This is a genomic window from Arthrobacter sp. UYNi723 (genome assembly GCF_054057635.1).
The window spans coordinates 1-56,733 of record NZ_JBSRZM010000018.1 but is presented as its reverse complement, the minus strand read 5'-3'; the positions used below and the strand labels follow the sequence as shown (position 1 = coordinate 56,733).

General features: G+C 65.5%; 53 protein-coding genes and 1 pseudogene (1 of these 54 only partly in view). 40 read left to right on the top strand and 14 right to left on the bottom strand.

Annotated features, from left to right (window positions below):
• A protein-coding gene (locus tag ACVWY0_RS14450; RefSeq protein ID WP_485837288.1) for a glycosyltransferase 87 family protein crosses the window boundary here: on the top strand, nt 1–629 show its end. It extends 838 nt beyond the left edge of the window; only the last 629 of its 1,467 coding nucleotides appear in the window; its start codon lies beyond the left edge, outside the window; its stop codon occupies nt 627–629.
• 143 nt (nt 630–772) lie between these two features.
• Here ACVWY0_RS14450 and ACVWY0_RS14445 read toward each other — a convergent pair whose 3' ends face one another.
• Nucleotides 773–1,168, bottom strand: coding sequence for a hypothetical protein (locus ACVWY0_RS14445; RefSeq protein WP_485837287.1), 396 nt, complete (start codon nt 1,166–1,168; stop codon nt 773–775).
• Nucleotides 1,169–1,575: 407 nt separating this feature from the next.
• Nucleotides 1,576–2,049, bottom strand: coding sequence for an Lrp/AsnC family transcriptional regulator (locus tag ACVWY0_RS14440; RefSeq protein ID WP_485837286.1), 474 nt, complete (start codon nt 2,047–2,049; stop codon nt 1,576–1,578).
• Nucleotides 2,050–2,243: 194 nt separating this feature from the next.
• On the opposite strand from ACVWY0_RS14440, the gene pdhA reads away from it, so the two are divergent.
• Genes pdhA through ACVWY0_RS14425 form a run of 3 tightly spaced genes read left to right on the top strand, consistent with a single transcriptional unit; the run spans nt 2,244 to nt 5,778 of the window.
• Complete coding sequence (gene pdhA, locus ACVWY0_RS14435) at nt 2,244–3,353, top strand: pyruvate dehydrogenase (acetyl-transferring) E1 component subunit alpha (protein WP_485837285.1); 1,110 nt, start codon at nt 2,244–2,246, stop codon at nt 3,351–3,353.
• Nucleotides 3,353–4,363, top strand: coding sequence for an alpha-ketoacid dehydrogenase subunit beta (locus tag ACVWY0_RS14430; protein ID WP_058929524.1), 1,011 nt, complete (start codon nt 3,353–3,355; stop codon nt 4,361–4,363). The genes pdhA and ACVWY0_RS14430 overlap by 1 nt, the downstream gene beginning before the upstream one ends.
• Entirely contained in the window at nt 4,360–5,778 is a 1,419-nt protein-coding gene (locus ACVWY0_RS14425; RefSeq protein ID WP_485837284.1) for a dihydrolipoamide acetyltransferase family protein, read from the top strand. The genes ACVWY0_RS14430 and ACVWY0_RS14425 overlap by 4 nt, the downstream gene beginning before the upstream one ends.
• A 225-nt stretch (nt 5,779–6,003) precedes the next feature.
• Here ACVWY0_RS14425 and ACVWY0_RS14420 read toward each other — a convergent pair whose 3' ends face one another.
• Nucleotides 6,004–6,756, bottom strand: coding sequence for an SACE_7040 family transcriptional regulator (locus tag ACVWY0_RS14420; RefSeq protein WP_485837283.1), 753 nt, complete (start codon nt 6,754–6,756; stop codon nt 6,004–6,006).
• Between the two features lie 166 nt (nt 6,757–6,922).
• On the opposite strand from ACVWY0_RS14420, the gene ACVWY0_RS14415 reads away from it, so the two are divergent.
• The 7 genes from ACVWY0_RS14415 (at nt 6,923) to ACVWY0_RS14385 (ending at nt 15,042) form a co-directional block, all read left to right on the top strand.
• Nucleotides 6,923–8,530 (top strand): carboxyl transferase domain-containing protein, encoded by a 1,608-nt coding sequence (locus ACVWY0_RS14415; RefSeq protein ID WP_485837282.1) that lies wholly within the window; start codon nt 6,923–6,925, stop codon nt 8,528–8,530.
• Nucleotides 8,531–8,537: 7 nt separating this feature from the next.
• On the top strand, nt 8,538–10,760 hold the full coding sequence (locus ACVWY0_RS14410) for an acetyl/propionyl/methylcrotonyl-CoA carboxylase subunit alpha (protein WP_485837281.1): 2,223 nt from the start codon (nt 8,538–8,540) through the stop codon (nt 10,758–10,760).
• Nucleotides 10,761–10,762: 2 nt separating this feature from the next.
• On the top strand, nt 10,763–11,926 hold the full coding sequence (locus ACVWY0_RS14405; protein ID WP_485837280.1) for an acyl-CoA dehydrogenase family protein: 1,164 nt from the start codon (nt 10,763–10,765) through the stop codon (nt 11,924–11,926).
• 104 nt (nt 11,927–12,030) lie between these two features.
• Complete coding sequence (locus tag ACVWY0_RS14400) at nt 12,031–12,825, top strand: CoA transferase subunit A (RefSeq protein ID WP_485837279.1); 795 nt, start codon at nt 12,031–12,033, stop codon at nt 12,823–12,825.
• Between the two features lie 2 nt (nt 12,826–12,827).
• Nucleotides 12,828–13,595, top strand: a complete 768-nt coding sequence (locus ACVWY0_RS14395) for a CoA transferase subunit B (protein ID WP_056348326.1) — start codon at nt 12,828–12,830, stop codon at nt 13,593–13,595.
• Nucleotides 13,592–14,206, top strand: a complete 615-nt coding sequence (locus ACVWY0_RS14390; RefSeq protein ID WP_485837278.1) for a MaoC family dehydratase — start codon at nt 13,592–13,594, stop codon at nt 14,204–14,206. The genes ACVWY0_RS14395 and ACVWY0_RS14390 overlap by 4 nt, the downstream gene beginning before the upstream one ends.
• Nucleotides 14,203–15,042 carry an HpcH/HpaI aldolase/citrate lyase family protein gene (locus ACVWY0_RS14385; protein ID WP_485837277.1) on the top strand — a complete coding sequence of 280 codons (840 nt, stop codon included), beginning with the start codon at nt 14,203–14,205 and terminating at the stop codon, nt 15,040–15,042. Before ACVWY0_RS14390 ends, ACVWY0_RS14385 begins: the two co-directional genes overlap by 4 nt.
• Nucleotides 15,043–15,121: 79 nt before the next feature.
• Here ACVWY0_RS14385 and ACVWY0_RS14380 read toward each other — a convergent pair whose 3' ends face one another.
• The gene (locus tag ACVWY0_RS14380; protein WP_485837276.1) at nt 15,122–16,588 is read right to left on the bottom strand and encodes a lipase maturation factor family protein; all 1,467 of its coding nucleotides are present in this window, start codon (nt 16,586–16,588) and stop codon (nt 15,122–15,124) included.
• 46 nt (nt 16,589–16,634) lie between these two features.
• Between ACVWY0_RS14380 and ACVWY0_RS14375 the strand changes: the two genes are divergently transcribed.
• The 9 genes from ACVWY0_RS14375 to ACVWY0_RS14335 are packed head-to-tail and all read left to right on the top strand — an operon-like array spanning nt 16,635 to nt 24,129.
• Entirely contained in the window at nt 16,635–17,381 is a 747-nt protein-coding gene (locus ACVWY0_RS14375) for a TSUP family transporter (RefSeq protein ID WP_485837275.1), read from the top strand.
• A gap of 46 nt (nt 17,382–17,427) precedes the next feature.
• Complete coding sequence (gene dxr, locus ACVWY0_RS14370) at nt 17,428–18,612, top strand: 1-deoxy-D-xylulose-5-phosphate reductoisomerase (RefSeq protein WP_485837274.1); 1,185 nt, start codon at nt 17,428–17,430, stop codon at nt 18,610–18,612.
• Nucleotides 18,613–18,630: 18 nt separating this feature from the next.
• A complete protein-coding gene (locus ACVWY0_RS14365) occupies nt 18,631–19,962 on the top strand; it encodes a M50 family metallopeptidase (protein ID WP_485837273.1) in 1,332 nt (443 codons plus the stop codon).
• Nucleotides 19,963–20,003: 41 nt separating this feature from the next.
• Nucleotides 20,004–20,453: a hypothetical protein gene (locus tag ACVWY0_RS14360; protein WP_485837272.1), complete on the top strand. Its 450-nt coding sequence runs from the start codon at nt 20,004–20,006 to the stop codon at nt 20,451–20,453.
• Between the two features lie 59 nt (nt 20,454–20,512).
• Nucleotides 20,513–21,178, top strand: coding sequence for a MarR family transcriptional regulator (locus ACVWY0_RS14355; RefSeq protein ID WP_485837271.1), 666 nt, complete (start codon nt 20,513–20,515; stop codon nt 21,176–21,178).
• Complete coding sequence (locus tag ACVWY0_RS14350) at nt 21,175–21,714, top strand: hypothetical protein (RefSeq protein ID WP_485837270.1); 540 nt, start codon at nt 21,175–21,177, stop codon at nt 21,712–21,714. The genes ACVWY0_RS14355 and ACVWY0_RS14350 overlap by 4 nt, the downstream gene beginning before the upstream one ends.
• A gap of 55 nt (nt 21,715–21,769) precedes the next feature.
• Entirely contained in the window at nt 21,770–22,063 is a 294-nt protein-coding gene (locus ACVWY0_RS14345; protein WP_485837269.1) for a YciI family protein, read from the top strand.
• A 46-nt stretch (nt 22,064–22,109) separates the two neighbouring features.
• On the top strand, nt 22,110–23,276 hold the full coding sequence (ispG, locus tag ACVWY0_RS14340; RefSeq protein ID WP_104063099.1) for a flavodoxin-dependent (E)-4-hydroxy-3-methylbut-2-enyl-diphosphate synthase: 1,167 nt from the start codon (nt 22,110–22,112) through the stop codon (nt 23,274–23,276).
• The gene (locus ACVWY0_RS14335) at nt 23,239–24,129 is read left to right on the top strand and encodes a GNAT family N-acetyltransferase (RefSeq protein ID WP_332761415.1); all 891 of its coding nucleotides are present in this window, start codon (nt 23,239–23,241) and stop codon (nt 24,127–24,129) included. Before ispG ends, ACVWY0_RS14335 begins: the two co-directional genes overlap by 38 nt.
• A gap of 53 nt (nt 24,130–24,182) precedes the next feature.
• Here the strand turns inward: ACVWY0_RS14335 and ACVWY0_RS14330 are convergent, their stop codons facing one another.
• The 3 genes from ACVWY0_RS14330 to ACVWY0_RS14320 are packed head-to-tail and all read right to left on the bottom strand — an operon-like array spanning nt 24,183 to nt 26,376.
• Nucleotides 24,183–24,839, bottom strand: coding sequence for a TetR/AcrR family transcriptional regulator (locus ACVWY0_RS14330; protein WP_485837268.1), 657 nt, complete (start codon nt 24,837–24,839; stop codon nt 24,183–24,185).
• Nucleotides 24,836–25,579, bottom strand: a complete 744-nt coding sequence (locus ACVWY0_RS14325; RefSeq protein ID WP_056348486.1) for an ABC transporter permease — start codon at nt 25,577–25,579, stop codon at nt 24,836–24,838. The genes ACVWY0_RS14330 and ACVWY0_RS14325 overlap by 4 nt, the downstream gene beginning before the upstream one ends.
• Before the next feature lie 8 nt (nt 25,580–25,587).
• Nucleotides 25,588–26,376: an ABC transporter ATP-binding protein gene (locus ACVWY0_RS14320; RefSeq protein WP_485837267.1), complete on the bottom strand. Its 789-nt coding sequence runs from the start codon at nt 26,374–26,376 to the stop codon at nt 25,588–25,590.
• Nucleotides 26,377–26,785: 409 nt separating this feature from the next.
• Between ACVWY0_RS14320 and ACVWY0_RS14315 the strand changes: the two genes are divergently transcribed.
• The 3 genes from ACVWY0_RS14315 to ACVWY0_RS14305 all read left to right on the top strand — a co-directional run bounded on the left by ACVWY0_RS14315 (nt 26,786) and on the right by ACVWY0_RS14305 (nt 30,860).
• A complete protein-coding gene (locus ACVWY0_RS14315; RefSeq protein WP_485837266.1) occupies nt 26,786–28,594 on the top strand; it encodes a proline--tRNA ligase in 1,809 nt (602 codons plus the stop codon).
• Nucleotides 28,595–28,603: 9 nt separating this feature from the next.
• Nucleotides 28,604–29,398, top strand: coding sequence for a sulfite exporter TauE/SafE family protein (locus tag ACVWY0_RS14310; protein ID WP_485837265.1), 795 nt, complete (start codon nt 28,604–28,606; stop codon nt 29,396–29,398).
• A 64-nt stretch (nt 29,399–29,462) separates the two neighbouring features.
• Nucleotides 29,463–30,860 (top strand): pyridoxal phosphate-dependent decarboxylase family protein, encoded by a 1,398-nt coding sequence (locus ACVWY0_RS14305; protein WP_485837264.1) that lies wholly within the window; start codon nt 29,463–29,465, stop codon nt 30,858–30,860.
• A 60-nt stretch (nt 30,861–30,920) separates the two neighbouring features.
• Here ACVWY0_RS14305 and ACVWY0_RS14300 read toward each other — a convergent pair whose 3' ends face one another.
• From ACVWY0_RS14300 to ACVWY0_RS14290, 3 genes are read right to left on the bottom strand one after another with little or no spacing between them, the layout of a single operon-like run.
• Nucleotides 30,921–31,952, bottom strand: a complete 1,032-nt coding sequence (locus ACVWY0_RS14300; protein WP_485837263.1) for an aminoglycoside phosphotransferase family protein — start codon at nt 31,950–31,952, stop codon at nt 30,921–30,923.
• On the bottom strand, nt 31,949–32,677 hold the full coding sequence (locus ACVWY0_RS14295; protein WP_485837262.1) for a VIT1/CCC1 transporter family protein: 729 nt from the start codon (nt 32,675–32,677) through the stop codon (nt 31,949–31,951). The genes ACVWY0_RS14300 and ACVWY0_RS14295 overlap by 4 nt, the downstream gene beginning before the upstream one ends.
• Before the next feature lie 51 nt (nt 32,678–32,728).
• Nucleotides 32,729–33,892 (bottom strand): DUF4439 domain-containing protein, encoded by a 1,164-nt coding sequence (locus tag ACVWY0_RS14290; protein ID WP_485837261.1) that lies wholly within the window; start codon nt 33,890–33,892, stop codon nt 32,729–32,731.
• A gap of 106 nt (nt 33,893–33,998) precedes the next feature.
• Here ACVWY0_RS14290 and ACVWY0_RS14285 point away from each other — a divergent pair, with 106 nt between their 5' ends.
• The 5 genes from ACVWY0_RS14285 (at nt 33,999) to rbfA (ending at nt 39,966) form a co-directional block, all read left to right on the top strand.
• Complete coding sequence (locus ACVWY0_RS14285; protein ID WP_104063108.1) at nt 33,999–34,613, top strand: ribosome maturation factor RimP; 615 nt, start codon at nt 33,999–34,001, stop codon at nt 34,611–34,613.
• Nucleotides 34,613–35,593: a transcription termination factor NusA gene (nusA, locus tag ACVWY0_RS14280; RefSeq protein WP_485837260.1), complete on the top strand. Its 981-nt coding sequence runs from the start codon at nt 34,613–34,615 to the stop codon at nt 35,591–35,593. Before ACVWY0_RS14285 ends, nusA begins: the two co-directional genes overlap by 1 nt.
• 170 nt (nt 35,594–35,763) lie before the next feature.
• Nucleotides 35,764–36,141, top strand: a complete 378-nt coding sequence (locus tag ACVWY0_RS14275; protein ID WP_485837259.1) for a YlxR family protein — start codon at nt 35,764–35,766, stop codon at nt 36,139–36,141.
• Between the two features lie 152 nt (nt 36,142–36,293).
• Nucleotides 36,294–39,209, top strand: coding sequence for a translation initiation factor IF-2 (gene infB / locus ACVWY0_RS14270; protein WP_485837258.1), 2,916 nt, complete (start codon nt 36,294–36,296; stop codon nt 39,207–39,209).
• 247 nt (nt 39,210–39,456) lie between these two features.
• Nucleotides 39,457–39,966, top strand: coding sequence for a 30S ribosome-binding factor RbfA (rbfA, locus tag ACVWY0_RS14265; RefSeq protein ID WP_485837257.1), 510 nt, complete (start codon nt 39,457–39,459; stop codon nt 39,964–39,966).
• Between the two features lie 74 nt (nt 39,967–40,040).
• On the opposite strand, the gene ACVWY0_RS14260 is transcribed toward rbfA, so the two are convergent.
• Nucleotides 40,041–41,138 (bottom strand): ScyD/ScyE family protein, encoded by a 1,098-nt coding sequence (locus tag ACVWY0_RS14260; protein WP_485837256.1) that lies wholly within the window; start codon nt 41,136–41,138, stop codon nt 40,041–40,043.
• Nucleotides 41,139–41,320: 182 nt separating this feature from the next.
• Here ACVWY0_RS14260 and ACVWY0_RS14255 point away from each other — a divergent pair, with 182 nt between their 5' ends.
• Entirely contained in the window at nt 41,321–41,806 is a 486-nt protein-coding gene (locus ACVWY0_RS14255) for a nucleoside deaminase (RefSeq protein ID WP_485837255.1), read from the top strand.
• A gap of 15 nt (nt 41,807–41,821) precedes the next feature.
• Here the strand turns inward: ACVWY0_RS14255 and ACVWY0_RS14250 are convergent, their stop codons facing one another.
• Nucleotides 41,822–42,985: a pyridoxal phosphate-dependent aminotransferase gene (locus tag ACVWY0_RS14250; RefSeq protein WP_485837254.1), complete on the bottom strand. Its 1,164-nt coding sequence runs from the start codon at nt 42,983–42,985 to the stop codon at nt 41,822–41,824.
• 154 nt (nt 42,986–43,139) lie between these two features.
• Here ACVWY0_RS14250 and truB point away from each other — a divergent pair, with 154 nt between their 5' ends.
• From truB to ACVWY0_RS14200, 10 genes are all read left to right on the top strand, one after another.
• Nucleotides 43,140–44,123, top strand: coding sequence for a tRNA pseudouridine(55) synthase TruB (truB, locus tag ACVWY0_RS14245; RefSeq protein WP_485837253.1), 984 nt, complete (start codon nt 43,140–43,142; stop codon nt 44,121–44,123).
• Between the two features lie 2 nt (nt 44,124–44,125).
• Nucleotides 44,126–44,479, top strand: coding sequence for a hypothetical protein (locus ACVWY0_RS14240; RefSeq protein ID WP_248761780.1), 354 nt, complete (start codon nt 44,126–44,128; stop codon nt 44,477–44,479).
• Nucleotide 44,480: 1 nt separating this feature from the next.
• The gene (locus ACVWY0_RS14235) at nt 44,481–44,951 is read left to right on the top strand and encodes a hypothetical protein (RefSeq protein WP_248761779.1); all 471 of its coding nucleotides are present in this window, start codon (nt 44,481–44,483) and stop codon (nt 44,949–44,951) included.
• A gap of 216 nt (nt 44,952–45,167) precedes the next feature.
• Nucleotides 45,168–46,151: a bifunctional riboflavin kinase/FAD synthetase gene (locus ACVWY0_RS14230; protein WP_485837252.1), complete on the top strand. Its 984-nt coding sequence runs from the start codon at nt 45,168–45,170 to the stop codon at nt 46,149–46,151.
• Between the two features lie 40 nt (nt 46,152–46,191).
• Nucleotides 46,192–47,046 (top strand): tryptophan 2,3-dioxygenase, encoded by an 855-nt coding sequence (kynA, locus tag ACVWY0_RS14225; RefSeq protein ID WP_248761777.1) that lies wholly within the window; start codon nt 46,192–46,194, stop codon nt 47,044–47,046.
• An 8-nt stretch (nt 47,047–47,054) separates the two neighbouring features.
• Complete coding sequence (kynU, locus tag ACVWY0_RS14220; protein WP_485837331.1) at nt 47,055–48,302, top strand: kynureninase; 1,248 nt, start codon at nt 47,055–47,057, stop codon at nt 48,300–48,302.
• A gap of 230 nt (nt 48,303–48,532) precedes the next feature.
• Entirely contained in the window at nt 48,533–48,802 is a 270-nt protein-coding gene (rpsO, locus tag ACVWY0_RS14215; RefSeq protein WP_104063120.1) for a 30S ribosomal protein S15, read from the top strand.
• A 249-nt stretch (nt 48,803–49,051) separates the two neighbouring features.
• On the top strand, nt 49,052–51,304 hold the full coding sequence (locus ACVWY0_RS14210; RefSeq protein ID WP_485837330.1) for a polyribonucleotide nucleotidyltransferase: 2,253 nt from the start codon (nt 49,052–49,054) through the stop codon (nt 51,302–51,304).
• 124 nt (nt 51,305–51,428) lie between these two features.
• Complete coding sequence (locus ACVWY0_RS14205; protein WP_056348420.1) at nt 51,429–52,772, top strand: M16 family metallopeptidase; 1,344 nt, start codon at nt 51,429–51,431, stop codon at nt 52,770–52,772.
• 31 nt (nt 52,773–52,803) lie between these two features.
• The gene (locus tag ACVWY0_RS14200) at nt 52,804–53,265 is read left to right on the top strand and encodes a DUF1579 family protein (protein WP_485837251.1); all 462 of its coding nucleotides are present in this window, start codon (nt 52,804–52,806) and stop codon (nt 53,263–53,265) included.
• Nucleotides 53,266–53,397: 132 nt separating this feature from the next.
• Here the strand turns inward: ACVWY0_RS14200 and ACVWY0_RS14195 are convergent, their stop codons facing one another.
• On the bottom strand, nt 53,398–53,679 hold the full coding sequence (locus ACVWY0_RS14195; RefSeq protein ID WP_485837250.1) for a hypothetical protein: 282 nt from the start codon (nt 53,677–53,679) through the stop codon (nt 53,398–53,400).
• Nucleotides 53,680–53,887: 208 nt separating this feature from the next.
• Here ACVWY0_RS14195 and ACVWY0_RS14190 point away from each other — a divergent pair, with 208 nt between their 5' ends.
• Nucleotides 53,888–55,027 carry a helix-turn-helix transcriptional regulator gene (locus tag ACVWY0_RS14190; RefSeq protein WP_485837249.1) on the top strand — a complete coding sequence of 380 codons (1,140 nt, stop codon included), beginning with the start codon at nt 53,888–53,890 and terminating at the stop codon, nt 55,025–55,027.
• A 12-nt stretch (nt 55,028–55,039) separates the two neighbouring features.
• Here the strand turns inward: ACVWY0_RS14190 and ACVWY0_RS14185 are convergent.
• Nucleotides 55,040–56,505: pseudogene (locus tag ACVWY0_RS14185) on the bottom strand (HNH endonuclease signature motif containing protein).
• Between the last annotated feature and the right edge of the window lie 228 nt (nt 56,506–56,733).

Sequence of the window (56,733 nt, the reverse complement as noted above, 5' to 3'; positions counted from 1 at the left end):
GCCAGCGCACGCTGGGTTCAGGAATAGCCTTCGGCGCGGCGGTGGCCACCAAGCTTATTCCCGCCATCAGCGCCCCGGCACTGCTCTACCGCCGGCCGGTCCGCTTTGTCGCCGCGGCCGCGGCCACCTTCGCCGTGGCGTACGTGCCGTATGTCCTCGCCAGCGGCTGGACAGTGCTGGGCTACCTGCCCGAATACCTTCGCTCGGAGGGGTACGACGGGCAGAACAGCCCGCGCTTCACACTGCTGAAGCTGGTCCTCCCAGCCAGCTGGGCGGCGCCGGCGGCACTGGTGCTGCTGCTGGGTCTGGCCGTGTATGTCTGGCGGACCACCGACGCCGCCCGGCCCTGGGACGGGCAGGTTTTCATGGTCGGAGGGACGCTGCTGCTCGTCTCGCCCAGCTACCCCTGGTACGCCCTGCTGCTCCTGCCGTTCGTCGTGCTCAGCCGGCGCTACGAGTTCACCGCCATCCCCCCCGTGCTGGCAATGATGTACTTCACCGGCGCCGAACCATACGGCCAACTGGGGGCCAGGCTGGGCCTGGGCGCCGCCGCCGCCCTTATCGTGGTTGCGACAGTGATGAGACAACGGCGTTCCCCGGGTTCAGGGAGGACCTCCACGCCCGTGTGAAACGCGGCCACGGCTGTGCTGTAGATAGTTGAGGACGCCGTAAGAGTCACCACGGCCGGAGGCATCCCTACAGGGGAAGCTTTCCTCGGAACGCAAATGGATCAGCAGGCACAGAAGCATCTGACCGGGGCTGTTCCCCGCCGCTACGCCTGGGGCTTGAGCTTGATGTTGATCATTTTCAGCTCGTCGGTGCCTTCGAAGCGGTAGACGAGGTCGATCTTCTTGTCGCCGTCGCAGGCGATGAGGCCGGCTACGTCGGCGGTCTTGGTGCCGTTCTCGGTGCTGGCCTTCACCTCGTTGTAGGCAGTCTTGCAGGTGCTATCCATCTCCAGGGTCTTGATACCGGCGATGAAGTCCTCCTTGGTCAGCTGCTCATGGAGGGCGGGGTCAAGATAGTCGTCGTAGGCCTTGGAACTGTCGCCGGCAATCACCAGCTTGGTGAAGCTGTCAGCCAGGCCCCGGGCATGGTTCGTGGCCCCGTTGACAATGTTGACCAGGATGAGGACGCCGACGACCGCCAGCAGCAGGACACCGCCCACAACGCCGAGGATAGTCCACAGCTTCCGGCGGCTTTGCGCCGGGGCTCTTGTCCGGGCAGGCCGAATGGCCCCTCTGACGAGTATTGCCCGGGTGCACCGTACTGCGCGGGCGGGCCGAACTGCGACGGTGCACCGTTTTGCCCCGGCGCGCCGTGCTGTGGCGGGTTGCCGGGCAGCGGTGGCGCGCCATGCTCCCCGGGCTGCCCCGTTGGTTGCGCGGGCCAGGCCGCCGGCTGGACCGGCTGGTACGGTCCCTGAGGATTGCTCACGATGGAGCCTTTCCGGCAACGCACTGGCACTGCCTTATTGTTGGGACCCGCTGAACGGCACCCATGGATTCACCTTGGAACAGCCTATAACCCAGCCCGCCGGCGCTGGGTATCGGGGCGGTAATAAGGGCCGCTGGCCTAAGCGTCTCCGGATCCCCGCTCGAGCAGCGGCTGGATGCGGAACGGGATGAGTTCGCTCATGGCCAGTGCGGTGTCCGTCCTGTCCACTCCATCGCACGCCAGGATTTTCCCGTTGATCCGGAAGAGGTCCTCGGCGTCCAGGGCCACTACCCGGAGCAGGAGGTCAGCAGAGCCGGTGAGGCCGTAGCCTTCCAGGATTTCCGGAATGCCGGCGAGGTCATGGGCCAGCTGTCCCAGTTTCTGCTGCTGGACGTGGACGGAAATGAACGCCATGAGCGGATAGCCCAGGGATGCCGGGTTGATGCGCCGTTCGAAGGACAGGAAGACGTGCTTCTTCTCCAGCTGGGCCATGCGCGCCTGCACGGTGTTCCGGGACAGCCCCAGCTTCTGGGCCAACGCCACCACGGTCCGCCGGGGGTCGCGGGCCAGTGCCGAGAGCAGCCGCGTGTCCGTGCCATCCAAAGTTTGCATAATGCGCAACGTTAGCACGGTGAGGGCAGCGCAAACAGGGCATTATGCGCAATATCCGCAGCGGTGGTTGTACCCATTGAGCATTGTGAGTAGGGTCACAAATATCCGGGCAACGGCGCCCGGGCGGCCGGCGGCGGGCGGGACCACAAGTCCCCAGGCTCCGGTCAAACGACGTGAGAAGGTTGCGTGCCATCGTGTCTACAGACAGGAACCTGATCCAGCTGGTTACCCCGGCAGGGGAGCGGATCAGCCACCCGGAGTTTGACCCCTGGGTGAAGGACATCGGGGATGAGCAGTTGTGTTCCCTCTACGAGGACCTGACGGTCATCCGGCGGATCGATGTTGAGGCCACCGCCCTCCAGCGTCAGGGCGAGCTCGGTCTTTGGCCCCCGTTGCTGGGGCAGGAGGCGGCGCAAGTCGGTTCCGGCAGGGCCCTGCGCGAGGACGACTTTGTCTTCTCCAGCTACCGGGAAAACGGTGTGGCGTACTGCCGCGGCGTGGACCTGACGGACATTACGCGGGTGTGGCGTGGCACGGCCTCCTCCGGGTGGGATCCGTACTCCGTGAATATGGCCACCCCGCAGATCATCATCGGCGCGCAGACCCTGCATGCCACCGGTTATGCCATGGGCATCCAGAACGACGGCGCGGACTCGGTGGCGGTGACATACTTCGGCGACGGTGCCACCAGCGAAGGCGACGTCAACGAGGCCATGGTCTTTGCCGCCAGCTTCCAGGCACCCGTGGTCTTCTTCTGCTCGAACAACCACTGGGCAATTTCGGAGCCGGTGCGGTTGCAGTCCCACATTCAGATCGCGGACCGGGCCGCCGGATTCGGCATCCCGAGCCTCCGGGTGGACGGCAATGATGTGCTGGCCGTTATGGCAGCCACGCGCGTGGCATTGGACCGTGCCCGGCACAGTGGCGGACCCACCTTCATCGAAGCGGTCACCTACCGCATGGGACCGCACACCACCGCCGACGATCCCACCCGCTACCGTGACGCCAATGAACTGGAGGACTGGGCTGCAAAGGACCCCATCCTGCGGGTCAAGGCCCTGCTGGAACGCAAAGGACTCCTCACGGATCAGGTCCAACAGCACGTTCACGACAAGGCAGAGTCAGTCGCCCGCGAAATCCGTTCGGGCTGCATCGGCATGCCGGATCCGGAGCCGATGGACATCTTCAAGCACGTGTACAGCGAGCCCAACTCGTGGCTGGACCGGCAGCAGGACCACTACGCCCGTTACCTGGCTTCCTTCGGCGATCCCGCGGGAGCCACCTCAGAAGAAGGTGCACGCTGATGACCCAGATGACCTTTGCCCGCGCCATCAATTCCGGCCTGCGCAAATCCCTTGAAAACGATCCAAAAGTCATCCTCATGGGCGAGGACATCGGAACCCTCGGCGGTGTTTTCCGGGTGACCGACGGCCTCCAGAAGGATTTCGGCACCCACCGTGTGGTGGACACGCCGCTGGCCGAGTCGGCCATCATGGGCACCGCCGTCGGCCTCGCCTACCGCGGATACCGCCCGGTGGTGGAGATCCAGTTCGACGGCTTTATCTACCCTGCCTTCGACCAGATCGTGAGCCAGGTGGCAAAGCTGCACTACCGCACCCAGGGGGCCGTGAAGATGCCCATCACCATCCGCGTCCCGTTCGGAGGCGGCATCGGCTCACCCGAGCACCACTCCGAGTCGCCCGAGGCGTACTTCACGCATACCTCGGGGCTTCGCGTGGTCAGCGTCTCCAACCCGCAGGATGCCCACACCGTGATCCAGCAGGCCATCCTGTCCGATGACCCGGTACTGTACTTCGAACCCAAGCGCCGCTACCACGACAAGGGTGAAGTGGATGAGGGCATCGATCCGCGCACCGCGCTGCCCATGGACTCCGCCCGCGTTGTCACCGAGGGCACGGACGTGACGCTCGTGGCCTACGGGCCGTTGGTGAAGACGGCCAAGGACGCAGCAACCGCGGCCGCCGACGAAGGCATCTCCATCGAGGTCATTGACCTGCGCTCGCTGGCACCCGTGGACTACGCCACCGTTGAAGCATCTGTCCGGAAAACAGGCAGGCTGGTGGTCACCCATGAAGCAGGCCAGTCCGGTGGCCTGGGCGCCGAAGTTGCGGCCAGCATCACCGAGCGGTGCTTCTACCACCTCGAAACCGCCCCCGTTCGTATCACCGGGTTCGATATTCCCTACCCGTACTCCAAGCTCGAAATGCACCATCTGCCCGGCCTGGACCGGATCCTCGACGGCGTGGACCGCGCCCTCGGACGCCCGAACTCCCTCAGCGGGTTGGAAGGATGAGCGCCACCATGATCAAGGAATTCAGGCTCCCGGACCTCGGCGAAGGCCTCACGGAATCAGAAATCCTCAGCTGGAAAGTGGCAGTGGGGGACACGGTGACGCTGAACCAGGTCATCGCCGAGGTGGAAACCGCAAAGGCCGTAGTGGAGCTGCCGTCACCGTTCGCGGGCGTGATCACTGCGCTCCATGAAGAGCCGGGAACAATCGTGGAGGTGGGCAAGCCGATCGTCTCCTTCGAAGTAGCGGACGACGGCGGCGCCTCACCTTCAGGGGCTGCGCCCGCCGGGGCGGCCACTGCTGCAGCGGGGACCGCGAAACGCGAGCCGAACCTGGTTGGGTACGGCGCCGTCGTCGAAAGCTCAGGCCGTCCCGCCCGCCGGGCCCGCACCTTCACAACCCCGGTGGTTGAGCCTGTTAGGACCGAAACCCCGGTGGTTGAGCCTGTCGAAACCGAGCCAGTCAGACCTGAAGCCCCGGTGGTTGAGCCTGTCGAAACCGACACCGCGGAGCGTCCACGCTCCACCCCGCCGGTCCGGAAACTGGCCAAGGACCTCGGCGTCGAGCTGGCCGCGGTCGCGGGCACCGGGGCCGGCGGCCTGATCACGCGGGAGGATGTCCAGAATTTTGTTGGCGGCGGCGAATTGGCGGCACCGGTACGCCATCTTTCCGCCGTATCCGATTCGGTTTCCCCCGCGGGACTGGCGCCACAGGGTGGGCGGGAAGTCCGCACTCCCATCAAGGGTGTCCGCAAGTTCACGGCGGCCGCGATGGTGGCGAGTGCGTTCACGGCTCCCCATGCAACGGAATTCCTCACGGTGGATGTCACGCCCACCATGGACCTGCTGGCCAAGCTGAAGACCAGCCGGGCCTTTTCCGGCTACAAGCTCACGCCGCTGACGCTGGTGGCGAAGGCTGTGCTGATCGCTCTCCGGCGGAACCCGTCGCTGAACTCGCGGTGGGAGGAGGCCAGCCAGGAGATCGTGCAGTTCAACTACGTGAACCTGGGCATCGCCGCCGCGACCCCGCGCGGGCTCACCGTGCCGAATATCAAGGACGCGGATACCCTGTCGCTGCTGGAACTCTCCGAAGCCCTCACGGGGCTGACCGAGACGGCACGGGCCGGCAAGACCGCGCCGGCAGACCTGTCCGGCGGCACTATCTCCATCACGAATATCGGGGTCTTCGGCATCGACGCGGGCACTCCCATCCTGAACCCCGGCGAGGCTGCCATCCTGGCCATGGGGGCCGTGCGGAAAATGCCGTGGGAATTCCAGGATGAGGTGGCCCTGCGCCAGGTCATGACGCTGAGCCTGTCCTTTGACCATCGCCTGGTGGACGGGGAGCAGGGCTCGCGGTTCCTCGCCGATATTGGCGCCATCCTGGCCGAACCCGGCATGGTGCTCACGATGGTCTAGCCCACGAGTTTTGTCCAGATAATCCGGGTTTCGGGCGTTTGAACCGCTTTATCTGGACAAACTCCAGGGTCTGGGCCTGCACAACGTCCTGCGTCATGTCGTGACTCGTAAGTGCGGCCTTGGCCCGCATTAGCGGTGCTGCCCCCCCCCAGCACCGCTAATGCGGGCCACGGCCGCTCCTGTGACCAGAAACCTGCAGAGCCCGCTCTTGAAATCGTGTCCTGGTCAGGAGGCCGGGGGAGCGCCCACCAGGAGTGCCGCCAGCGCCATGCTTTCGAGCAGCGGCCGGGCCGTTTTAGGCGCGATCTTGCGTCCGTGGTTCCGCACCGAGTGCGGCGTGGAGTTGATCAGGCCGAACGTAGCGTGGGCCCGCATACGCAGTTCGACGGCGTCGGTGCCCGGATGCAGCAGCGCCAGGACCTCCACCCAAATCTCGACGTAGTTCCGCTGCAGTGCCCGTACCTCGGACTGGTCCTTCTGGCTGAGGTTGCTGAAATCCCGGTCCTGCACCCGGATCACGTCGGGCTTGCCCAGGGCAAACTCCACTTGGAACCCCACCAGCCTACGGAGCGCTGCGAGGGGGTCCGTGGTCTCGGCAATGACGCGCCGGCCGCCGTCGAGCAGCTCGCGGCTGACGGTAAGCAGCAGGTCTCCCAACACCGCCTGCTTGCCCTGGAAGTGGCGATAGACGGCCGGGCCGCTGACACCCGCTGCGGCGCCCAGGTCTTCCAGCGATACCCGGTTGAATCCGTGCAGGGCGAAGAGCCCCGCGGCGGCGGCAAGCAGCGCCTGGCGGCGGTTCTCCTTCGCCTGGCTGCGGGGCGTTCCGGGAGCTGCGTGGGCTGCCGCGGCCGCGGGTGTTCCTGGAGCTGCCGGCGTCGCCGAAGCGGCCTGCGCTGCCGAAACGGATCGTGTTGCCGAGTTCGGATGCTCAGACTGGGCCGGTGCGGACGGCTTGACCGGTCGGGTGGTGGGCACGCTTTTCCTCCTAGGAACAGCAGATTCTAGCAATGTCCTGTTGTGTTGGACATCACAGTTAATAAAGACTAACCTGAATTCCAGTTATAAAGCATTAACCGAGCTGGCTTTTGCGGCTCCGCCGGAGCCTTGGTGGCTTTCAATAGATGACGAACGGATGCAGTCGATGGAGACTCTCGCCAGCCGGCTTGATGCCGCAAGTGAAGCGTTTGCTGCAAACAACGCTGCCCAGCTCGCACTGGCCGCCGAGCTCCGGACCAGGCTGGCTGAGGCCTCGTTGGGCGGGCCGGAGAAGTCGCGGGAACGCCATGTGGGGCGCGGGAAGCTGCTGCCCCGGGAGCGCATTGACCGGCTGCTGGATGATGGCAGCCCGTTCCTGGAGATCGCGCCGCTGGCAGCCAACGGCATGTACAACAACGACTCGCCGGGAGCCGGGGTTATTGCCGGCATCGGCCTGGTCCACGGCCGCCAGGTGCTGGTGATCTCCAACGACGCCACCGTCAAGGGCGGCACGTACTACCCGATGACCGTGAAGAAGCACCTCCGCGCCCAGGAGATAGCGCTGGAGAACCGGCTGCCGTGCATCTATCTGGTGGATTCGGGCGGGGCGTTCCTCCCGAAGCAGGACGAAGTCTTTCCTGACAAGGAGCATTTCGGCCGGATCTTCTTCAACCAGGCGAAGATGTCTGCCGCGAAGATCCCGCAGATCGCATCGGTGATGGGCTCCTGCACGGCAGGCGGCGCGTACGTTCCGGCGATGAGCGATGAGACGGTGATCGTGCGGAACCAGGGCACTATCTTCCTGGGCGGTCCGCCGCTGGTGAAGGCTGCCATCGGGGAGATCGTCACGGCGGAGGAACTGGGCGGCGGTGACGTGCACTCGAAAATCTCCGGCGTCACCGACCACCTGGCGGAGAACGATGAGCATGCCCTGCAGATCGTCCGGGACATCGTCTCCACCCTGCCGAGGCCGGCTGCCCCTGCCTGGGATGTGAACACCGTCGTCGAGCCCCTCGCGGATCCGGCGGAGTTGTACGGCGCCGTCCCCACGGACGTCAACGAGCAGTACGACGTCCACGAGGTCATTGCCCGGCTGGTGGACGGCAGCAGGTTCCACGAGTTCAAGAAGGAGTACGGCACCACCCTGGTCACAGGTTTTGCCAGCCTGCACGGGCACCCGGTGGGGATCGTGGCCAACAACGGCGTGCTCTTCAGCGAGTCCTCGCTCAAGGGCGCGCACTTCATCGAACTCTGCGACCAGCGCGGCATTCCGCTTATTTTCCTGCAGAACATTTCCGGGTTCATGGTGGGCAGGGATTCCGAGCAGGGTGGCATTGCCAAAAACGGCGCCAAGATGGTCACCGCCGTCGCCACCGCCCGGGTGCCCAAGCTGACCGTCGTCATCGGCGGGTCCTTCGGCGCCGGCAACTACTCCATGTGCGGGCGGGCGTACTCGCCGCGCTTCCTGTGGATGTGGCCGGCAAGCCGCATCTCGGTGATGGGAGGGAACCAAGCCTCCGGCGTTCTCGCAACCGTCAAGCGTGACCAGTACGAGGCCCGTGGCGAGGAATGGTCCGCCGAGGACGAGGAAGCCTTCAAGGCCCCGATCAAACAGCAATACGAGGACCAGGGCAGCCCGTACTATTCCACCGCCCGCCTCTGGGACGACGGCGTGATCGATCCCGCGGATACCCGCACCGTCCTGGGACTGGCGCTCGACGTCGTCTCCCGCACCCCCCTGCCGGAGACCTCCTTCGGCCTTTTCCGGATGTGAGCCAGCCATGACCGTTTCCATGCCCGCCGTTCCTTCCGCAATCCGGCAGAAGCCGCTGTTCAGCACCGTGCTCGTCGCCAACCGCGGGGAGATCGCCTGCCGCGTCATCCGCACACTGCGTGCCCTGGGCATCCGCTCCGTAGCCGTCTACAGCGACGCCGACGCCGGGGCCCGCCACGTTCGCGAGGCTGACACCGCCGTGCGGATTGGCCCTGCCGCCGCAGGAGAAAGCTACCTGAAGATCGAGGCGATCCTCCAGGCCTGCCGCGACACCGGCGCCGAGGCAGTCCACCCCGGCTACGGCTTCCTCAGCGAGAACGTCGATTTTGCCCGCGCCCTCGAAACCGCCGGCATCACCTTCATCGGCCCCGGCGTTGAGTCACTGAACGTCATGGGCGACAAGATCCGGTCCAAGAACCACGTGGCCGGCTACGGAGTCCCCGTAGTGCCGGGCATCGCCGAACCGGGCATGACTGACGCGCAACTCATGGAGGCCGCGCCCGCCGTCGGGTTCCCGCTGCTCATCAAACCGTCAGCGGGCGGCGGCGGCAAGGGCATGCACATCGTGGAGCGCCACGAGGACCTCGAAGCCACGCTGGCCACCGCCCGCCGCGTCGCCGCGAGCGCCTTCGGCGATGACACCCTTTTCCTTGAACGGCTGGTCCGCACTCCGCGGCACATCGAGGTCCAGGTCCTGGCGGACAACCACGGCAACGTGATCCATCTGGGGGAGCGCGAGTGCTCGCTGCAGCGCCGCCACCAGAAGGTGATTGAGGAAGCGCCGTCGCCGTTGCTGGAGTCATTGCACGACGGCGGGGCCACCCGGGCGCGGATCGGCGAGGCCGCCTGCCAGGCGGCCCGCAGCGTCCACTACAGCGGCGCGGGAACTGTGGAGTTCCTGGTCTCCGACGAGGCCCCGGACGAGTTCTTCTTTATGGAGATGAATACCCGTCTCCAGGTGGAGCACCCGGTGACCGAAATGGTCACCGGAGTGGACCTGGTCGAATGGCAGGTCCGCATCGCCGCCGGTGAGGAACTGACCGTCCGCCAGGCCGACGTCGAACTCAACGGGCACGCCGTCGAAGCCCGCGTCTACGCGGAAATCCCGGAGCGGAACTTCATGCCGTCCACCGGGACCGTGCTCCTGCTGGACGAAATGCCCGATCACGGAGCCGGCATGATCCGGGTGGATTCGGCCCTGCTCGAGGGGCTCGAGATCTCCTCCAGTTACGATCCGATGATCTCCAAAGTCATCGCGTGGGGCCCGGACCGCACCGTTGCCCTGGATACCTTGGACGCGGCACTCGCCGGCTACACAGCCCTTGGCATCGACACGAATGTTGAGTACCTGAGGCTGCTGATCAACGACGACGACGTCCGCGCCGGGCATCTCGACACCGGCCTGATCGAGCGCAAGATGCCGGACTTCGACTTCCGGCGGATTGACGACGCCGAACTGGTCGCGGCCGCCTTGTACGCCGTTGTGAGCGGGGAACAGGACATCACGGGGACGCCCCCCGGTCCGTGGCAGGCCAGCAACGGCTGGCGGATCGGCGCGCCGGCGCCCCGGCGGATCAGCCTGGGAATGCCCGACGGCGGCATCGCAACGGTGAGTGTGACAGGCCGCGTGGTCGGCGGTCCGGTCCAGGTCTGTGTCGGTGCGGGGCCCTGGCGGACAGCTTCGCTGCGGTTGCCGGGCCGCGGGAGCCTGGTCCTTGCCCTGGACGGCGAAGCCACGGAGTATTCCCTGGCCCCGGTGACGTGGGGTTCCGGCAGCCCGGATCCGGAGAACCTGCCCTCAGGAGTTCCCACGGAACTGTTCCTCGGCAACGGCGGCTGGTCCTGCCGGCTGGAGGTGCTGACGCGGGAGTCACGGCTCGTCCGGGTGCTCGCCGCCGTCGAGCGCGAGGAAGGGACCGCGGACCCGGAGGTGCGCTCGCCCATGCCCGGAACGGTGGTATCCGTTGCGGTCAGCAACGGCGACACCGTGGAAGCCGGCCAGGTCCTTCTCGCCGTGGAAGCCATGAAGATGGAACACCAGTTGGTGGCAGAGGTGGCCGGCACGGTCCACATCAGCATCAAGGCCGGTCAGCCGGTCAAAGCGGACCAGGTGCTGGCCACCATCCACCCTTCAACCACCGATTCAGATTCAGATTCACTTCAGGATTCCAACACGGAGTCGAACAAGGATTCCAACAAGGATTCCAACAACACAGGCAAGGGAGCCTAGCCATGGCAGATTTTGAGCTCAGCGAGGAATACCAGGACCTCAGCGACACCGTTCGGGATTTCGCGGACAACGTGGTGGCGCCGGTCTCGGCCAAGCACGATGAGGAGCACAGCTTCCCGTACGAGGTGGTGTCCCAGATGGCGGACATGGGCCTGTTCGGGCTGCCGTTCCCGGAAGAGCACGGTGGGATGGGCGGGGACTACTTCGCTTTGGCACTCGCCCTCGAACAGCTTGGCCGGGTGGACCAGTCCGTGGCCATCACGCTGGAAGCAGGCGTCTCCCTCGGTGCAATGCCGGTGTACCGCTTCGGCACCGAGGCCCAGAAAGAGGAGTGGCTCCCACTGCTGGCCTCGGGCAAGGCGCTCGCCGGCTTCGGACTCACGGAGCCGGAAGCAGGCTCCGACGCCGGCGGGACCAAAACCCACGCCCATCGTGAGAACGGCGACTGGGTGATCAACGGCAACAAGGAATTCATCACCAACTCCGGGACCGACATCACGCGCCTGGTCACGGTCACCGCTGTGACAGGCCAGAAGGAACGCAAGGATGGCAGCCTCAAGAAGCAGATTTCCACCATCCTGGTGCCCACCACCACTCCGGGTTTCAGGGCGGAGAAGGCCTACAACAAAGTGGGCTGGAACGCCTCGGACACGCACCCGCTGACGCTCAAGGACGTCCGGGTGCCGGAAGCGAACCTGCTCGGTGCGGAGGGTCGGGGTTACGCGAATTTCCTTTCCATCCTGGACGAGGGCCGGATCGCCATCGCAGCTTTGGCGACGGGGGCGGCGCAGGGCTGTGTTGATTTGTCGGTGAAGTACGCCAAGGAACGCAGCGCGTTTGGCCATCACATCGGCAAGTACCAGGCCATCTCGTTCAAGATCGCCCGTATGCAGGCCCGCGCCCATACGGCCCGCCTGGCGTACTACGACGCCGCGTCGAGGATGCTGGCGGGGAAGCCGTTCAAGACGCAGGCGGCCATCGCTAAGATGGTCGCAGGCGAGGCGGCCATGGACAACGCGCGGGATGCCACCCAAGTATTCGGCGGCTATGGCTTCATCAACGAATTCACCGTGGCACGCCACTACCGCGACTCCAAGATCCTTGAAGTCGGTGAGGGCACCACGGAAGTCCAGCTGATGCTCATCGCCCGCGAACTCGGACTGTAACCAGCCCGCTGGTCGGGAATGCCACGCGGTGGTCGAACCTGTTACCCGGTGGTCGAGCTGTAAAACGGTGGTCGAGCCTGTCGAGACCCTTGAAAGGACCAACGATGATCAACAAGGTTGTTGCCAGCGCCGAGGAAGCCATTGAGGACATTCCCGACGGCGCGTCGCTCGCGGTGGGAGGGTTCGGCCTCTGCGGAATCCCGGTGGCCTTGATCGATGCCCTGCACCGGCACGGCACCAAGGACCTCGAGACCGTCAGCAACAACTGCGGCGTGGACGACTGGGGGCTGGGCGTCCTGCTCCGTGACGGCAGGATCCGGCGGACCGTCAGTTCCTACGTCGGCGAGAACAAGGAGTTCGCGCGCCAGTACCTGTCCGGTGAGCTTGAGGTGGTCCTCACCCCGCAGGGGACGCTGGCGGAAAAGCTCCGGGCCGGCGGCGCCGGGATCCCCGCTTTCTACACCAAGGCGGGGGTCGGCACGCAGGTGTCCGACGGCGGCCTGCCGCAGAAGTACGACGCCGACGGCGGCATCGCGATTGCCTCTTCCCCCAAGGAAGTGCGGACTTTCAACGGTGTGGACTACGTCCTGGAGGAATCCCTGACACCCGATTTCGGACTGGTCCACGCCTGGAAGGGTGACCGCCACGGCAACCTGGTTTTCCACGCCACCGCCATGAACTTCAACCCGCTCTGCGCCATGGCGGGAAAAATCACCATCGCCGAGGTGGAGGAGCTGGTGGAACCGGGCGACCTGGACCCGGAGCACGTCCACACGCCAGGCATCTTCGTCCAGCGGGTGGTGGTTGTGCCCGCGGGTGAGAAGCGGATCGAAAAGCGGACTGTTGCCCTTGCACATGCCGCCGGAACCGAGAGCGCCACCGAACAGGCAGGAGCGTAGCCATGGAGTCCAACAGCACGCAGGGAGCGCCTCCCCGCCCCGAAGCCGTCCGGCCCGAATACCGGCGTGCCACCGTCGGCCATCCGGAAGGCACCAATCCGGAGGCCAAAGGATGGACGCGCAACGAACTGGCCGCCCGGGTGGCCCGGGAGCTCAGCAACGGGCAGTACGTCAACCTCGGCATCGGCATGCCCACGCTCATTCCCAACTACATCCCGGCAGGCGTCGAGGTGGTGCTCCACTCGGAGAACGGGATCCTGGGCGTGGGACCATACCCCAGCGAGGACGCGGTGGATCCGGACCTCATCAACGCCGGTAAGGAAACCGTCACGGTCAACAAGGGGGCCGCGTTCTTCGACTCCGCCTCGTCGTTCGGGATGATCCGCGGCGGGCATGTGGACGTGGCCGTGCTCGGCGCCATGGAAGTGGCGCAGAACGGCGACCTGGCCAACTGGATGATCCCGGGCAAGATGGTCAAAGGCATGGGCGGGGCCATGGACCTGGTCTTCGGCGCCAAGAAGGTGATCGTGATGATGGAACACGTGGACCGCAACGGCAACCCCAAGATCGTGGAGCACTGCTCGCTGCCGCTGACCGGCAAGGCCTGCGTGGACCGGATCATCACCGACCTCGCCGTGATCGACGTCGTCACCGAAGGCGGGCGGTCCCGGTTGGTTCTCCGCGAACTGGCCCCCAACGTCTCCGTGGAGGATGTGGCGGCGGCCACCGGCGCCGAGCTGTTCGAAGAGGACCAGGAGCTCACCGTATGAGCGGGGCTTCGGCGGGCTCAACCCCCGACGGTCCGGGCGCAACCACCGCCGCCCCCCGCGTCATCGAGCAGCGTGGCCTGTACTTTGACGAACTCGAAGAAGGCGTTGTCTACGCGCACCGGCCCGGCCGCACTGTGACCGAGGCGGACAACGTCCTGTTCACCACGCTCACCATGAACACCCAGGCCCTCCACCTGGATGCCGCCTGGAGCGCAGGGCAGCCGTTTGGCCAACGGCTGGTCAACTCCATGTTCACGCTGTCCACCCTGGTGGGGCAGTCCGTATCGCAACTCACCCAGGGCACCATCATCGCCCAGCTGGGCCTGACGGACGTCTCTTTCCCGCACCCGCTGTACCACGGGGACACGCTCTACACCGAGACGGTGATCACCGGGAAACGGCTCTCGGGTTCGCGTCCCGGCCAGGGGATTGTGACCATGCAGCACACCGGCCGGAACCAGGACGGCACCGTAGTGGCGCTGGCCACACGGAGCTGCCTTATGTGGACCCGGGACGCCCATGTGGCGCAGTCTTCCGGACAACACGTGCAGCCTGCGGGAGCTGAAAAGGGGAGCGTGCCGGGCCCCGAAAAGAGGACAATGTCCATATGACATTTGTGATGGGTCCCGCCCTGCTCTTCTGCCCTGCCGACCGTCCGGAGCGCTTCCCCAAGGCCGCCCAACGCGCCGACGCTGTCATCGTGGATCTCGAGGACGCCGTGGCACCTGCGGACAAGCAGCGGGCGCGCGGCGCCATCCTTGCCCAGTTGGGCGCTGCCGGGGAGGGGCCCGAACTTGATCCCAGCCGCACCATCATCAGGATCAATCCGGCGGGCACCGACGAGTTCGAGAAGGACCTGCACTGCCTGGCCCACACGCCGTACCGCACGGTGATGCTGGCCAAGGCTGAGAGTGCGGCCCAGCTCGAAGCCCTGGCGGACTACCACGTCATCGCCCTGTGCGAGACCGCCGTCGGGGTCCTGAACGCGCCCGCCATCGCGGCGGCCCCCAACGTGGTGGCACTGATGTGGGGCGCCGAGGACCTCCTGGCTTCCCTCAGCGGTACGTCCAGCAGAGCGGACGACGGCGGCTACCGCGCCGTGGCGCTGCATGCCCGGTCCGCGGTGCTGCTCGCCGCCCGGGCTTTCGGGAAAGAAGCCGTGGACGCCGTGTACGTCAACATCCCGGACCTTGACGGGCTGGCTCTGGAGGCCGCTGATGCCGCAGCGTCAGGATTCGGCTCCAAAGCCTGCATCCATCCCACGCAGGCGGCCGTTGTACGGGGCGCCTACGCCCCGTCCGAGGCCGACGTCGCCGCCGCCACAGAACTGCTGGAGGTCGCGGCTGTTGCCGGATCGGGCGTGTTCCAGCACGGCGGCAAAATGATCGACGGCCCCATCCTCAAGCACGCCGAAGCCACCATCCGCCGGGCAGGCATCCGCTCGTAGGGCCACCGGGGGCAGGAATTGCCCGAGCGTCGGATCAGCCTGGACAGGATCACTGCGCCCCGAATCACCAGGGCCGGAATCACCGCCGCCGCCCGCGGGAACCGCCGAGGGACAGTGGCGGGATTGCCTCATAGAGCGGCATCCGGACCCAGCGCTCGCCGGTCTCCCGGAACTCAGCCCTGGTGGCAAAACGGTACAGGTAGCTGTTGACACGCACCCAACGCGGCGGATCGCCGTCGAACGGGTCGGCGCGGAGTAGCCGCAGCGTCCTCTGGTCCGCCTCCAGCAGTTTCGTTAGGAACGCGTAAAACCACACCTCGTGGACGGTGCGCAACGGCAGGAACCACATCAGCCAGTCCAGCCGCAGGTGGTAGGGCGCCCACTGGCGGGGCAGCCGGCGGAGATCTCCGGGTTTGCCCTTAAACCCATATTCGCGCCAGTCTGCTGAGTCCTCAGGTTCTTCGTCCAGGGTGCCCTCCACGACGATCTCGACGCGGTGCTTGGTCACGGTGCCAAACGCGCCGTACGTGTTGACCAGCTGCCAGCGGTTGAAGCTGGCATTCATCAGCTGCCCCTTGGAGAGCAGGTTGCGCACGGGCCAGTAGCTGAGGACTACCAGCAGCATTGTGGCCACCAGGGTGACGGCAAGCCAGTACGGGGGATTGCCGCGGCTGCCTTCCTCAGGATCCCCGTCCAGCGGCAGGAACGGCAATACGGCGTGGGCCACGGGGTCGCTGACCGCGGCGAAGGCCAGCACAATGGCCATCCAGTTAAGCCACGCAAAGTTACCGCTGGCCACCAGCCACAGCTGGGTGAAAATGATGATGCCGGCGGCGGCGCTTGCCAGGGGCTGCGGTGCGAAGAGGAAGAACGGCACCACCAGCTGGGCGAAGTGGTTCCCCAGGACCTCCAGCCGGTGGAAGGGCTTGGGCAGGAGGTGCGCCTGGCGGCTCAAAGGTCCCGGCATGGGCTGCGTTTCGTGGTGGTAGTAGAGGGCCGTCAGGTCACGCCATTCCCGGCCGCCGCGGATCTTGATCATCCCGGCGCCGAACTCCAGCCGGAACACGAGCCAGGCCAGCAGGATCAGGATGGTGCGCGGCGGCTCGGTCTGGTCGGAGCCAAGGAACGCCACCGTGAACCCGGCCTCCAGCAGCAGCATTTCCCAGCCGAAGCCATAAAACGTCTGCCCCACGTTGACGATCGACATGTACAGCAGCCACAGGGCCAGAAATGCGATCAGCGGAATCCACGGCGGCCCGAGCTGGGGGATGCCGGCCACAAGGAGGGCGGAAACTGCCAGCCCAGTGGCGCAGACACCACGCAGCAGCCGGTCCGAATAGCGCCAACGGAACAGCGTGGGCCGCCGGCGCACGCTGAACCCATCCAGATAGTCCGGAACCGGCAACAGGCCACGTTCGCCCAGCAGCGCAGGGAACTGGTTCAGGGAGGACAGGAACGCAACAAAGAACAGTGCCGCCACACCTCGCTGCAGCACCTGCCGGGCGAATCCGTACTCCGGCGCATCGAACCAGGAAACCCAGTCCACGCAGTCCACGTTACGCCCGGCGTCGCCGTCCGCCCACTAGGATCGGATGGTGTTTGCATTGGTGCTCATTGCCGTTGTTGCGGGGGCACTGGCCCAGCGGCTGGCCGGCCTCGGATTCGGCCTTCTCGTCTCTCCCGTCCTGGTAGTGCTGCTCGGACCGTTCGACGGCGTCATGATCATCAACCTGTGCGGCGCAGCCTCATCACTCCTGATCCTTTCCAGGGTCTGGCGGCATGTGGAGTGGAAGCGCTACTTCGGACTGGCGCTCGCCGCCCTGGCAGGGGTATTGCCGGGTGCCTGGTTGGCCAGCAACGTGGCCGAAGCGCCGCTGGAGATCTGCATCGGCATCCTCCTCATCATCGCCCTGCTGGCTTCGCAGCGGCTGACCCGCAGCTCATGGCGTGCCAGTGGCCCCGTTCCCATGGTCTCCCTCGGCTTCACCAGCGGACTGATGAACGCGGCAGCGGGCGTCGGCGGGCCGGCCATCACCGCGTACGCCATTGCCACCCGGTGGGAGCAGAAGAGTTTCGGCGCCACGCTCCAGCCCTATTTCGTGACCACCGGACTGTCTTCCTTGGTGATCAAGTACATACTTTCCGGTGGACATGTTCCCGGCCTGGATGGCTGGCAATGGCTCAGTATCCTGGCCGCCATGGTGGCGGGAATCATCGCGGGCGATCTGCTGTCCGGCAAGGTCAAACCGGCTGCCGTGCGGCGGATCGTTGTGGCCATCGCCTACATCGGAGCCGTGTCCACGCTGGCCAAGGGTTTCATCGAGCTGGCGGCGGGCTGACCGGACCGCGGGCCATGTGCGGGCCCGGGTGCGGGATACTTAACCAATGCAGCCTCGCAGAATCGTCATCCTCGGATCCACCGGTTCCATCGGCACCCAGGCGATTGACGTCGTCGACGGCGCCCCGCACCTTTTTGAGGTAGTGGCGCTCAGCGCCGGCGGAGGGAACCTGCAGCTCCTGGCCAGCCAGGCCGTCCACACCGGTGCCGCCGCTGTGGGCATCGCCGCGGGGAATCCGCGGCAGCTGCGGGACCTGATCTCCGAGGCTGCCCGCCTCGCCGGGCGGCAGGACTACCGACCCGAAATCATCGCCGGCCCGGACGCCTCGGCCCGCATCGCCGCAGTAGAAGCGGACGTGGTACTCAACGGCATTACCGGCTCCATCGGGCTCGCCCCGACCCTCGCCGCCCTGAAGTCAGGTGCAACGCTGGCGCTGGCCAACAAGGAATCGCTGATCGTCGGCGGAGCGCTCGTCAAGGCCGCCGCCCGCGAGGGACAGATCGTGCCGGTGGATTCCGAGCACTCAGCGATAGCGCAATGCCTGCGCTCAGGCTCCGCGGCCGAAGTTGAGAAGCTCATCCTGACAGCGTCCGGGGGGCCTTTCCGCGGCCGGACAAGGGAACAGCTCCACGACGTGGCACCGAAAGAGGCCCTGGCGCACCCCACGTGGGACATGGGCCTGATGGTCACCACCAACTCGGCCACGCTCGTCAACAAGGGCCTTGAGCTCATCGAGGCCCATCTGCTGTTCGACGTGCCGCTGGACCGGATCGACGTTGTGGTCCACCCGCAGTCGGTGGTTCACTCCATGGTCCAGTTCATCGACGGGTCCGTCATCGCCCAGGCGTCCCCGCCGGACATGCGCCTCCCCATTGCCTTAGGGCTGGGCTGGCCGGACAGAGTCCCCAAAGCGGCCTCCCCATGTGACTGGACCAAAGCCACCAGCTGGACGTTCGAACCGCTGGACACCGTCGCTTTCCCGGCCGTGGACCTGGCCAAGGACGCCGCCAAGCAGGGGAGTACTTTTCCCGCCGTCTTTAACGCGGCAAACGAGGAAGCAGTCATGGCGTTCCACTCGGGACGCATCCGCTTCACCGAAATCGTGGACATCATCGATGCTGTCCTCAGCGAACATTCAGGATCCTCCGGGCTGACGCTGGAGTCGGTACTGGATGCTGAAGACTGGGCACGTACGCGCGCCCACGAACGTTTAGCAGTCAGCAGTCTCTAGGAAGCAGCAGATCCACGCATGAGCCCCGTCCTCCTCTTTATCCTCGGCGTCGTCTTTGTGGCGATCGGCATTGCCGCGTCCATTGCGCTGCACGAAGTGGGGCACCTGGTGCCCGCCAAGCTGTTCAAGGTGCGCGTCACCAAGTACATGATCGGCTTCGGCCCCACCCTGTGGTCCAAGCGGAAGGGCGAAACTGAATACGGCGTGAAAGCGATCCCGCTGGGTGGCTACGTGTCCATGATCGGCATGTATCCGCCCAACAAGGACGACGGAACCGTCCGCCCTTCCAGCACCGGCATGTTCCAGACACTGGCCACGGAAGCTCGGTCCATGGCACACGAGGAAGTGGGCCCGGAGGACGCAAACCGAGTGTTCTACCGGCTGCCGGTATGGAAGAAAATCATCGTGATGCTGGGCGGGCCGGCCATGAACCTGCTGATCGGCGTGGTCCTGACCGCCGTCCTGCTGATGGGCTTCGGCATGGCCACAGCCACCACCACCATCGCCGACGTCTCCAAATGCCAGGTGGCGGCCGGCGAGACCGTTGATCCCGATTCCCCGGACTGCCAGCTGACCCCCGCCGCCGCCGCCGGGCTCCTGCCCAACGACGTGGTCACCTCCTTTGACGGGAAAGCTGTCACCGGCTGGGACGAGCTGACCGAATGGATCCGGGCCTCCGCGGGCAGGGAAGTCAGCCTCACTGTGGAGCGCGACGGCGCGCCCGTCACCACCACGGTGACGCCGGTGCTCTCCGCCCGCCCCGTCGTCGGCGTGGACGGACGCCAGGCAAAGGACGACGCCGGCACCCTCCTGTACCAGGACGTCGGCTTCCTGGGCATCGGCGCGCAGACCGAACTGGTTCCCCAGCCGGCGTCGTCCGTCCTGCCCATGGCGGGCGAGAACATCAAGCAAGTGGCCGGCGTCGTCTTCAATCTGCCCGCCCGGGTGGTGGGCGTTGCCAAGGCGGCCTTCAGCGAGGAAGAGCGCGACCCCAACGGCCCCATCAGCGTGGTGGGCGTGGGGCGCGTGGCCGGTGAAGTGGCGGCCATGGAGGAAGTGCCGCTGCAGTCCAGGATTGGGGCACTGGTAGGGCTGCTCGCCGGCTTGAACTTTGCGCTTGCGGTCTTCAATCTGATCCCGCTGCTTCCGCTCGACGGCGGCCATGTGGCCGGAGCGCTGTACGAGGGGGCGCGGCGACGGGTGGCCAAGCTGTTCGGCAAACCGGATCCGGGCGCTTTCGACATCGCCAAACTGCTTCCCGTGACTTACGTGGTGGCCACGTTGCTGATGGGCATGAGTTTGCTGCTGATTTATGCCGACATCGTGAAGCCGGTGAACCTGTTCGGCTGACTCCTGCGGACGTCTGGCTGGACGGATGTCCCGGATCTACCATGAAACTTGGGCACGTTCGCCGTCCAACCGCAGAACACCAGCCGCTGGATCCGGGCAGGGTTGTGGGCGCTGCCTGTCCGTGGCTTGTCACCGCCTGGTCCACGCTGGAGCCGCAGCCGGACCAGGCGAAGGACCCGGAGGCGTGGGCCCGTTTTGTCAGCTCCGATGCGTACCAGTTCAGCCATCTTTTCGGCAGTACCGCAGGCGTCATCCTGGCCGTGTTCGGTTTCTTTGCTTTGGGCTGTTCCATGGCCAACAGCAGGACGGGGCGCCTGGCACTGGCCTCGATGGTCACAGCTGTTGCCGGCACGGCTTTGCTGCTTGTGCCGGCGGTGATTTCCACGTTTGGCAGGCGCCGGTGGGTGGATCGCCTGGAGCGGATCCCGGCAGGCCACGGCACCGCCTGGACCGGATCGGGTGATTCTCGCAAATCAGTCTTTATTGGCTGATATTTAATAATCAGCTATTTTTGATTGATTATGAGTGATCACCTGCGTACGGTTAAGGCATGTACGTACTGACCATCGACCAGCGAGGCAGCACTGCCGACGTCGACCGTGTTCCCGATCTGATCGCCGCACTGCGCAGCCTCACACCGGAGCCCTTCGAACGGTCCGTGGGTGATGAACTCCAGGGTGTGGTGGAACATGCCGAGGACGTAGTGGAGATCGCCTTGTACGCACTCCGGAGCGGGCACTGGTACGTCGGGATCGGGATCGGGGCCGTACAGCTCACCCCGGGCGGAAGCCCCCGGGAAGGTTCCGGGAGCGGCTTTGTGGCAGCGCGAAAGGCCGTGGAACTCGCCAAGGGCTCGGCTGGTCAGGTGCCATTGTCGGTGGTGTCCGGCAGTATTGGCCGTGGACGGGAGATGCCTCCCCACGCCAAGGAAGGAGCCATGACCAGTGCAAATGCCCAGGCGGTGCTTCGCCTGATCGGACGGGTGGTGCAGCAACGCACACCAGCCCAGTGGCGGGTGGTGGACCGGTTGCGCGCGCTCCAGGGCGGCGATGGAAAGCACGGCAGCCAGAAACACGTGGCCCAGGAACTGGGAATCACGGAGCAGTCGGTGAGCCGTGCGGTGCTCCGATCCGGCTGGCAGGAGGAATGGGCCGCCAGGCCTGCCGCGGCCATGCTCCTTGACTACGCCCATTCCCAGATTGAAGGAGACCGGTGAACGCACTCTGGATCGCAGTTGCCCTGTTGGTGGCCGGATTCGCAGGATGGCCTGTGACCGCACTGGTGTTCCGGCTCGCCAGGACCATTGACGACAAAGCGGACGCGGCCACCAAGTCGGACCAGGACGGATCAGCCCAGGACCCTTCAGCCGACGTCACGGTAGACACCGTTTCGGAAGCCCCGCGGGCCGGTACGGATCATCACAAGGGCGGGCAAACCGTCGACGGCGAGCTGACCACGGGTGGCGGCCAGCCGCCGTCGGACGTTCCTCAGGTGGCGCCCGCGCTGCCGGCCCAGCGGATCCTGCGGGGTGGGGCAATCATCGGAGTGCTGGAACGGCTGGGCGTCTGCGTGGCCATCCTGACCGGACAGCCGGTGGCCATTGCCTACATCGTGGCCATCAAAGGCTTGGGCAGGTTCGCCGAATTGAAGGAGACCCCCGTGGCTGCCGAGCGGTTCATCATCGGAACGCTCACGTCCATGCTGTGGGCTGCTGGAACGGCGGCAGTGATCAAGGTGGTGTTCCTGCAGTGAGTCTTGCTGACTGCCCGGATCGGCGACAGCCCACCCCTGGGGATAGGGTGTCTTTATGACTGTTTTTGCCGTTGAGTATGTGTACGCCGCCGATTCCTCCGCCGTCCGTGATGATCACCGCCCCGCGCACCGCGCCTGGCTGGCGGGTCTGGCGGACGAGGGCCAGCTGCTGACCAGCGGACCCTACGGTGACGGGGCAGGCGCCCTGCTGATCTTCAAGGTCCAGGACGAAACCCAGCTGAACGAACTCCTCAAGCAGGACCCGTTCGCCGTCGCCGGCACCATTGCCGGGATCCGGACAACCGAGTGGACTCCCGTGATCGGCCTCCTGGCCGCGCACGCATCCTGATTCCCGGACCTTTTTTACTACCGAAACACCTACCCAAGGAGTCCACGTGACCTCGGTCAGCCTGGGAATGCCGTCAGCACCGCCGCCCGTTCTCGCCCCCCGCCGCAAGACGCGGCAGATCAAGGTGGGTTCCGTCGGGGTCGGTTCGGACTCGCCCATCAGTGTGCAGTCCATGACCACCACGCCCACCACGGACATCAACGCCACCCTGCAGCAGATCGCGGAACTCACCGCCTCCGGTTGCGACATCGTGCGCGTCGCCTGCCCGTCGGCCGATGATGCAGAGGCCCTGCCAATCATCGCTCGCAAGTCCCAGATCCCTGTTATTGCGGACATCCACTTCCAGCCGAAGTACGTCTTCGCGGCGATTGAGGCCGGCTGCGCGGCAGTGCGGGTGAACCCGGGCAATATCCGCAAGTTCGATGACCAGGTCAAGGAAATCGCCCGCGCGGCGAAGGACCACGGGACCTCCATCCGGATCGGCATCAACGCCGGATCGCTGGAGCCCGGCATCCTGAAGAAGTATGGGAAGGCCACCCCCGAGGCACTCGTGGAATCCGCTGTTTGGGAAGCGTCGCTGTTCGAAGAGCACGGTTTCAACGACTTCAAGATCTCGGTCAAGCACAACGACCCGGTCATTATGGTTGCTGCCTACGAGATGCTGGCCGAGCAGGGCGACTGGCCCCTGCACCTGGGCGTCACCGAAGCCGGGCCCGCCTTCCAGGGCACCATCAAGTCCGCCACAGCCTTCGGGGCGCTCCTGGCCAAGGGCATCGGCGACACCATCAGGGTTTCCCTGTCGGCGCCTCCGGTGGAGGAAATCAAGGTGGGCAACCAGATCCTCCAGTCCCTGAACCTGCGTCCGCGCAAACTGGAAATCGTCTCCTGCCCGTCATGCGGCCGCGCCCAGGTGGACGTGTACACCCTTGCCGAACAGGTCACCGCAGGGCTGGAAGGCATGGAAATTCCGCTCCGCGTGGCAGTGATGGGCTGTGTTGTCAACGGACCGGGCGAGGCCCGCGAAGCCGATCTGGGTGTGGCGTCCGGCAATGGCAAGGGGCAGATCTTTGTGAAGGGCCAAGTCATTAAGACTGTGCCTGAGAGCGAGATTGTTGAGACACTGATCGAAGAGGCCATGCGCATAGCTGAAGAGATGGGGGAGGCCGATGGCGAAGATGCTGTCAAGGGTAGCCCCGTGGTTAGCGTCTCATAAGGAGGACGCCGCGCCGGCGGGAATATCCGTCCGGACCCTCGCCGGCGCGGACACCGCTGCCCTGCGGCGCCTAGCGTCGCAGGATCCGGTAGCCAATGTCTTTATCCTGGCGCACCTCCGGGCGGCGGGCTCTGCCGCGCCCACTGCTGGTGGTGCCGGCGTCCTGGGAGTTTTCGACGACGGCATCCTGGTCGGCGCGTGCTGGGCAGGGGCAAACCTGGTCCCGGTCCAGCTTGACCCCGAATTTGCCGGGCTTGTCGCTGCCGCAGCAAGCAATTCCGGCCGCCGTTTCGCCTCCGCCTTTGGCCCCGCAGATGCCGTCCTTGCCCTCCATGCTGAGCTGGCTGAACTGGGGCATGCGGCCCACGAGGTGCGGGATGAACAGCCGCTGATGACGCTGTGCGGGCCGCCGTCGGTGGAGCCGAACGCGGATCTGGGGCTTGGCCGGCTGGCCGATTTTGACCGGATCCTTCCCGCCTGCGCCGCCATGTTCGAAGAGGAAGTGGGCTACTCGCCGTTCCTCGGGGGCAAGGAGTTCTACAGCCGCCGCGTGGAAGGCCTCATCCGGCAAGGCCATTCATTGGCACACGTCAACGACTCCGGCGACGTTGTGTTCAAGGCCGAGCTGGGAGCTGTGACGGCCGACGTCACGCAGATCCAGGGTGTATGGATGAACCCCGGTTACCGCGGACAGGGTCTGAGCGCCGGCTACATGGCTGCCGTGGTGGAGAAGGCACGCACGCTTGCCCCCGTCACAAGCCTGTACGTCAACGGATTCAACCTCCGGGCGCGGTCCACGTACGAGCGCGTGGGCTTCCGCCAGGTTGGCACCTTCGCTACGGTTCTGTTCTAGCCGCCAGGTCGCTGGCCTCAGCGTCGCCGCCTTTCAGGCCACCCGCCGCCGGTTCACCCGTCAGCTTTCAGGTCACCCGTCAAGTAGTGCTGGACGTTCGGAGCCACGAGCCGCACAAGGTCGTCGGGCGAGGCGGACGCGAGCGGTTCCAGCCGCACAACATACCGGACCAGCACCACGCCCACCATCTGCGTAGCCACGAGATTTCCGCGCATGGCCACTTCCGCGGGCGGTCCGGGAACTCCGGCCATGATGCGGCTGAGGATGGTGCGCTGTACCAGTTCCCGCAGCAGCAACGTCTTGGCCTTGGAGCCGATGGTTCCCCTGAGGAAGGCCACCAGGCTGTGCTGGGCCGGGCTCTCCCACAAGCGCAGCACGGCCCGCACGATCGCCTCTGCCCGGTCCTCCGGCGAGTAGCCGTCGACGCCCGCCAGGACCTTCTCCGGGTCGGCCGGCAGTGCCACGCTCAGCGCAAAAAGCTCGTCCTTGCCCTTGAAGAAGTGGTGGACCATGGCGGGGTCCACTCCGGTTTCCCGGGCGATCTGGCGCAGGCTGGTCCCCTCGAAACCGTGTTCGGCGAAAAGCCGCCGGGCTGTGTCCAGGATCTGGTCCCTCGACTCGGTTGCCCCGCCCCGCCGGCCCCGCCGTCCCGGACCAGCCGCGCTGCCTGCGGGACCCGGGGCGTCCGCTGGCTCATGCTGTCCGTTCACGCGGTCCGCCGCCGCAGGGTCAGGGATGCGAGCACCAGGACCGCCAGGACAATGGCCACGATGACTCCGGCATCCATCCACAGCTGGTCTGTGGGCTCGGTGTTGGCGGCGATCTCCTGGAGTGCATCCACCGAAAAAGTCAATGGAAGGACATTCGACACAGCCTCGAGGGCCTCGTTCATCCGTTCGCGGGCCACAAAGAGGCCACAGAGCAGGATCTGCGGGACTACCACCACCGGCATGAACTGCACGGCCTGGAATTCCGTCCGGGCGAAGGCCGAACAAAGCAGCCCCAGCGCGACACCAAGAACCGCATTGATCACGGCAATCATGACCACCAGTCCCGGGCTGCCTTGGATGTCGAGCCCGAAGATCCAGTACGCAACCGCGGTAGCCACCAGCGACTGCAGGGCGGCCATGATGGAAAATGCCAGCCCGTAGCCGAACAGCAGGTCCGCCTTGTGGATGGGAGTGGTCAGCAGCCGTTCCAGGGTCCCCGAGGTGCGTTCGCGCAGCATCGTGATGGACGTAACCAGGAACATAACCACAAACGGGAAGATCGCCAGCATCATCAGGCCAACGCGGTCAAAAGTCCTGGGCACGCCTGGGGGCAGCGTTTCATTCTCGTAGAGAAAGTACACGGCGGTGAGCAGCAGCGCAGGGACCACCAGGATCAGCGCGATGCTGCGGTGGTCGTGCCGGAGCTGGTCCAGGACGCGCCGGGTGGTGGCCAACAGCATCAACAGGTTCATGACCGTACCGTCCCTTCGGGGGAACCGCTGGGCACTTCGGCGGTGTCCTGGATGATGTGCAGGAAAGCCTTCTCCAGATCGGCACTGTGCCCGCGTTGACTCAATTCCGCCGGCGTCAGCTGCGCCAGGAGCTTTCCTTCCCGCAGCAGGAGGAGTGATCCGCAATGGCTGGCTTCCTCCATCACATGGCTGGAAACCAGCAGGGTGGTCCCGGACTCGGCCATGGACCGGAAACGGTCCCACAGGTCAGCCCGGAGCACCGGATCAAGGCCCACGGTTGGCTCATCCAGGACCAGCAGGCTGGGGCGAGCCACCAGGGCACAGGCCAACGACACCCGGCTCAGCTGTCCGCCGGAGAGGTCACCGGTTTTCTGCCTGGCCTGCGGTTCAAGCCCGACGGCGGCGATCGCCTCTGCGGCCTCGGCGCGGCCCTTGCGGTGCATGGCGCCGAAGTAGCGGACATTGGCTTCGACCGTGAGGTCCGGATACACGCTGGGGGACTGGGTCACGTAACCCACCCGGTGTCGCAGGTCAGGGTGCCCGGCGGGCAGCCCAAGCACTTGGACCGAGCCGGACGTGAGCACCTGGACGCCCATGATGGCCCGCATGAGCGTAGTCTTGCCGCTGCCGGACGGGCCCAGCAGCCCGGTGATCTCGCCTGCCTGGATGGCAAAGTCCAAGCCGCGCAGGACGGGAACCTTTCCCCGTGTGACGTGCAGGGTGGTGGCGGCCACAGCGATGCTGGCTTCCGTGACGGCCGGGGCGGTAGCCGCTGAATGGGACATTAATGCCTCCGAATGCTGGGAGTCCGCGTTTGAATTCACCAGGTGATGAATTCAAACTAGACCTGCTAAAGGCGGCCGTCAATTACTTCGAATGGAAAAACCCTTGTGGATGTGTCGGCTATCACATATGTTCGATCTAGCTGCGCTGGAGTGGGTGGGCGGTCTCACCAGTCCTCACCAGTACCTAGGCGTCAACGGCCATGGAGCCACGTCCGCATGTAATGACCAGCCGTTTACGGCCAGGGGCTTTGCATGCCGGGCGTGGCTCTATTGCGTTCCGCCCCCGCGGTCTCTGGCCGGCTCAGGTTCCGCCGCCTGGCGTGCCGTGGATAGCCGGTAGATTAGTACCCAGAAGAATTGCCCGGCTCTGCTTTCCAGCAGCTACTCCCCAGAAACGGATAACCCACCTGTGGTCACAAGAATGTCCAAGCTTTTCCTGCGCACCTTGCGTGAAGATCCCGTCGACGCTGAGGTCGCCAGCCACCGGCTCCTGGTCCGGGCTGGCTACATCCGCCGCGCGGCGCCCGGCATCTACACCTGGCTTCCGCTGGGGCTGAGTGTGCTGCGCAAGGTCGAGGCCGTCGTCCGCGAGGAAATGGACGCCATCGGTGCCCAGGAAGTCCACTTCCCGGCGCTGCTGCCGCGAGAGCCCTACGAGGTCACCAACCGCTGGACCGAATACGGCGAAGGTCTGTTCCGGCTCCAGGACCGTAAGGGTGCCGACTACCTGCTGGCCCCCACGCACGAGGAAATGTTCACGCTTCTGGTCAAGGACCTGTACTCGTCCTACAAGGACCTGCCCCTGAGCCTGTATCAGATCCAGAACAAATACCGCGACGAAGCACGCCCCCGCGCGGGACTGCTGCGCGGCCGCGAGTTCATCATGAAGGATTCCTACTCCTTCGACGTGGACGACGCAGGCCTGGACGCCAGCTACGCCGCCCACCGTGGCGCCTACCTGAAGATCTTTGCGCGCCTGGGCCTGGAAGTCATTCCCGTTGCCGCCACCGCCGGCGCCATGGGTGGGTCCAAGAGCGAAGAGTTCCTGCACCCCACTGAGATCGGCGAAGACACTTTCGTGCGCTCCGCCGGCGGCTATGCAGCCAACGTTGAGGCCGTCACCACCGTTGTTCCGGCCGACATCGACTTCAGCAACGCCCCTGCCGCCGAGGTCCTCGATACCCCGAACACGCCCACCATCGACACGTTGGTTGCCGCGTCCAACGAACTGGCTCCCCGGAGCGAGGCCGACGGCGGCGCCTGGACTGGCGCCGACACCCTCAAGAACGTGGTTCTTGCCGTCACCCTGCCCACCGGTGAGCGCCAGCTTGTGGTCATCGGCCTGCCGGGTGACCGCGGCGTTGACTTGAAGCGCGTCGAAGCCAACATCGGTTCCTTCCTGCCCATAGGCGGCGAGATCACGCTCGAAGCAGCCAACGACGACGACCTCAAGAAGCAGCCCCTCATCGTCAAGGGCTACCTTGGACCCGGCCTGACGCTGGACAAACCCCTGCTGGGCAGCGAAAGCTCAACCAAGCTCCTCTACCTCGTGGATCCCCGCGTTGTCAGCGGCACGGCCTGGATCACCGGAGCCAACGAAGCAGGAAAGCACGTGTTCGGCCTGGTCGCAGGCCGCGACTTCACCTGGGACGGTGTCATCGAGTGCACCGACGTCCGCGAGGGCGACCCCGCCCCGGACGGCTCCGGTCCTCTGGAGACCGCCCGCGGCATCGAGATGGGCCACATCTTCCAGCTGGGCCGCAAGTACGCTGCAGCCCTGGATTTGAAGGTCCTGGACCAGAACGGCAAGCAGGTGGTGGTTACCATGGGCTCCTACGGTGTTGGTGTCACCCGCGCCGTCGCCGCACTGGCCGAATCCAACCACGATGACAAGGGTCTGGTCTGGCCCCGCGCCGTCGCCCCCGCCGATGTCCATGTAGTGGCTGTCGGCCGCGGCGAGGAAATCTTTGCCGCCGCCGAGCAGCTGGCCCTGGAACTCGAGGCCGCCGGCCTGGACGTCATCTACGATGACCGGCTGAAGGTCTCCCCGGGCGTAAAGTTCGGCGACGCGGAACTCGTCGGCGTCCCCACCATCCTGGCCGTCGGCCGCGGCCTGGTGGACGGCGTTGTCGAGATCAAGGACCGCCGCAGCGGCGAAGCGGAGAACGTGGCCGTGGACAAGGCTGTTGACTATGTGGTCACCGCCGTCCACAGCTGACCTGCGGCGGTGATTTCCGGGTTCGAGTCGATCCAGCTCACCACAATTATCCTGATTGTGGTGGCTGGATTTGCTGCCGGCTGGGTGGACGCCGTGGTGGGCGGCGGCGGTCTGCTCCAGCTGCCGGCCATGCTGCTGGTACCCGGGATCACTCCGGTCCAGGCCTTGGCCACCAACAAGATGGGGTCAATTTTCGGCACCACCACGAGTGCGGTGACGTACTACGGGCGGGTGAAACCGGACCTTCGGACGGCCGTGCCCATGGCGGTGATCGCCCTTGCCGGGAGCTTCGCCGGGGCGGTGCTGGCCGCCACCCTGCCGGCGAGTGTCTTCAAGCCGATCATCGTGGTGGCGCTGGTCGTCGTCGCGCTTTTTACGGCGCTGAAGCCCAACGTCGGTGACATCACCGTGCTGCGGCACGATGGCCGCACGCACTACGTGGTGGCATGCATGATCGGGGCAGTGATTGGCTTCTATGACGGCCTGATTGGTCCGGGCGCCGGCTCCTTCCTCATCATCGCGCTCGTCTCGGCGATGGGCTATGCCTTCCTGGAGGCAAGCGCCAAAGCCAAGATCGTGAACATGGCCACCAACGCCGGCGCCCTGCTGTTCTTCCTGCCCCATGGATCAATCCTCTGGGGTGTCGGGCTGCTGCTGGGCCTGGCCAACATGGCCGGCGGCTACCTGGGCGCGCGGACCGCCGTGAAGCAGGGAAGCCGCTTCATCCGCGTTGTATTCCTGCTGGTGGTGGGCGCCCTGATCATCAAACTCGGCGTCGACGTCTGGCAGGAAAACCTAGCCTGACAGGGTAGCCGAAACCCCCGCAGCCGGTATCGCCCGCAGCCCCGGCCGGGCGTACCATGCAGGTATGTCCGCAGGCGGGGAACCCTATTCGGAAGCATTGTCAGCCGCGGCCCGTCGCGCCGCCGAGTGGCTGGCGAGCCTGCCGGACAGGCACGTCGGGCCCGCCCAAAGCGCCCACGATCTCGCGGCCGACTTCGGCGGGCCCCTTCCGCAGCAGGGCATGCCCGCCGCAGCTGTGGTTGAGTACCTGGCGGACAAGGCCGAACCGGGGCTGATGGCGATGCCCTCGGGGCGGGTTTTCGGGTGGGTGATCGGCGGGACGTTGCCTGCCGCCCTGGCCGCGGACTGGCTGGTCAGCGCCTGGGACCAGAACTCCGGCCTGCGCTACGCCACCCCCGCGATAGCAGCCATCGAGGAGGGGGCCGGCCACTGGCTGCTGGACCTTCTCGGCCTACCGGCGGAATCCGACGTCGGCTTCACCACGGGTGCCACCATGGCCAACTTCACCGGGCTGGCTGCTGCCCGGTGGCGGTTGCTGGCCGATGCCGGCTGGGACCTCGACGGCGATGGCCTGGCAGGCGCCCCGCGGATCCGGTGCTTTGTGGGCCAGGAGCGCCACGAGACCATCGACCTGGGACTGCGGTACCTCGGGCTCGGCCGGCCCACGGCGGTCCCCGCAGATGCCCAAGGCAGGCTGCTGGCGGTGGAGCTGGACCGGCTGCTGTCGGAAGGGTCCGGGCCCGCGCTGGTCTGTCTCCAGGCCGGGAACCTGCACTCGGGAGCCTTCGACCCCTTCGACGCCGCCATCGAGGTTGCCCGGCGGCATGGTGCCTGGGTGCACGTGGACGGCGCGTTCGGGCTGTGGGCCGCGGCAGTGCCCGAGTTCGCGGACCTTACCCGCGGCATGGCCCTGGCCGATTCGTGGGGGACCGACGCCCACAAGACCCTCAACATCCCGTATGACTGCGGTATTGCCATCGTCAGGGATTCAGCAGCGCTACGCAGCGCCATGGGACTGCAGCACACCATCTACCTGATCCACGACGTCGAAGGCCCGGGTGACCCGTTCGAAAAAGCGCCGGAGCTGTCCCGCCGCGGCCGCGGCGTGCCGGTGTGGGCCGCCCTCCGCTGCCTGGGCCGGGACGGCGTGGCAGCCCAGGTCCGCGGGCTCGCCGACGCCGCTTTGAAGATCGGCAGCCGCCTGGCCGAGGTGGACGGTGTCGAGGTGCTCAACACCGTGGACTACACCCAGGTTTCGCTCGCCTTCGGGGACGACGCCACCACGCGCGCCGTGACAGCCCAAGTGATAGAGGACGGCAAGGTCTGGATGTCCGGTTCACGCTGGCAGGGCAGGGATGTCCTGCGCGTCTCGGTCAGCAACTGGAGCACTGACGCGGACGACGTCGGCACTGCCGTCGAGGCGGTCAGCTCCGCTTTGGCGGCTGTACGGGCAGCGGGCTGACCGCCCGGGAGGCACAGTCCCGCCTGCGAGGCACCATCCAGCCCGGGAGGCACCCATCGCTCAGCTCTCGCCGTGTCCTGGCTCAGGCAGGGCGTGCGCCGAGGGGAGACCAGCGAGGGTCCGCCCGGCAAGGGTGCTGGCCACCCAGAGTGACCGGGCAAGATCTCCTTGGTGGCGCGGCAAGGACGCGTAGCAGAGGGCGTTCTCCACTTCGCGTGCCACGGCCCACTGGCGCGCAGATTCGGCGTCGAGGCCGGCCGCGGCGCTGAAGTCCTGGCACCGCCGCCTCAACCCTCCGGCCGGATCGCTCCGGGGCAGGTCGCCGAGACGGTTCCACAGCAGCGGTGCCACCGCGAACTCCGGTTCGCCGATCATGGGCTGCGGGTCGATGGCGACGAAGGCCTCCCCGGGCAGCCCTCCCCTGATGGTGTGGGGCCGGGCCAGGATGTTCAGGAAATGCAGGTCCGTATGGACCAGGACATCGCGGCCCGAGCGGCGGCCAACGGCGCCGCGGGTCTGGCAGACTTCCAGGGCCGCCTCCAGTAGCCAGCGCGGGAACGGGCGGCCCTGCTGTTCCCAGTCGGCGGGCAGGTCATCGCTCCATTGTTCGGCCCGCCCGGCGATGTGATCGAACTCCTGCCACTGCGGCCGGCCGTCCGGCACCAGGCCCAATAGCCGCATGGTGCTGCCCCACGCCACCGCCGCTTGATCCAGCGGAAGGGTCTGGAGCGAGGAGTCCGCATTCAGCCGCTCAAGCAGCATGGCGCACGTTCCGGCGTCGGATTCCAACAGCCGGACGGCGCCGGAGCCGCCCCAGAGTGCCAGCGCATGGCGTTCCATCCGTGCCTCATCGTGGGGAAACGCGATTTTGAGCGCCGCCGGTGTCCCGTCCGTCCGGCGGACTGGAATCACCACGCCGCCGTGGCCATGCCACGGGAGGGCACCGGCTGCCAGGTCAACAGCCAGTTCCCAATGCTCCAGCCGCCCCTGCACCAGTCCCGGGAGGGAGGAAAGCCAGGCCCGTCCCGCGCTACTGTGGCTGAAACGCCCGCTGAGGGCTGGCGGGATCGGCACGCCAATCTGGACGCTCACAGGACGCCGCTTGCGCCGAGCAGGTTGCCGATGGAGAACGTGGCAGCCAAGGCCAAAGCCCCGCCCGCCACCACCCTGGCGGCGGCCCGCAGCTTCGAACCGCCGCCGATCCAGGCGCCCAGCGCCCCGGTGGCGGCAAGGGCCGCCAGCACGGCCGCGAACGTCAGGGGGACCCGGATGTTCTCCGGCGGCAGGAGGATGGCGGCCATCGGCAGGATGGCGCCGGTCACGAACGCAACAGCTGAAGCAAAGGCTGCATTCCACGGGCTCACTATGTCTGTTTCGTCGATGTTCAGTTCGGCGGACAGGTGCGCGCCCAGGGCATCGTGGGCTGTCAGCTCCCGGGCCACTTTCCTTGCTGTGTCCAGGCTCAGCCCCTTGCCCTGGTAGATCGCCGCGAGTTCCTCCAGCTCTTCCTCCGGCTGTTCCTGCAGCTCCAGGCGTTCCTTTTCGATCAGGGCCCGCTGGCTGTCTTTCTGGCTGCTGACGGACACGTACTCGCCCAAGGCCATTGATACTGCGCCACCCACCAGGCCGGCCGTGCCGGCGACGAGGATTGGTCCGGACTGTGTGGTTACACCGGCGACTCCCACGACGATTGCGGCGACCGAGACGATGCCGTCATTGGCACCCAGCACGCCGGCGCGCAGCCAGTTCAGGCGCTGAGCGACGTCGTTTTGGTGGGGCTCATTCTCATGAAGGGCGGGGGCGCCTGCACTGTTCATGCCTCCAGCAAAGCATTAGTGCCTGCGGCTGGCCAGTGTGCCGTGCCTTGGCTACGAATTGCCGGGAGTGCTGGTTGTGGAAGTCCCCTGAGTTGATACAGGCTCCGGCAGTGGCGGCAGGAGTGCTTCGTCCAGGACCATGCCGGGGACCGGGCTTGGCGACGCACCCCAATGGACGGTCCGCCGGGCCGCCGACTGAAGTGCCGAGAGTGCCCATGCCCGTTCGGGTCCTTCGCTAAGGGCCACCACGTCGCCGAGCACCGGAAGTGTCTCTGCTTCCAGTGTTCCCAGCGCCGCTGCAGGGTCTGCCAGGAACGCCTGGCTCAGGGCATAGCCGGGCTGCCTCAGGGGTACCGCGGCGCAGCGGGACCTGCCCATGGCCTCCGCTTCGCTACGGAGGACGCCGTGCTGGGCCAGGAAGTTCGACGCCGGAGCAGCGGACCCGGAGTTAAGCCTGGTCAGTGCGGCCTGGTACGCGTAGACCAGTTCCAGCTCGCTCTCCACGACTAGGGCCAAGGCTGAGCCGAGGTCCACGCCACTGCTGGCGTCGGCGGCAGCTGCTTCGCTGGCACAGCTGGCGGCGGCTGAAGCCGAAACAGGCATGGTGGGCGCCGTCGATGCGGGGGAGGAGGAGCCAGCGGCTTGAGGCGGTGCCAACGCGATCCCGGTCGCCGAGGCCAGGTCCTCTGCGGCCAGAAGCTGGGCGGTACCGGTGCCGGCGAGAAGGCGGGCCATACCGCCGTCGGCCGTTTCGGCGTCCTGGAGCCGCTGTGCCCCGCTTGCCTGGAGGGCAGCGGCGAAGTCCGCGGTGGTGGTCGACGGCGGCGTGTCGGTGGGCAGCGCCGTGGCCGGGGCAGGGACGGGGGCAGTAGCCGCGACATCCGGGGCAGGATCGCCGGCCGCATCAGCCGGCAGCATCAACGCCCGGGCCTGCACCGTCAGCAAAGTCACAACCCGGGCCAAGGCTGCGGCTTGTGGGGCCGGCGCAGTGGCGCCGGCAGTGCCTTCGAGGTCCAGGCCCGCGGCCTTCAGGGTCAGGGAATCAGCGAACGCGGATGCCCTTGCCTGCTCGGAAAACGGCGGCGCCGCAGGCGGGGGCGGTTGGCGGGGAATGAGCACGAATCCCAGGCTCGCCACCAGAAGGGCGGCCAGCGCAAAAACGGCGTACTGGAAATAGCGCCCGTGGCGGCCGGTCTCCTGCGTGTCGTCTTTCACAACAGACCATGTTGTCACGCCTGATGCGGCTCTTCGTGCACCACTGCGGCCGGAAAATCGTTAGGCTAGTAGTCACAACATCATCTATTGGAAGGCGGCCGGCATCGTGAGTAATGCAGAAGCCACGACTTCATCAGACGCTACCGGAACGGGTACCGCTGTTGCTGCGCCCGCCAACAATCCCGAAGCCGTCAGGCTCCGGGCGCTGCTGGAACCGGCGGTCCAGGCCAACCGCCTGTATCTCGAGGACGTATCCATCCTCGCCGGTTCACACCGCGTGGTCCACGTGGTGGTTGACCTGCCGCAGGAGGAAACCGGCGGCGTAAACCTTGATGTCATTGCAGACATCTCCAGGGTCCTCTCCGACGTCCTGGACAATGATCCCGCAGACGACGGGCGCCCCTACGACCTCGAGGTTTCCTCCCCGGGCGTCGCGCGTCCCCTCACCGAAGTCCGGCACTGGCACCGCGCCCGGGGCCGGATGGTCAAGGTCAACGTCATCCAGGGCGAAAACGTCACCGGCAGGGTCCAGTCCGTGGACGATTCCGGCGTCACCATCATCCCGGAGATCGCCGTCAAGAAGGGCATGAAGCCCAAGCAGGGCGAGCCCCAGATTCTTCCTTTCGACAGGATCCGCAACGGAAAAGTCGAGATCGAATTCAGCCACCTCGAAGAAGCTGGTCTGGAACCTGAGCACAATGGACCTTCTGAGGAGGCCTGATGGATATTGACATGAGCGCGCTGAGACTACTGGAGCGTGAGCGCGAAATTCCGCTGGACCTCCTGATCCCCACCATCGAACAGGCGCTCCTGGTGGCGTACCACAAATCGCCCGGCGCCTTCGAGAAGGCCCGGGCCGAGCTGGACCGCAAGAGCGGCCACGTGACCATCTGGGCAGTGGAAATCGACGACGACGGCGCCCCCATCGGCGAGTTCGAGGACACGCCGGCCGGCTTCGGCCGTATTGCCGCGAGCACCGCACGCCAGATCATCCTCCAGCGCCTGCGCGACGTCGAGGACGACGCCGTCCTGGGTGAGTTCAAGGGCCGCGAGGGTGAACTTGTGGCCGGCCTGATCCAGCAGGGCAACAACCCTCACATGATCCAGGTCAACCTGGGTTCGGTGGAGGCCCTGCTGCCGCCGCCCGAACAGGTGCCGGGAGAGAAGTACATCCACGGCAACCGGCTCCGCGCCATCGTTATCGATGTCCACCGCGGCACCAAGGGCCCGTCCGTCACCCTGTCCCGTTCACACCCGGGCCTCGTCCGGAAGCTCTTCGAACTGGAGGTCCCGGAGATCGCGGACCGCTCTGTGGAGATCGTGGCACTGGCCCGCGAGGCCGGCCACCGTACCAAGATCGCGGTCAAGGCCCACACCCAGGGCATCAACGCCAAGGGCGCCTGCATCGGCGAAATGGGTTCCCGCGTCCGCGCCGTTATGACGGAACTGAACGACGAAAAAATCGACATCGTCGACTTCAGCGAGGATCCGGCAACGTTTATTGCCAGTGCACTTTCCCCATCGCGTGTGAATTCGGTCACCATCGTGGACGAGGCCACCCGCTCCGCGCGTGTGGTGGTCCCGGACTACCAGCTCTCGCTGGCCATCGGCAAAGAGGGTCAGAACGCCCGGCTGGCGGCCAAGCTGACGGGCTGGCGAATCGATATCGTCTCGGACGCTGCCCCGGCGCGCGAAAGCTAATCCGGTTCCGGGGCGGCGGCCGGCGGCGGATACCTTCGGCCGAAGCCCCGGTTACGGGCAGAACTGCCCCAAGGGGCTAGAATAGACATGACCGCGCCTAACGGCCGGTATTCGTGTGCCCTGAGAATTCCCGTTCCGCCGATGCGGTTGGGGCCTCAGGGCCAGCAGTTATGAACGTCAGGAAGATACTCACCGTGGCAGAAGTGCTTCACACCGAGGATCAACCGCAGCGTACCTGCATCGGATGCCGGAAGCAGGCACCGCGGTCTGAGTTACTCCGGCTCGTCGCCGAAGGCAGCGGTTCCACCGCAGTGCTGGTAGACGAACGACGCCGGATGGCTGGCAGGGGTGCATGGCTGCACCCCAGCGAAGCGTGCCTGGCCCTGGCGGTCAAGCGGCGAGCATTCGGAAGGGCCCTCAATGGGGCAACCGGGTCCACCGCCGTCGAACGCCGGATCATGGCAGGCAAGCAGGACGCCAGCCCGTTGCAGGTACCCCTGGTAGCTGTAGCAAAAACCGTCCAACCTGAAAGCGGGTCAGAAAACTGATGGAAACCCGATGAGTTCCCAGCGATGAGTGCGCAACGATGACAAATTTGTTGCGCTCTGCAATGGGCCCTGTAGTTGCAACCGCGGCTGGGGCCCGCAGTAAGAAGTAGACGGTTCGTGCCTGGCTCGGTGCGGACCGAGACAGGAGAAATGTGGCCAAGGTCCGCGTACATGAGCTTGCTAAAGAGCTCGGTATTACTTCCAAAGATGCAGTAACCAAACTGCAGGAACTGGGCGAATTCGTTCGCTCCGCCTCTTCAACCATTGAGGCCCCGGTGGTGCGGAAACTCCGCAACGCCTACCCCGACGCAGCTGCCAAGACCGCAGCTCCGGCAGCCGCGCCCAAGGCGCCTGCCCTGTCGGCCGACACACGACCCGCAGTACCTGCTCCGGGCCCCTCAGCTCCCTCAGCCCCGGTGACACCTGCTGCTGCGGCTCCGGCTGCACCCGCTGCCGCTTCCGCAGCTCCGGCTGCACCTGCCGCAGCACCCGTTGCGTCAGCCCCGGCCGCAAGTACACCGTCCACCGGCGCCAAGCCCGGTGCCCGTCCGGCACCGAAGGCTGAAGCCCCGGCCGCACCGACCCGCTCTGGCGGATCAACACAGGGTGGTTCGCAGGGCGGCTCCGCACCGCGTCCCGGCGGTCCCCGTCCGGGCAACAACCCGTTCGCCACGTCCCAGGGCATGCCCCGCGGCCGCGGTGGCGACGGAGAGCGTGCTCCCCGTCCGGGTAACAACCCGTTCGCTCCTTCGCAGGGCATGCCCCGCGCGGGTGGAAGCCGTCCCGACGGCGACCGTCCGGGTGGTCCGCGTCCCGCGGCCGGTGCCGGTGGTCCCCGTCCGGGTGGTCCGCGTCCCGCAGCCGGTGCCGGTGGCCCCCGTCCCGGTGGTCCGCGTCCCGCAGCAGGCGCCGGCGGTCCCCGTCCGGCAGGTGCCGGTGGAAACCGTCCTACTCCGGGCATGATGCCCAACCGCACTGAGCGTCCCGCACCCGCTGGTGCAGGCCGTCCCGGTGGCGGCGCCCGTGGTCCCGGACGTCCGGGTGGCGCTCCAGGCACCGGTGGCGCACCGGGTGCCGGTGGCGGCGCTCCGGCCGGCGGTGGCTTCGGCAAGGGTGGCCGCGGTCGCGGTGGCACCCAGGGTGCTTTCGGTAAGGGCGGCGCAGGCCGTGGCAAGCAGCGCAAGTCGAAGCGTGCCAAGCGCCAGGAACTCGAGCAGATGAGTGCTCCGTCGCTGGGTGGCGTGAGCGTACCCCGCGGCGACGGCAACACCGTAGTCCGGCTTCGCCGTGGCTCGTCCATTACGGACTTCGCCGACAAGATCGAGGCAAACCCCGCAGCACTGGTGACGGTCCTCTTCCACCTCGGCGAAATGGCCACGGCCACGCAGTCGCTGGATGAAGAGACCTTCGCACTGCTCGGCGAGGAGCTTGGCTACAAGCTCCAGGTTGTCTCGCCGGAGGACGAGGAGCGCGAGCTGCTCTCCGGCTTCGACATCGACTTCGAAGCAGAACTCGAAGCCGAAGGCGACGAAGACCTCGAGGCACGTCCTCCGGTTGTCACCGTTATGGGCCACGTTGACCACGGTAAAACCCGCCTGCTCGATGCCATCCGCAAGTCCGACGTTATGGCGGGCGAACACGGCGGCATCACGCAGCACATCGGTGCTTACCAGGTCACGCACACCCACGAAGACATCGATCGTAAGATCACCTTCATCGATACTCCGGGCCACGAGGCGTTCACCGCCATGCGTGCCCGTGGTGCGAAGGTCACCGACATCGCCATCCTGGTGGTCGCAGCGGACGACGGCGTAATGCCGCAGACCGTTGAGGCACTCAACCACGCGCAGGCAGCAAATGTGCCGATCGTGGTGGCTGTGAACAAGATCGACAAGGAAGGCGCCAACCCGGAGAAGGTCCGCGGCCAGCTGACCGAGTACGGCCTGGTTCCCGAAGAATACGGTGGCGACACCATGTTCGTGGAGGTCTCTGCCCGCCAGAACCTCAACATTGACGAGCTGCTCGAGGCTGTCCTGCTCACCGCGGACGCTGCCCTGGACATGCGCGCCAACCCGAACAAGGACGCCCGCGGTATCGCGATCGAAGCCAACCTGGACAAGGGCCGCGGTTCCGTGGCCACCGTCCTGGTGCAGTCCGGCACCCTGCGTGTCGGTGACACGATCGTGGCCGGTACGGCTCACGGCCGCGTCCGCGCCATGTTCGACGACGACGGCAGTGTCCTGACCGAGGCCGGCCCGTCCCGCCCCGTGCAGGTTCTGGGTCTGTCCAACGTGCCGCGCGCCGGCGACACCTTCTTTGTGACCGCTGACGAGCGCACCGCCCGCCAGATCGCCGAGAAGCGTGAAGCAGCCGACCGCAACGCCGCCCTCGCCAAGCGCCGCAAGCGCATCAGCCTGGAAGACTTCGACCAGGCCGTGGCCGACGGCAAGATCGACACCCTCAACCTCATCCTCAAGGGTGACGTGTCCGGTGCCGTGGAAGCCCTCGAAGACGCACTGCTCAAGATCGACGTCGGCGAAGGCGTGCAGCTGCGCGTCATCCACCGCGGCGTTGGTGCCATCACGCAGAACGACGTCAACCTGGCAACGGTCGACAGCGCTGTTATCATCGGCTTCAACGTCAAGCCTGCCGAGCGGGTTGCCGAACTGGCAGACCGCGAAGGCGTGGACATGCGCTTCTACTCCGTCATCTACGCAGCAATCGATGACATCGAGATGGCCCTCAAGGGCATGCTCAAGCCGGAGTACGAAGAGGTCCAGCTGGGCACCGCCGAGGTCCGCGAAGTCTTCCGCTCTTCCAAGTTCGGAAACATCGCCGGTTCCATCGTTCGCTCGGGCATCATCCGACGCAACACGAAGGCCCGCATCAGCCGCGACGGCAAGATCATCGGTGAGAACCTCACCGTTGAGACGCTCAAGCGCTTCAAGGACGACGCCACTGAGGTCCGCACGGACTTCGAGTGTGGTATCGGTCTTGGTTCGTTCAACGACATCACCGAAGGCGACATCATCGAGACCTTCGAGATGCGCGAAAAGCCGCGCGTTTAGGTTGTCTTAGCGTTACAGGGTCGGGGCCGTTGGATTTTTTCCGGCGGCCCCGCCCCTTCGCCGCACGGTTTTCGATCTTCGATCGCAAACCGTCCGGCTCCGATAGGCCCGATGCCACTCCCAGGCCGCCGGAAAAAACCCAACGGGAGTCCGTCGTAGACTCGCCTTTAGTGCGTGGCAGATAACTGAAACGTGCGACGTGGCCCATTTGGCCGCCGTCGTACATCCCAAATTTTTAGGAGTGGAAATGGCTGATCCCGCACGGGCTGCCAAGTTGGCGCAGCGGATTAAGGTTGTTGTTGCTGAGGCCTTGGGCCGGAAGGTTAAGGATCCTCGGCTGGAGGGCATTACTGTTACCGATGCCCGGGTGACCAATGATCTGCAGCATGCCACGATCTACTACACCGTTTTCGGCGACCAGGCTGTGCAGGCTGATGCTGCCAAGGGCCTGGAGAAGGCCAAGGGTGTGCTCCGCCAGGAGGTGGGGCGCAACGTGACTGTCCGCCTGACGCCGACGCTGGAATTTGTGGCGGACCAGATCCCCGTCGTTGCCTCAAACCTGGAGGACCTGCTCCGGGCCGCCAAGAAGCGCGACGCAGAGGTGGCTGCGCTGGCCGAAAACGCCAAGCACGCCGGCGAGGCCGATCCGTACAAGAGCGACATTCCCGCCGATGTGGAGATCGACGAGGACGACTTCGACGAAGAGGAAATTGACCTCACCGACGACGAAGACCTCGACGAAGACGCCAACAAATAGCTTCACGCGAAGAAGGCCCGAACCCGAAGTTGGGGTCCGGGTCTTCTTCGTCTGCGGGATGTTCCCTGCGTTTCCTACCGGATACTGGCCTTCAGGACCGTTCCCGCGGTGAGGTCAGCGAAGCTGAAACCGGCTGTGGCATAGAGGGTTTTCCCTCGCAGCTCCACCGCGGCAGGACCGTCGACGGCCAGGAACTGTGACTGTTCACGGGTCCAGGCGTCGATCCTGACGATCTCATTGCCGAACATCGAAGCTGCGTAGACGTCCCCACTGCCGGATACGGCGATGCCGGTGGGGCTCAGGATCTCATCGGCCCACAGGTGGATCGCCCCGGTCCATGGATTGACCCGGAAGATGGCACCGCGGTGGCCCAGGGAAGGATCCTCCGGACCGCCCGGCAGCGACGAGACGTACAGCCAGCCGTCGGGGCCGATCTCTACATCGGTGGGCACCGGTTCAAATGCGTAGTCGTGTCCGACAACGCAGGACGGGAAGCCAACAGCCGCGGCAGCCTCTGCAGTGGCTTCCGCCGGACGCGGAGGCAGGACCGCGAGGGTGGAAGTCTCCCCGGTGGCGGCGTTGACCTTGAGGATGGCATTCATCCCGGCGTCGGCCACGAAGACGGTATTGCCGTGAACCGCTGTGGCATAGCGGTGTGAGTCGACCGCCCCGGAGTATTGTGCCGGCGGGAACGGCGCCGTAATTTGGGCCAGGCACTCGTCGGTCACGTCGGACCCGAAGCCGTAGTCCTGGAATCCGTCCGGGTTGTTCTGACGCTCGTAGGTCGCGAGGTCCACAATGGTCCTGACCTCCCCGCGCCTGTCGATTGACTTCAAATAACCGGCCAGCGCTGTGGGATCTCCGCCGCCTCCCCCGACGCTTTCGACGAAAAACGTGGTGGTGCCCCGTGTCTCAACCCCGCCAACGTCCCAGCCCGCATTCGTGTAAACGTTGGTCGTTTGCCCGTCATCCTCGACGCGGTCCAGCGTGCCCGCAAAGTTCTGCGTGACGAGGACGCTCTTGCCAGGACCCAAGGCCAGGCTCAACGGCGTCATCAGGTGCTCCGCCAGGGTTTCGGGTCCGGACAGTTTCTGCGTAGCCGTGGCGGGCGCGACGGGGATGATCATCGCCGCTGCTGCCAGGCACGCGACGATCGGAAACTTCTTGTTCATTGGATCCTCCGGAGTTGACGTGCACCCTGTCGCCGGGGCCTGGCCTGAGACCAAGTCAATGCGATCCGAACTACCCCCGGCGCTAGGCTAATCCCGCAAAAGGGGTGACGTCGACGGCATTTCCCCCTAATGTGCCTCCCTATTTTGAACCGGAAATCCTGGCTCATGGCTAGGATCTAGTTATGACGCAGGCGAGCGACAACCACGAGGCCACCCGATACCTGGAACAGGCCATTGAGCTGGCTGTCCGGAACGTCTCCGACGGTGGCGGGCCGTTTGGTGCGCTGGTGGTGACCCCGGATGGGCGGGTCCATGAAGGCATCAACCGGGTCACCCGGGACAACGACCCCACCGCGCATGCCGAAGTGGTGGCAATCCGCGCTGCGGCAGCCGCAGGCGCCACGTTCGACTTGAGCGGCGCCGTGCTCTACACCAGCTGCGAGCCGTGCCCGCTGTGCCTGTCAGCCGCGCTGTGGGCGCGGATTGATCGCGTCTATTTTGCGGCCGACCGCCATGGTGCAGCTGCGGCCGGTTTCGACGACGCCGTGTTCTACGAGTATTTCAACGGCACCCGTCCGGAACTTCTGCCGGTCGCCCAAGCCGCCATTTCGGCGTCGGACGCTCCGTTTGACGCGTGGCGCCGGAACACGAAACGCAAGGAGTACTAACAAGGTGCCGGGTCATTAATCCTGGCGTTCAGGCAGCCTGCCGATACCCTCCACCAAGTCGTTGCGGGTACCGCACAGCGCGATCCGTACCCAGCCCTCGCCGATCGAGCCAAAGGCAGTTCCCGGCGCAAGCGCAACGCCGGAATCGGCCAGGAACCTGCGGGCCCAGCTGCGGACGTCCCCGTCGCTGACATGGGAGACGTTGGCCCACAGATAGAAGGCTCCCTGTGCACTCAGGTACGGGATTCCCTTGTCCTCCAGCACTGCTGAGGCCGCGTCCCGGTTGGCCCGGTAGTGGTCGTGGGCGTGACGGACGTAGTCCTGCGGGCCTGTCAGTGCCGCGAGCGCGGCGTACTGCGACGGCGAGGCAACGCAGGAGACAATCGCTTCCATCACGTTGTTCATCTTCTGCTCCAGCCCCGGCGGACAGACCAGGGCGCCGATCCTCAGGCCGGTGAGGCCGTACGTCTTCGAGAGAGTCAGCGACGTGAACACGCGCGCCTCGCCGGGCACGTCGCTGTCGAACCGGGCCGGGCTGACGTGGGGAACGTCGTAAGTGAAGGCCTCGTAGCATTCGTCGGAAATGATCCAGAGATCGCGCTTGCGGGCCAGGTCCACAAGTTGCCGGGTCAGGTCCTCGCCGAGGACGGCGCCCAGCGGGTTGGACGGGGAATTCAGGATGAGCACCCGGGTCCGGTCCGTGATGAGCGCTTCAATGTCCTGGATCCGCGGCTGGAAGTCATGCTCGGGATACAGCGGGTAGCCCACCGGCACGGCATTCAGGAGCCGGCTGGTCATGGCGAACGTGGGGTAGCCGGGGTTCGGGATCAGGATCTCGTCGCCGGGGGAGAGCAGGAGGCTCATGGCGAAGTGCAGGCCCTGTTGCGCTCCGTCCACCACGTAGACGCGCTCGGCACCGAGGCTCGTGTTGAGTCCGGCGCGTTTACGGAACCGGGTGGCGAACGCTTCACGGAGGGCCGGGATGCCGGCGTTGGGCGTGTAATTCGTTTCGTCCCGGTCGAGGCAGGCCATGCCGGCTTCCAGGATGTGGCGGGGGAGCGCGAAGCCCGGCTCGCCGATGCTCAGGACGATGGCCCCGGGAGTATGCCAGGCGGCCTCGGTGATTTCGCGGATCTGGTTGACGGGGACGTCGCGCGCGTGCGCCGCAAGCTCAGGCATGGATGCCATCCTAGCCGCCACCGGAATCCTGTTCCGGAACGGGCACTCCGGAACGGGCACTCCGGAACGGGCACTCCGGAGCGGCCACACTGGGGCGGGGCTGAGGGCAGGGGTGTGGGCAAGGGCCGCGGCCAGCGCCGATATACTGGGAAGCGTGCTTTCTGGACTGGTGATAGTGGACAAACCGCAGGGATGGACCAGCCATGATGTGGTTGGTCGGATGCGGCGTCTCGCCGGGACCCGGAAAGTGGGGCACGCCGGCACCCTCGATCCCATGGCTACCGGCGTCCTGGTGGTCGGCATTAACAAGGCCACCCGGCTCCTGACCTACATCGTGGGCACGTCCAAGACGTACACGGCAACCATCCGGTTGGGCCAGTCCACTATCACGGACGACGCCGAAGGTGACGTGATTGCCGCCGTCAGTGCCGCCGCCGTCGCCGATGAAGCAATTCACGACGGCGTCGCCGCCCTCACGGGTGAAATCCAGCAGGTGCCCAGCAGCGTCAGCGCCATTAAAGTCAACGGTGAACGTGCCTACGCCCGGGTCCGCTCCGGTGAAGAGGTAAAGCTCGCGGCGCGCCCGGTCACCATCCACCGTTTCGAAGTTCACGCCATCAACCGGGAAGCGGGTGGCGACGTCGTGGACATTGATGTCACCGTTGAGTGCTCATCCGGTACCTATATCCGCGCCCTCGCCCGTGACCTCGGCGACGGGCTGGGAGTGGGCGGCCACCTGACCGCCCTCCGCCGGACCCACGTTGGCCCGTACTCGCTGGACCAGGCCCGGACGTTGGAACAGCTGGCCGAGGAGCTGAATGTCCTGGAGATGTCCCAGGCTGCCCGGGCACTGATGCCTAACCGCGAACTCACAGCGGAGGAGGCCAGAGAGATTTCCTTCGGACGCCGGATCGCAGCGGGAGCGGAAGCAGGAGATCCCGCGGCTGCCACCACTGAGCACCCGGCAGCAGCGTTCGCGCCGGACGGCAGCCTCGTGGCGCTCCTGGCGGACTCCGGAAACTTTGCCAAGCCTGTCCTGGTATTCGCGCCGGGCAACGGTGCGTCAGAAAAAACTGGGCCCCGGAATGCTGCGCCCGAGAATGTTGTGCCTGAAGATGCTGCGGGCGGGGACGCTTAGGCATGGACGCCTATTTCTACATCATCCTGGTGGTCGGCCTGCTCTCCAGCGGAATCTGCCTCGGTGCCGGCATCCTGAAAAAAGCCCCCAACGATCTCACCATCCTGTCCGTTGCCGCCGTCGAGCTGGCACTGCTGGTTTACCTGGTGGGTTCGATCGTGCGGGTGATCGCGGGCGAACCGATTGCCGGGGAAGCCTGGGAATTCTGGGGATACCTGGCCACGGCGATGCTCCTGCCGCCGGCAGCCGTGTACTGGTCCATCCTGGAACGGACCCGCTGGAGCAACTTTGTCCTCGCCGCCGTCGGTGTCACGGCCTTGGTGATGGCCGCCCGCATGAACCAGATCTGGTACTGAAATGGAAGAAGTACGCAACGTGAAAGCACCTCGTTCCGAAGCCGCCCGTGCCAAGGCAGATGCCAAGGCTGGCGTCAAGGACACTCGGAACACCGGCCCCGGACGCCTGCTCATCGCCGTCTATGCAGTGTTTGCCATTTCGGCCACCGCACGCGCCGGTTACCAGATCCTGACCAAGTTCTCCGAAGCCCCGCTCGCCTACCTGCTTTCCGCGTTCGCGGCGCTGGTCTACGTGGTGGCAACGGTGTCCCTGGCCAAGCCCGGCCGCACCTGGTTCAAGATCTCGCTGGCCGCCGTCCTGGTGGAGCTTGTCGGAGTGTTGGTGGTGGGGGCGTTGAGCGTGTTTGATTCTGTGGCGTTCCCGCATGAGACCGTCTGGTCCCTTTTTGGCCGGGGGTACGCGTTCATTCCGCTGCTGCTGCCTGTCCTGGGTCTGGTGTGGCTGTACCGGCGGCGGCCGAACCAGCAGTAAGCCTCATCAACGATCGGCCCGGGCCGAGGCTTATTCTCCGGCGGACCGGCGAGTACCGGCAAGCGGGTACCAGGAAGGCTCCCGGACATGTCCGCGCGTGCCCTCCAGTTGGCCCGGCACCGTCCGGCAGCCATCCTGAATGCGGGTAATCTTAGAGAGTTCCGGCGCCGGTGCGTTCGGAGAGATGTCAGTTTTAGGCAGTAAAAGGCGAGGGTGATGGTCTACATCTGGAACGATCCGTCCGAGGTCCCGGCGGACTTTGGTCCCTCCGTTGTCACTTTTGGCAACTTCGACGGCGTCCATCGCGGGCACCAGCAAGTGCTTTCCGAGCTAATCCGCTCGGCCCGCTTCAACGGGACGAAGGCCGTTGCCGTCACCTTTGACCCGCACCCGGCCCTGATCCACCGTCCGGAGTCCGCGCCCGAAATGATCATGGGCCTGCAGGACAAGCTGGTGGCGCTGGGGGAGCTGGGCCTGGATGCCATTTTGGTGATGAAGTACTCGCTGAACCTGGCCAGCCTCACCCCTGAGGAATTTGTGGGCCAGGTCCTGGTAGACAGCTTGCACGCCAGCCATGTGGTGATCGGTCACGATTCCCGGTTCGGCCGCGGCAACTCCGGTGACCTTGACACCATGAAGCAGCTGGGCGAAAAGTTCGACTTCGACGTCCAGGTCATCAGCGAGTTCGGCTCGGAAGGCTACCCGCTGCATAACGACGGCGGCACGGACCGCCGCTGTTCCTCCACCTGGGTGCGTGAAGCATTGCAGGAGGGCGACGTTGCCACCGCCGCCGCGGTGCTGGGACGACCACACCGTATGCGCGGCGAGGTTGTACACGGTGCTGCCCGCGGCCGCGTACTCGGGTTCCCCACCGCTAACCTTGCCCACGAGGCCACCGGGTTCATCCCCGCGGACGGCATCTACGCCGGCTGGCTGGTGGACCAGGCGGGCACTCGCTGGCCGGCGGCCATCTCGGTGGGGTCCAATCCCACGTTCGACGGCGTCAGCCGCCAGGTCGAAGCCCATGTGATTGACCGTCCGCACGAGGCCGTGGAGGATTTCGATCTGTACGGCCAGACAGTAGTGGTCGAATTTGTGGCCCGGCTCCGCGGCATGGTGGCATACCGTGGGCCGGAGGCGCTTGTTGACCAGATGCGTCTGGACGTTATTCAGGCCCACGATCTCCTGGTGCGGCGCTGACCGGGTCCTACCCGCACCGAACACCCAGAGAGGCAGCACCGTGGCCGTCGAGAAGAACACCCGCAAGCTGGACAAAGGCATAGTCCGCGATTTCAGTTCCCGGATGAGCTACGCGTCCTACCTCCAGCTGCCCACCCTGCTCAGCGCACAGCAACCTGTCAGCACGCCCGAACACCACGACGAGCTGCTGTTCATCATCCAGCACCAGACCACCGAGCTGTGGCTGAAGCTGGTGCTGCACGAGCTCCGCAGCGCTGCGGCCTGGCTGCGCGCGGACGATCTCGGCTCCGCCCTCAAGGGCATCGCCCGGGTCAAGCACATCCAAAAAACCCTGACGGAGCAATGGTCCGTCCTGGCCACGCTGACGCCCACGGAGTACTCCCAGTTCCGCGGGTTCCTGGGTAACTCTTCCGGATTCCAGTCCAGCCAATACCGGGCCGTGGAGTTTATCCTCGGCAACAAAAACCGAAAAATGCTGCCGGTCTTCGAATCTGACCCGGAAGCGCACGCCATGCTGGAGGACGTGCTTAAGGCGCCCAGCATCTACGACGAGTTCCTGGCCTACCTGGCCCGGCAGGGCTTCGACGTGCCACAGTCCGTCCTGGAGCGGGACGTCACCCGTGCCCACGAGTTCTGCCCGGAACTGGTGCCGCTGTTCAAGCACATCTACGAAAACGCCGCCGCTAACTGGGGTGCCTACGAGGCGTGCGAGGAACTGGTGGACCTTGAGGATAATTTCCAGCTCTGGCGGTTCCGGCACCTGCGAACCGTCCAGCGGACCATCGGGATGAAATCGGGAACCGGGGGATCCAGCGGCGCTGCCTTCCTGCAAAAGGCCCTTGAACTCACCTTCTTCCCGGAACTGTTCGCGGTACGAACGGAGATCGGCCAGTGAGCTGCGCAATGGACGCGAAGATGGAAAATCACGACGCCGCGGACCTCCTTGAGCAGGCCGCGCAACTGGATGCAGGCGACCCGTTGGCACGGTACCGCGGCCTCTTCATCGGGACGGACACGGACCTTTCCTACCTCGACGGCAATTCCCTGGGCCGCCCGCTGAAGCGGACACAACGGGACATCAGCACCTTTATCGAGGAAGACTGGGGCGGCCGGCTCATCCGTGGCTGGGATGAGGAATGGCTGGACCTGCCCCAGACCATCGGCGATCAGCTGGGCCGCGCTGTCCTCGGCGCAGCCCCGGGCCAGACAGTCATCGCCGACTCCACCACGGTGGTGCTCTACAAACTGATCCGCGCCGCGCTGGCCACCGTGGCTGACCCCGCCCGCACAGAGATCGTCCTGGACACGGACAACTTCCCCACGGACCGCTACCTGGTCGAGGGCATCGCCCGCGAGGAAGGACTCACCCTGCGGTGGATCGAAGCCGATCCTGCGTCCGGCGTCACCGTCGAACAGGTGCGGCACGCAACCGGCCCGGCCACCGCCGTCGTACTTTTGAGCCACGTGGCCTACCGCTCAGGCTTCCTGGCCGACCTTCCGGGCATCACGGAAGTTGCACACAGCGCAGGGGCGCTGGTGGTCTGGGACCTGTGCCACTCCGCCGGATCCGTGGAGCTGGACCTGGACGGGGCAAACGTGGATTTTGCCGCGGGCTGCACCTACAAGTACCTCAACGGGGGACCGGGCTCGCCGGCGTTCGCCTACGTCAATCGCAGGCACCTGCCCGGTCTGAAACAGCCGATCTGGGGCTGGATGGGACGCAAGGACGCGTTCGAGATGGCCGCAGGCTACGAGCCGGCGCCCGGTATCCGGAGTTTCCTCAGCGGCACTCCGGCCATCTTCGGGATGTTGGCCATGCGCGGGACCCTGGACCTCATCGAAGAGGCCGGCATGGCTGCCATCCGGGAGAAGTCCCTGAAACTCACGGCCTACGCCGTGCAGCTGTTTGAGGCGTGGCTGGAGCCGGCGGGCGTGGAGCTGGCGTCGCCGCGTGAGCCGGAGCTTCGCGGGAGCCACATCACCCTGGATCATCCGGCGTTCCGGAACGTGACGGCGGCGCTGTGGGAACAGGACGTCATCCCGGACTTCCGCGCACCACACGGGATCCGCGTGGGGCTGTCGCCCTTGAGCGCCAGCTTCGCGGAGCTGTTCCGGGGGATGGCCGCCATTCGGGATCAGCTGCTTCGCTGAGCTACTGCCTTTTGGTGACGGCCTTTTGGGGACGGCCGCGGCTGACGGCGGCAGCTGTTTCGACAAGATTGCGGCGGGGCCGGTAAACTAAGGGTTGGTTCCGGCTGCAGTCCGTGGCGGCTGGTTCCTGCCATGTGTGGAAATTCCCTGGTTTCCGGGGAATTCCCGCGCGGGCAGACCCGGCAGTGAAGTACTGAATCGGGCCTCACGGCACATCTCTAGGAGTTATTGTGGCACTTGAAGCCGCTGTAAAGCAGTCCATCATCCAGGATTTCGCAACGTCCGAGGGCGACACCGGTTCGCCGGAGGTCCAGGTTGCAGTCCTGACTCAGCGGATCAAGGATCTGACTGAGCACATGAAGGTGCACAAGCACGATTACCACACCCAGCGCGGTCTGCTGGCCATGGTTGGTCGTCGCAAGCGTATGCTCACCTACCTCAAGAACACTGACATCACCCGCTACCGTGCGCTCATCGAGCGTCTCGGCCTGCGCCGCTAGTCAGCTTTAAGGGGCGGCCCCTTCCGTGACGGAAAGGGCCGCCTTCTTCAGAAGAAAAACTAAACAGGAGGATCAACCGCATCACGCATTCGCGGTCCTCGGTAGTGATCCCCGGGAACGGCTTCGAAGAATGAAGCCCCCGGCCCGTGGGTCTCGATCGATGACCGGGTGCAGTGCAGGCCAGTAGACAGATGCTGGCCTGGGTTGATGCGGCTGGACTCCGTGAAACAAGAAACGGAGGTGACTCTCTTGGAGGGTCCCGAAATCCAGTTCTCAGAAGCAGTCATTGACAATGGCCGCTTTGGCAAGCGTGTAATCCGCTTTGAAACCGGCCGTCTTGCCAAGCAGGCAGCCGGCGCAGCCATGGTGTACATCGACGAAGACACCGCGCTGCTGTCCGCCACCACCGCGGGCAAGCACCCGCGCGAAGGCTTCGACTTCTTCCCGCTGACGGTTGACGTTGAAGAGCGCATGTACGCCGCCGGCCGTATCCCGGGCTCGTTCTTCCGCCGTGAAGGCCGCCCGTCCACCGAGGCCATCCTGGCCTGCCGCCTCATGGACCGCCCGCTGCGTCCGGCCTTCGTCAAGGGCCTGCGCAACGAGGTCCAGATCGTGGTGACCGTCCTGGCCATCAACCCCGACGAGCTCTACGACGTGGTGGCCATCAACGCCTCCTCCATGTCCACCCAGCTCTCGGGCCTGCCGTTCTCCGGCCCGATCGGCGGCGTCCGCGTTGCCCTAGTCGCTGACGAGCACGGTTCGCAGTGGGTTGCTTTCCCCAAGCACTCCCAGCTCGAGAACTCCGTGTTCAACATGGTTGTAGCCGGCCGTGTTGCCGGTGACGACGTCGCCATCATGATGGTCGAAGCCGAAGCAACCGACAACTCCTGGAATCTCATCAAGGAACAGGGCGCCACTGCTCCCACCGAAGAGGTTGTCTCCGAGGGCCTCGAGGCTGCCAAGCCGTTCATCAAGGCACTCTGCGACGCCCAGGCGGACCTGGCTGCACGCGCTGCCAAGCCCACCGTTGAGTTCCCGGTCTTCCTGGACTACCAGGATGACGTCTACGCCGCTGTTGAGTCCGCTGCCGCTGAGAAGCTGGCCGCTATCTTCCAGATCGCCGACAAGCAGGAACGCGATGTTGCAACGGATTCGCTCAAGGACGAAGTCACTTCTTCCCTGGCCGGCCAGTTCGAAGGCCGCGACAAGGAGCTGTCCGCAGCATTCCGCTCGGTCACCAAGCAGGTTGTGCGCCAGCGCATCCTCAAGGACCAAATCCGCATCGACGGCCGTGGCCTGACGGACATCCGCCAGCTCACCGCCGAGGTTGAGGTTCTGCCCCGCGTGCACGGCTCGGCAATCTTCGAGCGCGGCGAAACCCAGATCATGGGTGTCACCACGCTGAACATGCTCAAGATGGAACAGCAGATCGATTCGCTGTCGCCCGTCACGCGCAAGCGCTACATGCACAACTACAACTTCCCGCCGTACTCCACCGGCGAGACCGGCCGCGTGGGTTCGCCCAAGCGCCGCGAAATCGGCCACGGCGCCCTCGCCGAGCGCGCCATCATGCCGGTGCTGCCGTCCCGCGAGGAATTCCCCTACGCGATCCGCCAGGTGTCTGAGGCTCTCAGCTCCAACGGTTCGACGTCGATGGGTTCCGTCTGCGCTTCGACGCTGTCCCTGCTCAATGCAGGCGTGCCGTTGAAGGCAGCTGTTGCGGGTATCGCCATGGGCCTGGTCTCCGACCAGGTTGACGGCCAGACCCGTTACGCAGCCCTGACCGATATCCTCGGCGCCGAAGATGCTTTCGGCGACATGGACTTTAAGGTTGCCGGCACCGCCGAATTCGTTACGGCCATCCAGCTGGACACGAAGCTCGACGGCATCCCCGCTTCCGTGCTGGCAGCAGCGCTGAAGCAGGCCCGCGAAGCCCGCCTGCACATCCTGGACGTCCTGAACTCCGCGATCGACACCCCGGATGAGCTCTCCGAGTTCGCGCCGCGCGTCATCGCGGTCAAGATCCCGGTTGACAAAATCGGCGAGGTCATTGGGCCCAAGGGCAAGATGATCAACCAGATCCAGGAAGACACCGGCGCCGACATCTCCATCGAGGACGACGGCACGGTCTACATTGGCGCCACCAACGGTCCGTCTGCTGACGCAGCACGCTCCGCCATCAACGCCATTGCCAACCCGCAGATCCCGGAAATCGGCGAGCGTTACCTGGGTACGGTCGTCAAGACCACCACCTTCGGTGCCTTCATTTCCCTGACTCCGGGCAAGGACGGCCTGCTGCACATCTCCGAGCTGCGCAAGCTGGCCAACGGCAAGCGCGTGGACAACGTTGATGACGTGGTTTCCGTCGGCCAGAAGATCCAGGTGGAAATCACCAAGATCGATGACCGTGGAAAGCTGTCGCTGTCCCCCGTAGTGGCTGAAGACGAAGGCGCCGAGAGCGTTGACGCTTCCGCCGCAGAGGGCGCTGCCGAAGCGGAGTAGTCCACTGACGCGGAGTAGCATCCTCCTCCACACAGCATGAATCGGCGGGGCCGGTGGATGATCCACCGGCCCCGCCGCTGTTACGATGGCAGCCAGATCCGGCTGCCGCTCCTGAAAGGCTTCAATGACTGTTGTACCCCTGCCGCTTGAGCAGAACCAGCCCGGCGACACCCTGGTCCACGGCTCCGACGGCGGCTCCGTTGTCCGGCGTTCGGTGCTGCCGGGCGGCGTGCGGGTGCTCACCGAAGCGATGCCGGGCCAGCGTTCGGCGACCATCGGTTTCTGGGTGGGCGTCGGGTCACGCGATGAAGCCCCGGGCCAGCACGGCTCCACACATTTCCTGGAGCACCTGCTGTTCAAGGGGACCAAGCGCCGCACTGCCCTGGAGATCGCCTCGGCCTTTGACGAGGTGGGCGGGGAGTCCAACGCAGCCACGGCCAAGGAGAGCACGTGCTATTTCGCGCGCGTGCTGGACACGGACCTGCCCATGGCCATCGACGTCATTGCCGACATGATCACCGGTGCCGTCCTGGATCCGGCCGAGATGGAGCAGGAGCGCGACGTCATCCTGGAGGAAATCGCCATGGACAGCGATGACCCCACGGACGTTGCACATGAAAATTTTGTGGCTGCCGTCCTGGGTACGCACCCGCTGGGCCGCCCAATCGGCGGCACGCCTGCCGCGATCCGCGCCGTCGCCCGCGACTCCGTCTGGGAGCACTACCGCCGTTACTACCGCCCGGATGAGCTGGTCATCACCGCCGCCGGGGGCCTGGAGCACGACGTCGTCTGCAGCCTTGTGGTGGACGCCCTCCACACTGCCGGGTGGTCACTTGAGCCGGACGCCGCCCCGGTGGATCGCCGCTCCACCGAGCGGGCGGACATCACCGGCACTGCCGGGCTGCATGTGGTCAAGCGTGCGGTGGAGCAGGCGAATATCATCATGGGCTGCCCCACGATTGTGGCCACCGATGAACGTCGCTACGTCATGAGCGTCCTCAACGCCGTCTTGGGCGGCGGGATGTCCTCGCGGCTGTTCCAGGAAATCCGCGAAAAGCGTGGCCTGGTGTACTCCACGTACTCCTTTGCCTCCTCCTACGCGGACGCCGGCTACTTCGGGATGTACGCAGGGTGCACTCCGTCTAAGGTCCGCCAGGTGCTGGACCTGCTGGGGCTGGAACTGGACAAGCTGGCCGAAGGCGGCATCTCCGACGACGAACTGCGCAAGGCCGTGGGCCAGCTGTGCGGTGGCATTGTCCTGGCACTGGAGGACACGGGTTCCCGCATGTCCCGACTCGGCCGCGCTGAACTGGTGTCCGGTGAATACCAGGACATCGACGAGACCCTGCGCCAGATCAAGGCGGTCACTGCGCAGGAGGTCCAGGAGCTTGCCAGGGAACTGGCAGCCGCGCCGCGGACTGTCACCGTGGTGGGCCCATTCGAGGAGACCGAAACCTTCGGTCTCTGACCGGCAGGCCTGCGCCCGCCATAATGAACCTATGAACCTTCCGCAGCCGGGCACGGTGCACGCCGTCCTGGAGAACTTCCTGGGCCATTGGCGCGGCACCACCCGGCTGGACGCGTCGGCCTGGGGGCCCAAGCGCACGGCCTCGGCGGAAATCAGTTACACCAGGGCAGCCGGGGGCTACGCAGTCGTGCAAAGTTACAGACACACCGAAGCTGATGGCACGCACTTTGAAGGCCACGGCGTTTTTACTGTCGACCGTGACCACAACGACATCCTCTGGTACCACGTGGACAGCATGGGCCTGCCGCCGGGAGCTCCGGCCCGCTGCACGTGGGTGGACGGTGTGCTGCGCGTGGAACGCCACAGTGACCGGGGGACTGCCCGCAATACTTTCCGCGTGGACAACGACGTGCTGATCCACACCGCCGAGTTGCGCCTCGGCGACGGCCAGGACTTTGTCCCGTTCATGACCTCCGAGTGCCGCCGCGTCTGACCCCATCCCGACCCTTCGTCCCACCTGCCGCGCGAACGGACACTTGACGCCCTGCACGTTTTGGCGCGAGAGGACAGTAAGCCCCTGCCCCTGCGCGAACGGACTCTTGGGGCCCTTGCAGAGTTCGGACCGTCAGCCGGCTGATTTCAGAATCCTTGTCCGCGGAGCGCCGTTCAAGGCTGGCGCTGCGGAAGACGAATTCCACACCCTACTTTTCAGGTTCGCCAGCAATTGCTCAGCCTGGCCGCGTTCGTTGAAATCGAGTTCCACCACCACGTAGAGGGAATCATCCACAGGCTGGGAAATCCGGTGGCCGACGACTCCGGAGGCCGCGCGGTCCACCGGATCCCGGTCGAAGGCTTCTTTCCACATGCCAAAGTCCATAATGCCATGTTCGATTTGCAGTGTGTACATTGCTGATTCTCCTTAGCTCATCGTGTTAGTTGATCGCACTTATTTGCCTCTGTGCTGTCCAACCCATGGCTCCTGTCGTGGGACAGCCGCACGGTTCCGCTGCGTCGCGTACTGTCACGTTAACTGCCTGCCGATGTGGCCGGTATCCCAGAAATCTGGGGTCTTGGTAGAAAACCCCGGCGCTGTCCACAGAGGGCATACTGGGGGAATGACCCCCGGCAGTCCCTGGAACAGGAGCCTTGAACGGATCCGGCTCATCGGCGACTCCGCCCCGGATCACCACTCGTTACGCACTGCCGTGCTCGCTGAGTTGGGCCGGGTGCTTCCGTTCAATGCTTTCGTGTGGCCGCTCTCAGATCCGCTGACGGCGACGGGCATGTCGCCCATGGCCCGGATTCCGTGCCCGGACGAACTGCCGTTGCTGATCAGGCTCAAGTATCTGACGCAGGCAGGTCGGTGGACGCAGTTGGCGATCGGCCCGTCGCCGGTGACGACACTGCTGCGCGAAACTGCCGGCAATCCATCACGGAGCCTGGTATGGGATGGCCTGATGAAGCGCTACGGAGTGACCGATGTCCTGTTCGCAGTGCTGGCGGACAAACACGGCTGCTGGGGTTGGCTTGACCTTTGGAGAGCGGATCCGGGCGATCCCTTTACTGTCGAGGAAATGGAATACGTGGGTGCCGTGGTGCACGAAGTGACGCCCACCCTTCGTAAGGCAATCTCCCGGCAGTTTGTCGTGGAGGTGCCTGGCGAACGCGACCCCATAGGGCACAAGGTTGTCCGTACGCGAGCGTCAGCCATCGGTGGAGGTCGGAGGCCGGACTTGCCTCAGCAGGCAGTGCTGACTCTGGATGCGGATATGGCGGTGGTGGGTGGAACGGCTTCGGTGGGGGAGTGGCTTGGACTGCTTCAGGCCGGCCCGCGTCCCTTTCAACATGTACCGGCCGAGGTCCTCAATGTTGCTGCCCAGTTGCTGACGCGTGAGGCTGGCGTGGATGGTCATCCTGCGTCTTCCCGTGTGCACATAGGGTCGGGCCAGTGGGCCATACTCGAGGCCAGCCGGATGGGCTCCACCGGCACAGCGGCCACGCCGCCATTGGCCGTCACCATCCAGGCCTGTCCTCCGGAGGCAAGGCTTGATATGTTCGCCCGAAGCTTCGGGCTGACAAGGCGGCAGCGGCAATTACTTGAGCTTGCTGCCAGCGGCGCCGACACCAACGCCATGGCGGCTGCCTTGGGGATCGGGGCCTACACCGTCCAGGATCAGTTCAAGCAGATTTTCGATACGTGCGGCGTCCATAGCCGCGCGACGTTGTCGGCCCTGGCGATGGGAACGGCCCAGTAACCGAACCGGCCTTCAACTCTGTGCTGGTGGCAGACTTGTGTCCAGCCGAAGGTCAAGGCCCATGTCTAACTCCGGATCGGTGTTGGAACCGGTGGCCATGTCAACTATGGGGATGTTTGATGGCCAGATTGGTGGTTCCCAATCGGGGTGTTCGCTGACGTAGTGGCGTCCGGTGGGTGATGTCCAGCCGGGTGGTTCATTCTTGGTGGCGGCGGTGGTTTCCAGGCTGTGGTGTGTCTGAGTCGGTGATGCCGGTGGCACGGTTGGCCGAGATTACTGATCCCGGTGGTGCCGCCGTGGGCCCAGGCGAGGAGGTGGTCTGCTTCGTTGTCGAGGGAGTGGTTGCTGCAGCCAGGGAAGGGGCATTTTCCGTCGCGAAGTCTGAGCCATTGGCGTTGGGCTTTTGTGACCCGGTAGCTGGTTCTACCGATCTCCAAGGGAGCCCCGTCGCGGGGGTCGATCAGGACACGGTGGAAGGACTCGGCGCCGTCGGCGATGAGTTGGCGGGCCATGGACGGCGGGATCGGCCCGTAGCCGTCGAGGGTGGCTGCTTCATCCGTGACACCCAACAGTGAGAGCACCGGGACGGTGACGAGCACCTGTGCCCGCGGCGACGGAACACGGTCATTCCCATTCGCATCCCCGGCCGCATCATCTGTGGCGCCGAGGAGCCAGACGGCGGTGGTGTCGGCGCGGAGCTGGCTGAGGGTCCGCCCTTCGTCCGGGCCCTGCAACGCTCTGGCGGCGGCGGTGGTGCGGTCCCAAATTCCCGCGGCCTGATCCGCGGGAAGGTAGGCGGAGAGCCAGGCCATACCGTCCCTGTCCGGGGCATACTCCAACCGCCGGTCGGCGGCGCACCTGGTGTGGCGCTTCTCGATGCTGACCGGGTGATGGCGCTCCCGCCACGTACGGGCCTTGTGCCGGAACCGTCCGGGCACGAGCCCACCGGCCAGGCAACCCCGCGCACGGTTGAGTGCGTGAGGGTCCAGGAAATGAGCCTCCAACGCCGCAGCGGCCGGCCGGTCAAGGTTGGTGGTTTCGTCGACCATGATCCGGGCGTGCTGCCAGGAAATCTGCCCTGCCTGCAGCGCGGATAAGGTCAGGGGCAGCCTGGTGGTGAGTTGGTGGGCCTCGGCCAACAGCGCCCCAGCGGACCGTTCGCTCATCGTGAGCACGCATGCCACCTCCGCGACCACGGCCATCTCTTGCCCGGTGTTGTCCTCAGGTGACGTGGCCGGACCCGCCAGGGCTTGGGCAGCGTCGTCATAGTCGGCGACTGCCTGAACTTTCAGGCCCGCCATCTTTGCCTCCGCGCACGCGACTTCAGCCAAGGTCATCAGGGCATTATTGGCCCTCCGGCGCAGCGGATCAGAGTCCCGGGAACCCGAGGATTCGGCAGCTTCACGGATTACAACGGCAAGCCGAGCGACGGAAGCCTCGATGGCCTCTAACGCCTCCACAGCTGCTCTGCGATCCATACCTCAAGCATCACAGGTGGGTCTGACAATAACCGCGAGGATGAACGCCTATGTGCATAACTCAGCGGCCGCGCGGACCTCAATGACAGTGAACAGGACTATGGTCCGGCAGCTTCGGCGCGAAGGGACACTTAGGACACGCGTCAAAATAACCTAGGTTTTCATTGTTGGGGCGGGTAAGTTCGTGGTATGGCCGATAGTGTGCAGATTGCGGAGTCCGTAGCGCGG

Excerpts from the sequence above, each read along its gene's own strand:
- ACVWY0_RS14260 (WP_485837256.1), bottom strand. The coding sequence starts at position 41,138 with ATGAACAAGAAGTTTCCGATCGTCGCGTGCCTGGCAGCAGCGGCGATG.
- ACVWY0_RS14395 (WP_056348326.1), top strand. The coding sequence starts at position 12,828 with ATGGAGTCCAACAGCACGCAGGGAGCGCCTCCCCGCCCCGAAGCCGTC.
- ACVWY0_RS14345 (WP_485837269.1), top strand. The coding sequence starts at position 21,770 with ATGACTGTTTTTGCCGTTGAGTATGTGTACGCCGCCGATTCCTCCGCC.
- ACVWY0_RS14410 (WP_485837281.1), top strand. The coding sequence starts at position 8,538 with ATGACCGTTTCCATGCCCGCCGTTCCTTCCGCAATCCGGCAGAAGCCG.
- ACVWY0_RS14430 (WP_058929524.1), top strand. The coding sequence starts at position 3,353 with ATGACCCAGATGACCTTTGCCCGCGCCATCAATTCCGGCCTGCGCAAA.
- ACVWY0_RS14305 (WP_485837264.1), top strand. The coding sequence starts at position 29,463 with ATGTCCGCAGGCGGGGAACCCTATTCGGAAGCATTGTCAGCCGCGGCC.
- ACVWY0_RS14320 (WP_485837267.1), bottom strand. The coding sequence starts at position 26,376 with ATGTCCCATTCAGCGGCTACCGCCCCGGCCGTCACGGAAGCCAGCATC.
- ACVWY0_RS14400 (WP_485837279.1), top strand. The coding sequence starts at position 12,031 with ATGATCAACAAGGTTGTTGCCAGCGCCGAGGAAGCCATTGAGGACATT.
- ACVWY0_RS14365 (WP_485837273.1), top strand. The coding sequence starts at position 18,631 with ATGAGCCCCGTCCTCCTCTTTATCCTCGGCGTCGTCTTTGTGGCGATC.
- ACVWY0_RS14240 (WP_248761780.1), top strand. The coding sequence starts at position 44,126 with ATGGACGCCTATTTCTACATCATCCTGGTGGTCGGCCTGCTCTCCAGC.
- ACVWY0_RS14355 (WP_485837271.1), top strand. The coding sequence starts at position 20,513 with ATGTACGTACTGACCATCGACCAGCGAGGCAGCACTGCCGACGTCGAC.
- ACVWY0_RS14250 (WP_485837254.1), bottom strand. The coding sequence starts at position 42,985 with ATGCCTGAGCTTGCGGCGCACGCGCGCGACGTCCCCGTCAACCAGATC.
- ACVWY0_RS14255 (WP_485837255.1), top strand. The coding sequence starts at position 41,321 with ATGACGCAGGCGAGCGACAACCACGAGGCCACCCGATACCTGGAACAG.
- ACVWY0_RS14440 (WP_485837286.1), bottom strand. The coding sequence starts at position 2,049 with ATGCAAACTTTGGATGGCACGGACACGCGGCTGCTCTCGGCACTGGCC.
- ACVWY0_RS14195 (WP_485837250.1), bottom strand. The coding sequence starts at position 53,679 with ATGTACACACTGCAAATCGAACATGGCATTATGGACTTTGGCATGTGG.
- ACVWY0_RS14190 (WP_485837249.1), top strand. The coding sequence starts at position 53,888 with ATGACCCCCGGCAGTCCCTGGAACAGGAGCCTTGAACGGATCCGGCTC.
- dxr (WP_485837274.1), top strand. The coding sequence starts at position 17,428 with ATGCAGCCTCGCAGAATCGTCATCCTCGGATCCACCGGTTCCATCGGC.
- ACVWY0_RS14200 (WP_485837251.1), top strand. The coding sequence starts at position 52,804 with ATGAACCTTCCGCAGCCGGGCACGGTGCACGCCGTCCTGGAGAACTTC.
- ACVWY0_RS14295 (WP_485837262.1), bottom strand. The coding sequence starts at position 32,677 with ATGAACAGTGCAGGCGCCCCCGCCCTTCATGAGAATGAGCCCCACCAA.
- ACVWY0_RS14235 (WP_248761779.1), top strand. The coding sequence starts at position 44,481 with ATGGAAGAAGTACGCAACGTGAAAGCACCTCGTTCCGAAGCCGCCCGT.
- ACVWY0_RS14415 (WP_485837282.1), top strand. The coding sequence starts at position 6,923 with ATGGAGACTCTCGCCAGCCGGCTTGATGCCGCAAGTGAAGCGTTTGCT.
- ACVWY0_RS14405 (WP_485837280.1), top strand. The coding sequence starts at position 10,763 with ATGGCAGATTTTGAGCTCAGCGAGGAATACCAGGACCTCAGCGACACC.
- ACVWY0_RS14360 (WP_485837272.1), top strand. The coding sequence starts at position 20,004 with ATGAAACTTGGGCACGTTCGCCGTCCAACCGCAGAACACCAGCCGCTG.
- ACVWY0_RS14375 (WP_485837275.1), top strand. The coding sequence starts at position 16,635 with ATGGTGTTTGCATTGGTGCTCATTGCCGTTGTTGCGGGGGCACTGGCC.
- rbfA (WP_485837257.1), top strand. The coding sequence starts at position 39,457 with ATGGCTGATCCCGCACGGGCTGCCAAGTTGGCGCAGCGGATTAAGGTT.
- ACVWY0_RS14385 (WP_485837277.1), top strand. The coding sequence starts at position 14,203 with ATGACATTTGTGATGGGTCCCGCCCTGCTCTTCTGCCCTGCCGACCGT.
- ACVWY0_RS14325 (WP_056348486.1), bottom strand. The coding sequence starts at position 25,579 with ATGCTGTTGGCCACCACCCGGCGCGTCCTGGACCAGCTCCGGCACGAC.
- ACVWY0_RS14335 (WP_332761415.1), top strand. The coding sequence starts at position 23,239 with ATGCTGTCAAGGGTAGCCCCGTGGTTAGCGTCTCATAAGGAGGACGCC.
- kynU (WP_485837331.1), top strand. The coding sequence starts at position 47,055 with ATGGACGCGAAGATGGAAAATCACGACGCCGCGGACCTCCTTGAGCAG.
- nusA (WP_485837260.1), top strand. The coding sequence starts at position 34,613 with ATGGATATTGACATGAGCGCGCTGAGACTACTGGAGCGTGAGCGCGAA.
- ACVWY0_RS14425 (WP_485837284.1), top strand. The coding sequence starts at position 4,360 with ATGAGCGCCACCATGATCAAGGAATTCAGGCTCCCGGACCTCGGCGAA.
- ACVWY0_RS14390 (WP_485837278.1), top strand. The coding sequence starts at position 13,592 with ATGAGCGGGGCTTCGGCGGGCTCAACCCCCGACGGTCCGGGCGCAACC.
- ACVWY0_RS14275 (WP_485837259.1), top strand. The coding sequence starts at position 35,764 with ATGAACGTCAGGAAGATACTCACCGTGGCAGAAGTGCTTCACACCGAG.
- ACVWY0_RS14230 (WP_485837252.1), top strand. The coding sequence starts at position 45,168 with ATGGTCTACATCTGGAACGATCCGTCCGAGGTCCCGGCGGACTTTGGT.
- ACVWY0_RS14205 (WP_056348420.1), top strand. The coding sequence starts at position 51,429 with ATGACTGTTGTACCCCTGCCGCTTGAGCAGAACCAGCCCGGCGACACC.